The sequence below is a fragment of the Alkalibacterium indicireducens genome (assembly GCF_039522005.1).
Classification (GTDB): Bacteria; Bacillota; Bacilli; order Lactobacillales; family Carnobacteriaceae_A; genus Alkalibacterium; species Alkalibacterium indicireducens.
The window spans coordinates 1-45,658 of the sequence record NZ_BAAADA010000072.1 but is presented as its reverse complement, the minus strand read 5'-3'; the positions used below and the strand labels follow the sequence as shown (position 1 = coordinate 45,658).

46 protein-coding genes are annotated in these 45,658 nt (G+C 40.8%); 13 read left to right on the top strand and 33 right to left on the bottom strand.

Features of this window, described 5'->3' with window-relative positions:
• Window positions 1-205 precede the first annotated feature (205 nt).
• The 5 genes from ABFX15_RS04725 to ABFX15_RS04705 all read right to left on the bottom strand — a co-directional run bounded on the left by ABFX15_RS04725 (window position 206) and on the right by ABFX15_RS04705 (window position 4,580).
• Window positions 206-802, bottom strand: a complete 597-nt coding sequence (locus tag ABFX15_RS04725; protein WP_346024341.1) for a hypothetical protein — start codon at window positions 800-802, stop codon at window positions 206-208.
• Window positions 786-1,088, bottom strand: coding sequence for a hypothetical protein (locus tag ABFX15_RS04720; RefSeq protein ID WP_346024340.1), 303 nt, complete (start codon window positions 1,086-1,088; stop codon window positions 786-788). Before ABFX15_RS04720 ends, ABFX15_RS04725 begins: the two co-directional genes overlap by 17 nt.
• A 77-nt stretch (window positions 1,089-1,165) precedes the next feature.
• Window positions 1,166-2,980, bottom strand: coding sequence for an oligoendopeptidase F (gene pepF / locus ABFX15_RS04715; protein ID WP_346024339.1), 1,815 nt, complete (start codon window positions 2,978-2,980; stop codon window positions 1,166-1,168).
• Between the two features lie 91 nt (window positions 2,981-3,071).
• On the bottom strand, window positions 3,072-4,076 hold the full coding sequence (gene add, locus ABFX15_RS04710) for an adenosine deaminase (RefSeq protein ID WP_346024338.1): 1,005 nt from the start codon (window positions 4,074-4,076) through the stop codon (window positions 3,072-3,074).
• Window positions 4,077-4,448: 372 nt separating this feature from the next.
• A complete protein-coding gene (locus ABFX15_RS04705; protein ID WP_346024337.1) occupies window positions 4,449-4,580 on the bottom strand; it encodes a hypothetical protein in 132 nt (43 codons plus the stop codon).
• A 642-nt stretch (window positions 4,581-5,222) separates the two neighbouring features.
• Here ABFX15_RS04705 and selD point away from each other — a divergent pair.
• From selD to ABFX15_RS04685, 4 genes are all read left to right on the top strand, one after another.
• The gene (selD, locus tag ABFX15_RS04700) at window positions 5,223-6,263 is read left to right on the top strand and encodes a selenide, water dikinase SelD (protein WP_346024336.1); all 1,041 of its coding nucleotides are present in this window, start codon (window positions 5,223-5,225) and stop codon (window positions 6,261-6,263) included.
• A 14-nt stretch (window positions 6,264-6,277) separates the two neighbouring features.
• Window positions 6,278-7,321, top strand: a complete 1,044-nt coding sequence (mnmH, locus tag ABFX15_RS04695) for a tRNA 2-selenouridine(34) synthase MnmH (RefSeq protein ID WP_346024335.1) — start codon at window positions 6,278-6,280, stop codon at window positions 7,319-7,321.
• A gap of 106 nt (window positions 7,322-7,427) precedes the next feature.
• Window positions 7,428-7,727, top strand: a complete 300-nt coding sequence (locus ABFX15_RS04690; RefSeq protein WP_346024334.1) for a hypothetical protein — start codon at window positions 7,428-7,430, stop codon at window positions 7,725-7,727.
• A gap of 20 nt (window positions 7,728-7,747) precedes the next feature.
• Window positions 7,748-8,050: a hypothetical protein gene (locus ABFX15_RS04685; RefSeq protein ID WP_346024333.1), complete on the top strand. Its 303-nt coding sequence runs from the start codon at window positions 7,748-7,750 to the stop codon at window positions 8,048-8,050.
• An 83-nt stretch (window positions 8,051-8,133) separates the two neighbouring features.
• On the opposite strand, the gene ABFX15_RS04680 is transcribed toward ABFX15_RS04685, so the two are convergent.
• On the bottom strand, window positions 8,134-8,427 hold the full coding sequence (locus ABFX15_RS04680; protein WP_346024332.1) for a type II toxin-antitoxin system RelE family toxin: 294 nt from the start codon (window positions 8,425-8,427) through the stop codon (window positions 8,134-8,136).
• Window positions 8,427-8,762, bottom strand: a complete 336-nt coding sequence (locus tag ABFX15_RS04675) for a type II toxin-antitoxin system Phd/YefM family antitoxin (RefSeq protein ID WP_346024331.1) — start codon at window positions 8,760-8,762, stop codon at window positions 8,427-8,429. Before ABFX15_RS04675 ends, ABFX15_RS04680 begins: the two co-directional genes overlap by 1 nt.
• Before the next feature lie 183 nt (window positions 8,763-8,945).
• Between ABFX15_RS04675 and ABFX15_RS04670 the strand changes: the two genes are divergently transcribed.
• Window positions 8,946-9,692 (top strand): DUF4336 domain-containing protein, encoded by a 747-nt coding sequence (locus ABFX15_RS04670; protein ID WP_346024330.1) that lies wholly within the window; start codon window positions 8,946-8,948, stop codon window positions 9,690-9,692.
• A 116-nt stretch (window positions 9,693-9,808) separates the two neighbouring features.
• On the opposite strand, the gene ABFX15_RS04665 is transcribed toward ABFX15_RS04670, so the two are convergent.
• The 4 genes from ABFX15_RS04665 to ABFX15_RS04650 form a co-directional block, all read right to left on the bottom strand.
• Complete coding sequence (locus ABFX15_RS04665; RefSeq protein WP_346024329.1) at window positions 9,809-10,027, bottom strand: glycine zipper domain-containing protein; 219 nt, start codon at window positions 10,025-10,027, stop codon at window positions 9,809-9,811.
• Between the two features lie 98 nt (window positions 10,028-10,125).
• Window positions 10,126-10,644 carry a hypothetical protein gene (locus ABFX15_RS04660; protein WP_346024328.1) on the bottom strand — a complete coding sequence of 173 codons (519 nt, stop codon included), beginning with the start codon at window positions 10,642-10,644 and terminating at the stop codon, window positions 10,126-10,128.
• Window position 10,645: 1 nt separating this feature from the next.
• Window positions 10,646-11,410 (bottom strand): SDR family NAD(P)-dependent oxidoreductase, encoded by a 765-nt coding sequence (locus ABFX15_RS04655; protein ID WP_346024327.1) that lies wholly within the window; start codon window positions 11,408-11,410, stop codon window positions 10,646-10,648.
• 49 nt (window positions 11,411-11,459) lie between these two features.
• Window positions 11,460-11,615, bottom strand: a complete 156-nt coding sequence (locus tag ABFX15_RS04650; protein WP_346024326.1) for a hypothetical protein — start codon at window positions 11,613-11,615, stop codon at window positions 11,460-11,462.
• A 301-nt stretch (window positions 11,616-11,916) separates the two neighbouring features.
• On the opposite strand from ABFX15_RS04650, the gene ABFX15_RS04645 reads away from it, so the two are divergent.
• From ABFX15_RS04645 to ABFX15_RS04630, 4 genes are all read left to right on the top strand, one after another.
• On the top strand, window positions 11,917-13,326 hold the full coding sequence (locus ABFX15_RS04645; RefSeq protein WP_346024325.1) for an ISLre2 family transposase: 1,410 nt from the start codon (window positions 11,917-11,919) through the stop codon (window positions 13,324-13,326).
• Window positions 13,327-13,938: 612 nt separating this feature from the next.
• Window positions 13,939-14,319: a hypothetical protein gene (locus tag ABFX15_RS04640; RefSeq protein WP_346024324.1), complete on the top strand. Its 381-nt coding sequence runs from the start codon at window positions 13,939-13,941 to the stop codon at window positions 14,317-14,319.
• A gap of 460 nt (window positions 14,320-14,779) precedes the next feature.
• Window positions 14,780-15,754 carry a bile acid:sodium symporter family protein gene (locus ABFX15_RS04635; protein ID WP_346024323.1) on the top strand — a complete coding sequence of 325 codons (975 nt, stop codon included), beginning with the start codon at window positions 14,780-14,782 and terminating at the stop codon, window positions 15,752-15,754.
• A 59-nt stretch (window positions 15,755-15,813) separates the two neighbouring features.
• On the top strand, window positions 15,814-16,902 hold the full coding sequence (locus tag ABFX15_RS04630; protein ID WP_346024322.1) for an iron-containing alcohol dehydrogenase family protein: 1,089 nt from the start codon (window positions 15,814-15,816) through the stop codon (window positions 16,900-16,902).
• A gap of 224 nt (window positions 16,903-17,126) precedes the next feature.
• On the opposite strand, the gene ABFX15_RS04625 is transcribed toward ABFX15_RS04630, so the two are convergent.
• From ABFX15_RS04625 to ABFX15_RS04590, 8 genes are all read right to left on the bottom strand, one after another.
• Window positions 17,127-18,548: an SLC13 family permease gene (locus tag ABFX15_RS04625; RefSeq protein WP_346024321.1), complete on the bottom strand. Its 1,422-nt coding sequence runs from the start codon at window positions 18,546-18,548 to the stop codon at window positions 17,127-17,129.
• Between the two features lie 338 nt (window positions 18,549-18,886).
• The gene (locus ABFX15_RS04620) at window positions 18,887-19,456 is read right to left on the bottom strand and encodes an NADPH-dependent FMN reductase (RefSeq protein ID WP_346024320.1); all 570 of its coding nucleotides are present in this window, start codon (window positions 19,454-19,456) and stop codon (window positions 18,887-18,889) included.
• Window positions 19,457-19,496: 40 nt separating this feature from the next.
• On the bottom strand, window positions 19,497-20,435 hold the full coding sequence (locus ABFX15_RS04615) for a ring-cleaving dioxygenase (RefSeq protein WP_346024319.1): 939 nt from the start codon (window positions 20,433-20,435) through the stop codon (window positions 19,497-19,499).
• 64 nt (window positions 20,436-20,499) lie between these two features.
• Window positions 20,500-20,934 carry a MarR family winged helix-turn-helix transcriptional regulator gene (locus tag ABFX15_RS04610; protein WP_346024318.1) on the bottom strand — a complete coding sequence of 145 codons (435 nt, stop codon included), beginning with the start codon at window positions 20,932-20,934 and terminating at the stop codon, window positions 20,500-20,502.
• A gap of 255 nt (window positions 20,935-21,189) precedes the next feature.
• Window positions 21,190-21,960, bottom strand: a complete 771-nt coding sequence (locus ABFX15_RS04605; RefSeq protein WP_346024317.1) for an ABC transporter permease — start codon at window positions 21,958-21,960, stop codon at window positions 21,190-21,192.
• Entirely contained in the window at window positions 21,953-22,888 is a 936-nt protein-coding gene (locus ABFX15_RS04600) for an ABC transporter ATP-binding protein (RefSeq protein ID WP_346024316.1), read from the bottom strand. Before ABFX15_RS04600 ends, ABFX15_RS04605 begins: the two co-directional genes overlap by 8 nt.
• Window positions 22,889-23,131: 243 nt before the next feature.
• Entirely contained in the window at window positions 23,132-23,299 is a 168-nt protein-coding gene (locus ABFX15_RS04595; RefSeq protein ID WP_346024315.1) for a hypothetical protein, read from the bottom strand.
• Window positions 23,300-23,674: 375 nt separating this feature from the next.
• Window positions 23,675-24,100 (bottom strand): hypothetical protein, encoded by a 426-nt coding sequence (locus ABFX15_RS04590; protein ID WP_346024314.1) that lies wholly within the window; start codon window positions 24,098-24,100, stop codon window positions 23,675-23,677.
• A gap of 471 nt (window positions 24,101-24,571) precedes the next feature.
• Here ABFX15_RS04590 and ABFX15_RS04585 point away from each other — a divergent pair, with 471 nt between their 5' ends.
• Window positions 24,572-25,147, top strand: a complete 576-nt coding sequence (locus tag ABFX15_RS04585; protein ID WP_346024313.1) for a helix-turn-helix domain-containing protein — start codon at window positions 24,572-24,574, stop codon at window positions 25,145-25,147.
• A 397-nt stretch (window positions 25,148-25,544) separates the two neighbouring features.
• Entirely contained in the window at window positions 25,545-27,440 is a 1,896-nt protein-coding gene (locus tag ABFX15_RS04580; protein ID WP_346024312.1) for a putative bifunctional diguanylate cyclase/phosphodiesterase, read from the top strand.
• Between the two features lie 98 nt (window positions 27,441-27,538).
• On the opposite strand, the gene ABFX15_RS04575 is transcribed toward ABFX15_RS04580, so the two are convergent.
• The gene (locus ABFX15_RS04575; RefSeq protein WP_346024311.1) at window positions 27,539-28,696 is read right to left on the bottom strand and encodes an NAD(P)-dependent malic enzyme; all 1,158 of its coding nucleotides are present in this window, start codon (window positions 28,694-28,696) and stop codon (window positions 27,539-27,541) included.
• Between the two features lie 524 nt (window positions 28,697-29,220).
• Between ABFX15_RS04575 and ABFX15_RS04570 the strand changes: the two genes are divergently transcribed.
• Window positions 29,221-31,284: a heavy metal translocating P-type ATPase gene (locus ABFX15_RS04570; protein ID WP_346024310.1), complete on the top strand. Its 2,064-nt coding sequence runs from the start codon at window positions 29,221-29,223 to the stop codon at window positions 31,282-31,284.
• Window positions 31,285-31,409: 125 nt separating this feature from the next.
• Here ABFX15_RS04570 and ABFX15_RS04565 read toward each other — a convergent pair whose 3' ends face one another.
• Window positions 31,410-31,541 carry an IS3 family transposase gene (locus tag ABFX15_RS04565; protein ID WP_428830601.1) on the bottom strand — a complete coding sequence of 44 codons (132 nt, stop codon included), beginning with the start codon at window positions 31,539-31,541 and terminating at the stop codon, window positions 31,410-31,412.
• Window positions 31,542-32,122: 581 nt separating this feature from the next.
• Here ABFX15_RS04565 and ABFX15_RS04560 point away from each other — a divergent pair.
• Window positions 32,123-32,881 (top strand): MurR/RpiR family transcriptional regulator, encoded by a 759-nt coding sequence (locus ABFX15_RS04560; protein WP_346024309.1) that lies wholly within the window; start codon window positions 32,123-32,125, stop codon window positions 32,879-32,881.
• Window positions 32,882-32,924: 43 nt separating this feature from the next.
• Here ABFX15_RS04560 and ABFX15_RS04555 read toward each other — a convergent pair whose 3' ends face one another.
• The 12 genes from ABFX15_RS04555 to ABFX15_RS04500 all read right to left on the bottom strand — a co-directional run bounded on the left by ABFX15_RS04555 (window position 32,925) and on the right by ABFX15_RS04500 (window position 43,745).
• Window positions 32,925-34,253, bottom strand: a complete 1,329-nt coding sequence (locus tag ABFX15_RS04555; protein ID WP_346024308.1) for a 6-phospho-alpha-glucosidase — start codon at window positions 34,251-34,253, stop codon at window positions 32,925-32,927.
• Window positions 34,243-35,841 carry a PTS transporter subunit EIIC gene (locus ABFX15_RS04550; protein WP_346024307.1) on the bottom strand — a complete coding sequence of 533 codons (1,599 nt, stop codon included), beginning with the start codon at window positions 35,839-35,841 and terminating at the stop codon, window positions 34,243-34,245. Before ABFX15_RS04550 ends, ABFX15_RS04555 begins: the two co-directional genes overlap by 11 nt.
• A gap of 820 nt (window positions 35,842-36,661) precedes the next feature.
• Window positions 36,662-37,099, bottom strand: a complete 438-nt coding sequence (locus ABFX15_RS04545; protein ID WP_091482916.1) for a LytTR family DNA-binding domain-containing protein — start codon at window positions 37,097-37,099, stop codon at window positions 36,662-36,664.
• 277 nt (window positions 37,100-37,376) lie between these two features.
• Entirely contained in the window at window positions 37,377-37,946 is a 570-nt protein-coding gene (locus ABFX15_RS04540; RefSeq protein WP_346024306.1) for a YdeI/OmpD-associated family protein, read from the bottom strand.
• 149 nt (window positions 37,947-38,095) lie between these two features.
• The gene (locus ABFX15_RS04535) at window positions 38,096-38,272 is read right to left on the bottom strand and encodes an LPXTG cell wall anchor domain-containing protein (protein WP_346024305.1); all 177 of its coding nucleotides are present in this window, start codon (window positions 38,270-38,272) and stop codon (window positions 38,096-38,098) included.
• A 354-nt stretch (window positions 38,273-38,626) separates the two neighbouring features.
• On the bottom strand, window positions 38,627-39,109 hold the full coding sequence (locus tag ABFX15_RS04530; RefSeq protein ID WP_346024304.1) for an SRPBCC domain-containing protein: 483 nt from the start codon (window positions 39,107-39,109) through the stop codon (window positions 38,627-38,629).
• A gap of 32 nt (window positions 39,110-39,141) precedes the next feature.
• On the bottom strand, window positions 39,142-39,918 hold the full coding sequence (locus ABFX15_RS04525) for a TMEM164 family acyltransferase (protein WP_346024303.1): 777 nt from the start codon (window positions 39,916-39,918) through the stop codon (window positions 39,142-39,144).
• Window positions 39,919-40,059: 141 nt separating this feature from the next.
• A complete protein-coding gene (locus tag ABFX15_RS04520) occupies window positions 40,060-40,767 on the bottom strand; it encodes a Crp/Fnr family transcriptional regulator (protein WP_346024302.1) in 708 nt (235 codons plus the stop codon).
• 64 nt (window positions 40,768-40,831) lie between these two features.
• The gene (locus ABFX15_RS04515) at window positions 40,832-41,065 is read right to left on the bottom strand and encodes a heavy-metal-associated domain-containing protein (protein WP_066189344.1); all 234 of its coding nucleotides are present in this window, start codon (window positions 41,063-41,065) and stop codon (window positions 40,832-40,834) included.
• A 66-nt stretch (window positions 41,066-41,131) separates the two neighbouring features.
• Window positions 41,132-41,431 carry a hypothetical protein gene (locus tag ABFX15_RS04510; RefSeq protein ID WP_026907429.1) on the bottom strand — a complete coding sequence of 100 codons (300 nt, stop codon included), beginning with the start codon at window positions 41,429-41,431 and terminating at the stop codon, window positions 41,132-41,134.
• 33 nt (window positions 41,432-41,464) lie between these two features.
• Window positions 41,465-41,698 (bottom strand): heavy-metal-associated domain-containing protein, encoded by a 234-nt coding sequence (locus ABFX15_RS04505; RefSeq protein ID WP_029333960.1) that lies wholly within the window; start codon window positions 41,696-41,698, stop codon window positions 41,465-41,467.
• A 193-nt stretch (window positions 41,699-41,891) separates the two neighbouring features.
• Window positions 41,892-43,745 (bottom strand): heavy metal translocating P-type ATPase, encoded by a 1,854-nt coding sequence (locus tag ABFX15_RS04500; protein ID WP_346024301.1) that lies wholly within the window; start codon window positions 43,743-43,745, stop codon window positions 41,892-41,894.
• Window positions 43,746-45,658: the final 1,913 nt, after the last annotated feature.

The following is a 45,658-nucleotide window of genomic DNA, read 5'->3' as shown; positions in this document are numbered from 1 at the left end:
ATCAAGTGATAGTGATTAACGTTTGAGGTGATAGGCTTTCTAGCGGGTAAAACTTTATACTTTCCTATTCTACCAGAAAAAAGCACAGACAGCCGTCCGTGCTTTTTTTCATATTCAAGTTTTTCTACAATTGATTCTCTCTAAATGCTATTAAGCATCTTTCATACTTAAAAGTCTGCAGCCGGTTTATTATTTATAATGTTTATCAGTTGGTATTCACCGTTTCTGTATTTGAAGACACTTGCATCGCACTTGTCCCTTCATTTTTTAGTGAAGCAATGACTGTCAGCATATATATTTTGGACACTAATGCCGATAAAGACCCAACCACAATCAGCCCAGTCAGTTGACTTGTCGCAGCTGCTGTCAACAGCAGGACGGCTACACCAGAAATCAAAAGATACCGTGTATCTTTTGTAGTATAGGTGTTCACCCTATCTACCTGCTGCATTTCAGTAAACCTGATGATTACAGACTCGAATAATTTATGAAAGACGGTCAGTTCAACCACCATATGTACTGGAGGGTAAAAGAGCAGGAGCATACTCAACATCTGAAAATCCAGACTGATCAAAGGAGAAATACCTTCCAGAAAGGAAAAAGTGAAAAGAATACACAGCCCGCTGTTAATGAGCGTGCGATTTTGAGCTGGAAGATTTTCCTCGATTTCTCCAAAGCCTTTGATCAAGATGTACCACCCGATTATACTGGGAAAAAGAATGAGAAAGCCTACCGAGACATTAATAATCGATAGGATATAGCCCCAGAAAATTTTCTTGTATCCACTAGCTGGTTTCGTCACGTCTATCTTCCTCCCCTGTATTCAACAGTCTATATAAATCAATCATTTCGTACTCGGGATAGTGGGTGTATCTATTAAGAAGAGAGACATGATATGACGTTCCTTCACTTGTCGATACTGTCAGTGTGGGTTCAGTATTCAAATAAGCAGATCCTTCAAGAGGCGTTTCACTAGTCGACTTTTCAACTCTAACTGTAAGTGTATCCCCCGATTCGATTAGAAGACCTTCTGCCTGTTGAGCAGTTACCCCGTTGGTTGGAAATGAATTTCTATGTATATATTCCACCTTATCAGAAAACACAGTCTCATTCTACCTGTAATCAAATCAAAACGCGCAGAGTAGAATCTGCACGTTTTGTCCACTTATTGATTTTGTTCCATAATCTGTGTCAGTTCGATCATTCGGTCGACTGATTCGTCCAGATACTTGATCGTATCCATCAGAGGTTTTTCTGTTGAAATGTCTACACCCGCTACCTTGGCAGCTTCTTCTGGTGTCTTCTGCCCCCCTAAGGCAAGAAACTCCAGCCACTGTTCCGGCTTCATTTCACCTTGAGACATTTTCAGGTATGCCTGAGTTGCAATGGTCAGTCCAGCAGAATAGGTATACGGGTACAGCCCCATATAATAGTGGATCTGCCTCATCCAAGTCAGCTCGGCTCCTGCTTCTATCTCGACAGCATCTCCCCAGAATTCTTCAAGGACACTTCGTTTCAGTTCACTCAACTTGTCCGCATCAAAACTTTTTCCTTCATCAATCAGACGGTAGACTTCCCGCTGATAAGCCGCTTCAAGCAAGTGCGTAACGAAATTATGGAAGTAGGTCTTTGATATCATTAGAGAAATGACGTTACGTTCCATTCTCGGATCGTTCGTCTGCTTGGTTAAGTAGTCAGTCAGAAGCAGCTCGTTGAAAGTTGACGGGGCTTCGATCAGATAAAGTGACGGGTCCGAACCGGTAAAGGAGTTGTTTGCATTGGTCAACTCACTTTGTCCGGCATGACCGAGTTCATGGAACAAGGTATAGGCATCTGTCAGATCTCCTGTCCAAGTCATAAGGATATACGGGTGCTTGCCGTATGCAGCGGAACAGAAAGCACCTGACTCCTTTCCTTTGTTCTGAGCGAAATCAATCCACCGTTCAGGGTAAGCACGCTGGAGCAAGTTGACGTAGTCCTCGCCCAATGGTGCCATCGCCTGTTTCAGTAAGTCCTGAGATTCTTCTATACTGACTTTAGCCGTATAATCAGGATCCAGATCGACTTTCAGGTCAGCATAAGTGAACCTATTTAAGTCATGGACCTCTTTCAAATGCGTCACATATTTGCGCATGACTGGGGCAAACTCCTTCATGATCACATCGATTTGGCGGTGATACAAAGCCTGATCTACTTCCTGATCTGCAAGCAAATAGTCAAATATTGAGTCGTACCCTCTCATATTTGCAATGGTCTTTTCATGCTGCACATGATTATAGTAGGCAGTCGCTACGACATTTTTATATTGACTGAGCGTATGGTTGAATGCGTCATACGCTGCACGACGGATCTCTTTGTCGGTATCATACATGTACACTTCTTCGTACAAAACAAAGCTAAGTGGATACTCTATTCCGTTCACTTCAAACGTTTTAAAATCAGCATCTGCGAGTCTCGCCTGTTCAAAGACTTCGGCAAACGAATCCAGAACCGGATTCAGAAGAGCCAGCGCTTCTTCCACTTTAGGATGTAGCTTGCATTTCTTTGTCAGCTTAATGAGTCTCATGAATGGTGCGAAACGAGGCTGGGATTCACTTACTTCGTCTAATACTGACTCACTCAGTTCTTCCAGCTGAGATTTGAAAAAGCTGAGTTTCGCATTCGTGTCTGCCAGAAAGTTGGCGGCACGTCTGTTTTTTATTTGGGCATCACTGTCGGAAATGTCGACAGTCACCGGCAACATGGCATAAGTCTGGATATGGGACATGACCGTCCGTATGTCTTCATAGGCCTCGACCGCTTCTATGACAGATTTCGCATCATTCAGTTTTCCATCGACTTGTTTAATAAAATGAGCGGTATCCTGTTTTACTTTCTCTACTGCCTCTTCGTAGGCTTTGTCATCTTTAAATACAGCAGACAGGTCCCACTTCAAGTCGTCGGCTACTTCAGATCGTTCTCTTAATTCATTAGTTGTCATTGGCAGGTTCTCCTTCAGTTAAAAGATAAGGTACATGATTTCTTGTACAACATTAGTATATGTCTTAAATCATTTCAGATCCATAACTAGCCTAAAAAACGTACTGTTCTTCAATCTGGCGGATCACCTGCTGCTTGGTTCCTTCATCAGTAAAGGCATAGGTGATTGCATTGAGCATCACTTGTTTCAGATCAGTTGAAGTCATTCCGCAGTGGGCGATACAGATCATCAGCTCATCCGTTACAGTGGTATTCGAAACGGTCCGGTTGTCCGTATTGATGCAGACCTTGATGCCTTCATCCAGGAAGTATCTCAGCGGATAGTCCTTAAATGACGGAATGGCACGCGTCTGAATGTTACTTGTCGGGCACAGTTCGAGAAGAACGTCTTTCGCTCGCACATTTTGCAGTGCATCTTGGTCCTGTCTGATCGCTACACCATGACCAAGTCGTCTGGTTCCCATGTCCATCGCAGACAGGACATTGTCGACAGAGCCCGTTTCTCCAGAGTGAATGGTCATGTCCATGCCCAGGCTTCTCGCTGTGCTGACCGGTCTTCTGACCTGCTCGTTCGGGAAGTTTCCTTCGTCTCCTGCCACATCGACTGCCGCTACCATTCCTTCAGGAAGCTGACTGACTTCTTCGAAAAGCTGTGTATTTCTCTCCTGAGTATGGTGCCTCAGTGCGCAGGCGATCAGGCTGACCTTGACGGGAAAATCATCTGCGGCTTTCCGTATCCCTTCATCGACTGCTTCTATGACTTCTTTCACGGATAATCCCTGTCTCTGGTGCAGTAGCGGCCCGAATCGGAGCTCCAGATAGACGATGTGTTCACGGTTGGCATCCTCGATCACAGCATAGGTTGCTTTTGTGAGATTCTCCTTTGTCTGAAGCAGCGGCAAGATCGTTTCAAAGCTGGACAAGTATTCCTTAAGCGTACCGGAATCGGCTGGCGCAATGGCACCTCTCATCTCTTCTTTAGGATTAGTGTAGCCTTCTTTTTCAGCCAGCTCTATTAAAGTCTTCATAGGGACAGAGCCATCCAGGTGGCAATGCAGTTCCACTTTCGGCAAGTTGACTAGTTTTTTTCTGTTCATCTGTTCACTCCTCGGCTTCATTCAGTGCGTAATATTTTTAATGACTAGTCTAACACATTCCAGATGTCTTTGACAGATGGTATATGTACAGATATCGAGGTAAACTTAGAAAAAGCACAGATGGTCTATGCTCTTCTTTTTTCCTAATTTTACGATCGTAAGAATCCGCCTTCTGAATTGATGACCTGATCGGCGATCCAGCCGTCTTCTTCAGTAGCGTGGAAAGTAATCAGCCGGGCAGCTGGTCATCCCCATTCTTCCGGACAGAAACTTCGGCTCCAAGTGCTTTTTAATCTCGTCTGTCATCCACCCCGTGTCGGTGGGGCCAGAATTGACGGCATTGACCGTAATACCTGCAGACGCCAGTTCAGCCTAAAGAGAAAGTGTAAAGGCTGAGACAGCTCCCATAGTCGCGCCGTAAGCCAGTTCGTGACAGACGGCTGCTCCGATACCTGCATCATGGCTGACCCCAGTGATCAGGGCAATCGATCCTTGTAATGTCATAGCTTCCTCCTTGTTTCGTGTGATGTGATGATTATTCATTTTATAAGAATCCGTTTACTAATTATATCTTAATCGACTGGTTATTTCCTTTGATTCTATATTTATTGGGAATTAAGCTGGTGCCAACAGCCTGTCCTATCAGTCTGATTACACTTCAAGGCAACCGTTCTGTCCTAAACAGTCGCTAAGTTCTTTAGTAGTGGAAGTTTAGACGGCCTGGCGTACGCTAAACTGTTCTTAGGGACCGTCTACTTATAGTTTAGGGTATTTATCTGATTTCATCTTGCCGTTAGAAGGCTTCTCGTTACATCTTAGATTTCGTACGTGTTATAAGCTGCAGCTAGAGCGCCTGTAGTGGAGGTTCAGACGGTCTGACGCCCGCTGAACCATCACTAAGAAACTTCTCGTTGCATCTTACCTACATCTTCAGCCACTGAACTATAAGTAGAACACCCTTTACTTCCAGTTTACTGTCTCTACTGAAGCCTAAGCTGAAACTAACCTCGTCAAGTCCTGTCATTGTTACTTATAAGACTGGGATTCTTTTTCAAAAAAAGAATCGACTTATCCTGTAACAGAATGAGTCGAGTAATGGTAAACTGTAGGTACATTGACCACCAATCAGGAAAGAAGGCATATATCATGACTCAAGTTAAACTGACGACGCTTACTAAAAAAGGCGGCTGCGGATGTAAGATCGGACCGAGTGAACTGCGCGAGGTTTTGCATACCCTGCCGGAAACAAAAAAAGATCCGAATCTTCTGGTCGGACTGGATACAGGAGATGACGCGGGGGTATACAAACTGACGGATGACCTGGCCATCGTTCAGACGCTGGATTTCTTCACACCAATCGTGGATGACCCGTATGATTTTGGTCAGGTCGCAGCGGCCAATGCACTGAGTGACGTCTATGCAATGGGCGGTACACCGATCACTGCTTTGAATATCGTTGCCTTCCCTATCTTCAATCTGGACAAGTCGATTCTGACAGAGATTCTTAGAGGGGCCAGCGATAAGGTTCAGGAAGCCGGCTGTAATCTCGTGGGCGGCCATTCAATCGATGACCAGGAACCGAAATTCGGGCTGTCGGTAACTGGGACGATCCATCCCGATGACATCCGGACCAATGCCGGAGCAAAACTCGGAGACAAGCTGATCCTGACGAAACCCATCGGTGTCGGCATTTCCACTACGGCACTTAAGCGGGGACTCTTAACTGATGACGAGATTCGTCGAGTGACGGCTGTGATGGCTACTTTGAATAAAGACGCGGCTGAGGTGATGAAGGCTTATGATGTACACGCCTGTACGGATGTGACCGGCTTCGGACTGCTTGGCCATCTATCAGAAATGGCTGCAGAGAGTCATCAGGCGCTGATGATTATGAAAGTCGATGTGCCCGTGCTTTCCCGTGTGCGTGAGCTCGCTGAAGAAGGTGTCATTCCAGGAGGATCGAAAAACAACTTCAATCATGTGAAAGAGGTCGTTCACTTTGACGAACGTCTAGATTCGATCGACCAGATTATTCTCGCTGATGCTGTCACGTCAGGTGGCCTGCTGATGTCCGTCAATCCAGATGAGGCATCAGCCATGATCGATTCCTTACAGAATAAAGGCATCGACGCACGAATAATCGGTGAAGTCACAGATGGACAAGAAGGACATATTTATGTCAGATAAGAAAGGACTCTTCTATGTTTAAAGATATTTCACCCTCGGACCTGTTTGAACTCAAAGAAGCCGGACACGTAGTCGTAGATGTCCGTGCGCCTAAGGAATTCAAAGAGGCAACGATCCCAGGAGCGATCAATATTCCTCTGTTTTCAGACGAGGAACGTGCTCAAGTCGGAACGACATACAAGCATCAGGGGCAGGAGGCAGCGAAGGAGCTCGGACTGGAGATCTTTTCGAAGAAGCTGCCGGACTTTATCAGACAGTTCAAGGAGCTGAAGTCTCCGGTCACTGTCTTCTGCTGGCGCGGGGGGATGCGCAGCACAACTGCCGCCACTGTAACTGATTTGATGAATATTAAAGTCAATCGACTGACCGGCGGAATCCGAGCGTATAGAAACTGGATGAAAGAGCAGATCGACACGCTTCCCCTTCCTCCTTTTTATGTGCTGAACGGCCATACTGGAAATGGCAAGACTCATATCCTACGTCAGCTCAAACAGGAAAACTATCCTGTGATCGATTTCGAAGCCATGGCGCGTCACCGCGGATCCATTTTCGGACAGATCGGTCTTGAACCCAGTAATCAGCGCATGTTCAATCTTCTTCTGGGTGAGGACCTGCTGCGTTACCAGCAATCGCCCTATATCCTGGTAGAAGGCGAAAGTGCCCGTATCGGCAAAGTCATTATTCCAGAACGCATTTTCCAGCATAAAGAAGTCAGTTCTCAGCTGGTCGTTGATCTGCCGCTTGAAGAACGGGTCGCCATCATTCTTGACGACTATTCTCCTGATGCTTACCACGATGACTGTCTGGTGGCCTTTGAACGGATCAGACGCCGCATCCATACTCCTGTTTCAAAAGCGATCGGCGAAGCTCTTGAAACAGGAGACTATCCAGAAGCGGTCAAGCTTCTTCTGACCTATTATTATGATCCGCATTACAACAGATCGATCACGCGGCCTGATGCACCGGAAACACCCATCGAGGCTTCTACTCTCGAAGAGGCTGTTGATCAGGTCAGGACGCAGCTCGACAGTCTGAATAAGATCAGACAGCAAAACTGATACGTAATGAATGCCCAGCCTGCTTTTATCCGGGTGTCGTCCACTATGTCAGCCTGTTTGACATCTGACTACTGGACTAGTTCATTGTGCTCAAAGGAGTGATTTCATGTTTACATTAGGCAGAAAGATCGACCCTCGCAACAAGACTAATCTGGCCATTATCATCTGTACTTTTGCTGCCTTCATTGCCGGCTGGCTGTTAATTACCGAGCTGATTTCCGGCTTTTACTTAAGCGGCACAGTGTTTGTGACTTGGGCCCTTTCCAGAGATGTGGATCCCGCCCACAGCTATTCAGCTTTCGTCGCTGTCGCTTTGACTCTGACGAATCTGCTTTATATCGAAACGATCGAAAACACTCAGATTCTTGCGCTGTTCTGGCAGCCGGTCTTCTCGCTTTCGTACTAGCTATCGTCCAATTGCTGTTTATGCAACGGCTCACACTCGCGGCATTCGATGAGCAGGATCCGGTGACTCTAATTCTGATCGCGGTGGCTGTTCTCTCGGCAGTTCTTTTCTGGTTTATTTCAAGACGTGAGTGTAAGGATGACCAGGGTAAACAGGCAGACCTCAGGCGAATTTTCACAGGTCAGCTCGTCTACTGTGCAGCTGTTCTGCTTCTGGTCTTTTTCGAAGACTTATCTATAAACGATCATCTAATCCACCTATCAGTCCTCTTGGGAAGCGTGATCCACTTCATGTGGTTAAGAATTAAAGAAGCCGGGGCTTGAGGGCAAACCTCAATTGATTGCACTGCATGCAATAATAAAGAGCTGTACAAGAACCACCAACCTTGGTCTTCTAGTACAGCTCTTTATTTTATCCGATCTACTGCTACGTGATAAACGTCTTGATTCTCCCGTTTACCTATTGCAATAACTTGTATTATTTCCAGTCCTTTTTCGGATTCTCTAAATACAATTCTTAATCCAGCTTTCTTATGTTTCAGCTTTCTGCATCCCGACAGTTCCCCTTTCAAGGGTTGCCCAACCTCCATGCCATAGGCCTGAAGCTTAGCTATGGACTTTCTCACCAGTATCTTTTGAGACCCGTCCAAAGCTTGGTAGTCCTTCTTTGCTTCTTCGATAAACACAACATCGTAACTCATTACTCCCAACCATTGTCGTCAGGGGCGTATTCGGCTTCAGCCAGTTCTTTGCCCATAACATCTTCCAGAGAAAAAGTTTTTGCATCCTTTTGAACATTCTGTGCCTTCAATCTTCGGGAAACTTCGTAGTCCAGCAGTTCTTCTTCCAGTTCATCAATTTTTTGTATAAGCGCCTCATAGTGCTGCTGGGTAAGCATAACACCGGCAACGTTATCACGATTTAAAATATAGACCCCCTCATTTAATTCTTCAGCTTTCTTGAAGATATCCATCGGACTCTTCTTCACATCAGATATCGATCCTTTTGGAATATTTCCAATCAGTTCAACTGCCATACTTTTTGCCTCCTTCTTTTACTAGGATTATATCATTTAGACTTTTAAAAGTCTTTAAAAAAACTCTTGAACATACTGTTAAATGCTCATAATTCTATCAGAGATATTCCTTTGTAAAATGTAATGAGACACTGTAATATTGAGCGCTTAATGATACACTGTAACCAAAAGGAGGACTCCATCATGTCGATCCCTCTATACGAACCATTGAACACACTGAAGAAAGTTGACGATAACATCTGGGTCGTGGACGCCGGACTTATCAAGATGAGCGTATCCGTACTTAAGGTCCCTTTCTCCACACGCATGACCATAGTAAAATTGGATGACGGCACGCTATGGATTCATTCGCCAGTTGCGCCTGATGAAAGTATGTTTAAAGAAATCGATGCACTAGGAAAAGTCGGACATCTCGTTTCGCCGAACAAGATCCATTATGCCTACATTGCGGACTGGAAGGCCCGCTATCCTGAAGCTAAGACGTGGGCAAGTCCCGGGGTCGATGATCGGGCAGCATCGCAGAATATTCCTGTAGCTTTTGAGTACGCTCTGGAAGACTCTGCTCCATCTGACTGGTCTGCAGACATTGACCAGCTGATTTTCAAAGGCAGCCGGGCACTTGAGGAAGTCGTCTTTTTTCATAAAGAAAGCCGAACGCTAATTTTAACTGATCTCATCGAGAATTTTGAACCTGAACGCACTGAGAGCCTAATGTGGCGATCAGTCTATAAAGCAGCTGGCATCGCTCATCCAGACGGAAAAACGCCGATCGATATGCGGATGACTTTTGCCGGACAGAAGGATCAGGCCAGAGCGTGCTACAGGCGCATGCTTGAATGGCAGCCTGAGAAAGTCATTCTTGCTCACGGGAAATGGTACGAAGAAAACGGGACAGAGGAACTGAGACGCGCCTTCAGATGGCTGGACTAAAGTAATACCAAAAAAACGGATTAATGGTCGTAAATAACCTGACCTTAATCCGTTTTTTTTGATAGCCTATTTAACTTTAATGAATCCTTAGTATTCTGTCACTGTATAAGAGGTCATCATTTCTTTTTAGATTTCTTAGACGCAGGCACCGCTGTTCCTATTGCTGCACCGATGGCTATTCCTAGACCCATTCCCAGAGCCAAATTATCAAACATAAGACCAAATGCGGCACCTAAAGCAATTCCTACACCAATACCCGCACTAATATTATCATCTGTCTCATTTTCACTATTTTCTTCGATATGTTCATCTGTATTTTTATTATTATGATCCATCCATTTAGACCTCCTTTTTCTATCGTTTGTAAGACTCGACGAATTAAGCCGGATAAAAACCTAATCTTCCAGTAAATTATTCGCAAAAATCGTCTTCCTTACTCAATGTTTAACGTGAAGGCATAGCTCGCAGTACCTTCCTGCCAATTAGCCAGGACTTCATAAATGACCGTTCCTTCATTCGTCAGGAGGACCTCTTCCGATTCACTGATTACTGTGTTGTCTTCTTCCCATACTTTGACTGTATAGCTGTCCGGTTCAATTTCAAAATCCAATTCGATCGAGGTGTCTCCAGTAACTTCAAGTGCTGTCATATTACCGACCAGTTCCGGCGGAGCAGCAGATTCGGCTTCTATAGCCGTCATAGTACCTTCTTCATTGTCGATGCTCCAGCTATACGTTCCAACTACTGCGTCGACCGACTCGTCACCTGCCACAACCGTGAGTGCCGGCGGCTCGAGAATCTCGTCATTTGTGCTGCCACTGTCCTGAGTATCTATATTTCCGGTCGTTTCTGTCTCCTCACTATCTGTGAGATCGTCATTCTCAGTATCGGTGCATCCCGCGAGTATCAACAGTGCTGACATCAGGATTGATACGAGCCATTTATTAGTCATGTCAGTCCTCCTCATATCGCCAGCCATGTTCCTCATGGTAAATCATCTGCCTGGACATTCCCCCGTCAATGATGAATTCCTGTCCGGTAATGAATCCGGACTGCTTATCATTCAATAGAAAGCGAACCATCTGCACGATATCTTCCGGCTGTCCAACTCTGCCGACTAAATGCTGGCTAGCATCCTGATCAGTCAGTTCAACTTCTTCCTCTGAATGTTGAAAAGCACTCGTATCAATCCATCCGGGACTGATTGTATTGACTCGAGCCTTTTTTCCTAGACTGTTGGCCATCGCATGAGTCAGAGAGAGCAGCGCCCCTTTTGAACTGCTGTAACTTTCATTGTCTGCCATGCTTTGTCTATTGCGCGTAGACGACATGAGAATGATACTTGCTTTATCGGAAAATAATTCGGCTAAATGCTGAGTCAGGAAATAGGCCGACCCGACATTGACTTTCAAAACATCCATGAAGTCCTCATAGCTTGCTTTAGAAACAAGTCCTCCTTTGTTTATTGCCGCATTATGAATGAGCCCGTCAATGGTATCGGTTCGGTCCCTAATGAACTGGATGAACCCCTTTAGCTGTGACTTGTCAGCCAAACTTCCATAATACATGTGCAGGTTCTTTGAGGACGATTTACTTTCAAGTGCTTTTCCTGCTTTTTCGTCCTGATCGATGACGAAAAGCTCAGCCTCATTAATCAAACGCTCGACAATTGCCCTTCCAATTCCATTTGCTCCACCGGTTAATACGATTTTTTTCATATATTTACGCTCCTGACTCTGGACAGTTATTCATCCATGTTTGCTGACACTAATTTTCTTCATCATCTACTTGAATCACGTAATCTTCATAGCTGCGAATATCTATCAGCTCAATACTCCACAGCCCTTCAACATCATCGTATATGATCGAACGTAAGGACAATGATTCCGTTTCAAAACTTTCTTCTGATAATGCGCTATGCAAAGCTTCTGATTCAAAAAGTGGGCTCCTTCAGGAACTGAACTTTCAAACACATCTAATTGCCCCATTTCTGTTTGAGCAGGATAAGACTCTGCGACCCATCCTTCCAAGTATTAGCTGCTTTATTATAGTCATAGTATCATAGTTGTCTTCCGTAATATCTATTATATAGATGAAAAAGGTCGTTCCAAGCCTTTATCTATGTGTAAAATAAATGTCGGAAGAGGGAAAATCCGACCTAGACAAAAAGAAAGAAGACCCTTAATCTAGAGATAACGACAACGCTAGAGAAAGAGGTCTTCTTATGAATGAAATTATAACAGAAATCATCGAAACGATAAAGGATTCTTCCACATTATTAGAAGGAGAATTAGCCCTAGAAAAACTTTTACAACAGGTGAATCAACAATTGCTTAACGCAGCCTTTAAACAGATTGATTTAGAACTGCTTCCGAAATATAAAGAGCAGGGATATGAAATTGATAGTGTACCTAAGCGTACACTTCACATGACCGTTGGTCCTGTAGAGATTGCAAGACATCGTATGCGAAAAGAAGGCGAAAAAAGTGTCATTCCTTTTGATCAAGCTATCGGCCTAGAGCCACGTAAACGTCACTCTCCTCTTGTCGAAATGAAAGCAGCTCAAATAGCTTCTGATGGAACTTATCGCAAAGCCGAAGAAGCGATTAATCTGCTTACGCCGTTTTCATTGAGCCATACGACTATACATAAGATGACTCAAAAAATAGGTACAACTATTCAAGATTGGACGGATACGGCCCCTCTTCAAGACGAAACGGCTCAAAAGGACAAGACAAAGACGCCAGTACTGTTTATCGAAGGTGATGGTTTAATGCTCACTAAAGGTAAAGAAAAGAAACGTCCTGAAATTCATCGTGTTCAGTTCCATGAAGGTGTTGAGTATAAAGGAAAACAGAAAAGGCCTGTTTTAATTAATTCGAGAATGTTCGAGAGCACTATATCGAGTTCTGAAGCATTTAAACGCGCAAGTCTATGGCTGGAATCAATCTATGACTTACGGGAAACGATTGTCATCTCTAACAGTGATGGAGGTAGTGGTTACGATAAAGATAAATTCTATCGAATTATCGGAAAATGCCAGCGTCATGAGCATTTTAGAGATGCCTATCATGTCAATGAAAAAATCAAACAACGGATGTATTTTGATAAAAAAATGGAAGAAAAGATGAGGAAAGCTGTGCGTACATACAATCTGGATCTGGTTGAAGCGATTATAGCGACGACTGAGAGTCGAGTCAAAGGCAACGATGAAAAAGCAACGGAATATAAAGAAGAACTTTCAAGATTAAAAGCCTACCTATATAGAAATTGGGACAGTCTTAAACCCTTAAAAATGAGAAACTTACCTGTAAACAGAGGACTAGGTGTATGTGAGAGTAATCATCGCCCTTATAGTTATCGCATGAAACGGCAAGGCCGAGGGTTTTCAGCTAAAGGTGCTGGAAATGTCGCAGCGATCATTTCTGCACGAAAGAATGGAACGTTTCTCCGAGCGCTAACCGAAAAGCTTCCCGAACTATTAACGGAACTCCGACCGGAGTTCAAAGGCGCTGTACGAGCAGCTTTGAAGAAGAGCAAGACAAAACCATCAATCGGTGTAAAAATTGGGAGTATAGCTAATTACAGCTCTTCATCAAGTCCTATAGGACAATTGCAAAAAATGTTTAGTTAGAACCCTCTTTCTCAATCGTTTTGGGAGCTCAAAGAGCGATAAAGCGATTGAGAAAGAGAAAAAATAAAAACAGCGTTTCAGATTTCTAGAATAAATTTCCGAGATTAACTTTACACATACCTTTATACTTTCATCTATTAAGGTACTTAGTATGATATACTCCACTTATTCAATTGATAATTTTCACTAATATTACAACATTATTGAAAGAGAGCGTGACTGAATTGAAAAAAATATTATTAACTTCCTTCCTCACCTTAGTTTTAGCTTCCTGCGGGACACCTGAATCAGGCAGTGAACTACCCACCACTTAAATCCTCCGGATTTTGAAGTGGGGGCTTCCTACGAACTCCATTCTTGTCTGCACAGGTTTCATGCAGACAGAGGAATCGGATATGGGTAGGCTCAAAAGGCAGTCCCTGCCTCATAGGTTTTCTTTTACTTGGCTAACGCCAAGGAATACTCAGTAGGCTTGGTTGTCGCCTATATAGACTTGGTTATCGTCTATATATAAAGTATACCAAATGAGAATGACATTAACCACTTCAAGCTATCGCTTGACCGAAATTCATCTCCCACTTTCACTGGTGCTTCGCACCCATACGCTTAGAAGTGGGAGACTTCTTTCGGAATTACGTTAAAGAAGTAGACTCTGTCCCTGAGGAAATCCATGGACTGCTGAACGACTTTCCCAACGCTGTTTTCCAATTAAGTCCTGCAGATTTAAGACTTGTTTCCTTTAATGATGGTGACAATGGATCATATATCGTCTTCCACTCCAGTGGAGAAGTAGAAGCACATACTGAATCAGAAGATAGTACTTTGGTCATTCATTTGACTGAAACTGAAACAGATGGGGTGATAATTAATCAGTTTACCTACTACTTAACGACGGGTGAAGAACACGATACTATTCAAGTAAGAGTCAACGATGAACCGATTCCTTTTGACCTCAGGGTAGCAATGCAACAGGTTAGGAGACCTCTGTTCTAATAATGCTATAGACCGGAATGTTTTAAAGCATTACTAAGTCTGACATTAAAATATTACACTCTAAACCCCTATAAAACGCTTTCAGTAACTATTTGACTAAATTTAACAAAAGATTAGATTTTGTGCTTGTTTTCTCATTTGTTTCTCTTTATTATTTAACCTAATCACTTATCAAACAGTAATTTCGCTTTAAGGAAGGACAAACTCATGACTAGACAATCTTACTCAAGTTTAATTATCATTATTAGATTCAGGGCTTAACACTGTATTTTTCTTACAGCTGTTCAAGTCCTATTCATGGTTGTTTATGAATGGGACTTAGGCCTCCCATTCTTTGTTTATAGAATGGGAGGCCTTTTTCTATTCCAGTTGGCTGTTTGACAATTTTTTCAGGAAGGAGAATCTACCCGTGTCGACCGTTCGTTAATTTATTATCTACTTAGAAAAGGGGAATGATTTCATGCAAGTCTTTAAAAAGGTTAATCAGACGTTTACTCAGTACTTATCTTTCATTGTTGTAGGTGTAGCTATTATCTCTCTCGCTCTGCCCTCTAGTTTCTTATGGGCAGCAGGGTTCTCAACAAATATTCTGCAGTTTATCATGTTTACTATGGGACTGACAATGAAGCCAGCTGACTTCAGTGAAGTAATGAAGAAACCATGGCAAGTTTTCATCGTTGTTTTGGCACAATACTTGTTCATGCCTCTTTCAGCCTTTGCGTTATCACAACTATTCCAGTTACCCTCCGAAGTGGCACTTGGTCTGATCTTGGTTGGTTGTGTCCCTGGCGGAACATCTTCCAATGTCATCGCTTATCTGGCTAACGGAGACCTTCCTTTATCAATAAGTGCAACATCTGTTTCGACACTGATTGCCCCTTTCTTGACACCCGTCATGTTGTCTTTGTATGGTGGCGCATATCTGAATGTAGATTTCTGGACGATGTTCTTATCTATCGTGCAGGTTGTTTTGGTCCCTGTCGTAACGGGCTTGCTGATTAGCCTGTTTTTAGGAAATAAAACTCAGAAAGCAGAAGCTGTCCTACCTACACTGTCATCTCTTGCAGTCCTTCTAGTTTTAGGGGCAACAGTTGCGGTGAACCAATCCAACTTATTAAGTACAGGTCCAGTCATTTTCCTAGTCGTCTGGTTACACAACATGAGCGGATACGGCATTAGTTCCCTGGTTTGCGGCTTATTGAAACGAGGAAAAGCTACTACCCGATCTATTGCTATCGAAGTAGGCATACAGAATACTGGTCTGGCCGCAAGCTTAGGATTGGCGCACTTCAGCCCAGTCACTGCATTAGCCGCAGCTGCAGGAGCTATTGTTCATACTCTATTTGGAACGATTTATGCCAGCCTCTGCAGACGTAAAGACAGTAAAGAACTTAATGTATCTAAAGCTTCAGCCGGCGAACCCGTGCAGGCCTGACGAAGCACATATACAATTCATTTTTGAAGGGACACACTTTATAGAAAGTAGGAGAAAATATGAAACTTAGCCAAACAGTTAGAAGCGGACCAGACCAGTATATTTGCGAGGCACATGCCCTGTCGTATTTAGACCAGAAACTCGAAAGATTCGATTCCCCGGTTGTCATTACCGGTAAAAAGTCTTATGATGCCTTTCTCAAGCACTATAACGGTGAGTCGTCGTTTGAGGTCCTGAGATATGATGGCTCTGCATCCAATGAAGATGTGAAGCGACTAGCCAGTCTTGCCCCTCATGCAGATTGTGTCATAGGTATCGGTGGGGGCCGCGTTCTAGATACAGCTAAAGGCACTGCCGAGCTGCTTGGCAAAGCATCGATCATGATTCCTACTGTTCTGGGTACTTGTGCTGCTTATACCCCTTTATCAGCTGTATATCATCCGGATCATACGTTCAAAACTGTCGATTATTATACACAGTCAGCCTTTCTCTGTCTGATGGATCTCTCTCTTTTGGTCGAATCACCAAAAAAATATTTGCAGGGAGGAATCGGAGATACGCTGGCTAAATGGTACGAGGCTGAAGGCATCACAAGCAATATGACTGGTGACCTGCCTGTAATGGTTTCAGTAGGCCTCCAGACAGCAAAGGTTACGAGAGAAGTTCTCCTTAAAGATAGTCAAGAAGCTCTAGAAAGCATGGACCGAGGTAAGATAACTCCTGCTTTTACCCGCGTTGTCGAAGCTGTTGTTGCTATCGCTGGTACGGTCGGAGGCTTTGCCGGGGAATATGGACGAATGGCAGGAGCTCATGCTGTTCACAACGGTATGTCGCTTGTCCGTGAAACACATGTGTATGAACATGGAGTAAAAGTGGCTTACGGGATACTCGTTCAACTGGCTGCCGCTGGTAATCTAGACGAGGTTAACAACCTCCAATCCTTCTATGAAGAGAACGGGTTCCCTCATACCCTGTCAGCGTTCGGTGTTCATGAAGACTTAGAAGAAAAAATGTGGCAGATTGCCTGTTTTGCTGCATCAGATAAGGAAACTTTTACTCTGGCGGTCCCAGATGCTACACCTCATACCGTCTATGAGTCGATGAAGACACTGGAATCTATGTCTCGCATGCCTCTATTGACTAAGTAAGTGATTTAGATTGCACGCTTTCGTTTACCTAGCTGAACACAACAAAGGTTCTGACACGATAAAAGCAGTAAAAAACCGTCTAATGTAGATGGTTTTTTACTGCTTTTATTTAAATAAGTAATGAATCATAATTCCATTAAAAAAGCCGCTGAATCAAAGCTGATTTCTCCTTGACCCCACGGCATATCTAATTTGACACGTATTACTTAGAATTCAAATCGGAACTAATAACTTAAAAATATCGGCTGAAGAACATAGACGGCAAAGACGATGACAATAATTCCGACCATATTCATCCAGAATCCGGCTTTCATCATGTCTTCGATATCCAGGATATCTGCACCAAACACTGCTGCATTCGGCGGTGTGGAGATTGGCAGCATAAATGCACATGAAGACGCTAAAGCGACGACCACCATGATCCCATAAGGTTCTACACCTATTCCGGCAGCAAGCCCGACACTGATCGGCATCAACATATTCGACACCGCTGTGTTCGACATGATCTCAGTCATGAAGAGAACGGTTGCGGTTAGAATGATCAGAATCAATAGATAGTTGAAGCGGTCCAGGTTCGACAAGATGTCTCCGAACCAGACAGTAAGGCCGGATGACTCAAAAGCTGCGGCAAGTGACAAACCACCACCGAATAATAGAAGCAGTCCCCATGACAAGCCCTTCATATCAAACCAGTCCAGCAGCCTGCCACCCTTTGTATTAGGAATGACGAACAAGGTCGTGGCTCCAAGCATCGAAATGGTCGTGTCTGACAGTTCAAACGGTAGAAAGCCTCCAAAAATCCATAGCAGACCGGTCAGTGAAAAAATCGTCAGGACGAATTTTTCTTCAGTCGACATTGGTCCTAATTCCTTCAGCTGCTCTCTGGCAAATTCGGAAGAAATATTCCCTTCATCCGTCACTTTAAATTTGATTTTAGTAATATAAATGTATAGTGCGACTAGCAAAATCACTGTCACTATAATCCCAAACGTGAACCAGTCGGCGAAGGTGATTTCCTGGCCGAGCATATTAGAGGCAACTGCTACAAAGGTTGCATTCGGTACCGATCCGACAATTGTTGCTAGACCACCGATAGATGCAGAATAAGCGACAGTCAGCAGCAGACCTTTGGCAAACTTCTGAAACGAGTCTTCTTTGAGAAACGCGTTATCTTTGATTTCCTTGATCAATGCCAGAGCGATCGGCAGCATCATCAAGGCCGTTGCGGCATTCGAAATCCACATCGACAGAAATGCTGTAGCTAGCCCGACACCCATGGTGATCCGACTGCTACTTGTACCCAGTAAAGCAATGATAGTCATTGCGATCCGCTTATGCAGATTCCATTTCTCAATCCCTAAAGCAATTGTAAATCCACCCATGTACATAAAGACGATGGGGTTTCCATATGCCATTGTTGCAGTGGCCTGATCTGTTCCTCCGGCTAAAGGCAGAAGGAAAATTGGAAGCAGTGACGTGGCCGGAATCGGCAAGGCTTCCGTAATCCACCAGGTTGCTACCCATGTGGTAACTGCCAGCACTGCCCTCGGACTGGCATCCAGTCCTGTCAGGGCGGGTATAAAGTTTATGATTGCAAACAGGAGGGGCCCCAGACCCATCCCAATCTTTCTGAAGTCAATTCTCATGTTCAGCTCTCCTCTTAAATAATGTCTAAGCGGCATCCCCCAATGCCTACTATATAATGCAAAACGTCCAACTTAATGCACGTAGTATTTAATCATAGCAGAATCTGAACTTCAGGGATAGCGAACACAAGTTAAATCTTCATTATGGGTATCATGTTCAAAACATTATAAAGTTTCAAATGTAAAAACTTTAGAATATTTTGCCCCTGCTTCGTGTCACCTCTGTTATTTATTATGGCGGATGATTAAAAGGACACTCTCCTCTCCTTAAAAGATACTATTTTCTAAACAGAAAAAAGCAGATCAGTGAATATAATCTGACCTGCTTCATCATTAATTTATTTTTCTTCCGTGTCTTCTTTCACTCTCAATGGTTTTAAAGCACCGCTCCATGCATTGACCTGATCAAGCATGGCATGCACGTTGCTCAAGTGAAGTTCAGCTGGTTTAAATGTTGTAAAGTTCTCGAAGTCCGTAAACAGAGATAGGGTCGGGTGAACCCGAACATCAGCAATTTTCAATTCAGCCATGACGCCACGCAAGTGTTCTGATGCTCGTGCGCCACCAGTCGATCCATAACTGACTATCCCTGCCGCTTTATCGTGCCATTCCTCTCTCAAGTGGTCTATCGCATTTTTCAGTACGCCAGAGAAGCTGTGATTGTATTCCTGAACGATAAAGACATAGCCATCCAGTTCACTAATTTTCTTCTGCCAAGCAGCGATTCCCGGCTCAGTTCCGTCGGTAGTTCCCAGAAACGGGAGCTGATAATCAAGAATATCTACGATCTCATAATTTGCATCGCCACGTTCATCTGCGATTTCTTTAACCCAGTTACCCACCTGTGGGCTGACTCGTCCATTTCTTGTACTGCCTAAAATAATACCGATGTTTAGTTTTTCAGTCATTTTAAATATCTCCTTTTCTATTCCAAAAGTAGTTTTTTATTTAATCCAAAGGGGTCAAGTTGCTTTCAATTTCCTCGCGTCTGTCTTCCAAAAATGGCGGGAGAACGAGGCGCTCACCTAATTCATCACTGCTCTGATCCACTGTGAATCCCGGTTTATCTGTCGCAATTTCAAACAGGATGCCGTTTGACTCCCTGAAGTAAAGACTCTGGAAGTAATAGCGGTCAACCAGACCGGATGAGGCAAAATGGTTAGTTTTCGCCAAATCATCCCAATAGCTCAGCTCGGATTCTTCACTGACTCGAATGGCCAGATGATGAATGCTTCCTCTTCCAGGGCGTTCATCAGGCCCTTCTAAGTGTTTGACCAGAATTTCTCCATAACTGTCTCCCTTTTGGGTCTGATAAAGCGTGTCTGTGTGTTCCTGATAAATGGGAGAATAACCCATCAGTTCAGTCAGTGTGTGGGCAAATTTTTCACTGTCTCGTACCGTTATTTCGATCGGTCCCATGCCTCGGATCTGATGCGCTTCAGGCACCTCTGACTGAGGGTAGCTTTCCCAGTGAGACATTTCTTCACCGTTCGCTACGAGTAAAACAAGCTGCAGGCCATCCGGATCTTCAAATTTAATGCCCTGACGTCTGGCGTAAGTTGTGATACTGCCGTGGTATACGTCCAGCTCCTCAAAGCGCGCTTTCCAGTAATTCAGACTTTCTTCTGTCGGCACCATCAAACCTAAGCGGGTAATGGCATTCGTTCCCCTGTGCGTACGCCCAATATTCGGCATTTCAAAGAAAGTAAGGCCTGTTCCCGGACTCCCAGTCTTGTCTCCGTAAAATAAGTGATACATGGTCGGGTCGTCTTGATTGACGGTAACTTTTACCCGGCGCAGTCCCAGGATATTTTTGTAAAAATGATCGGTTTCTTTCGCATTCTTCACCAGCATGGAGATATGATGATGTCCTAAAATTGTTGACATGTGTTTTCCTCCTGTTAATCGTCACTTGATTAGTCGATTGATTGAGTAAAAAAATTGGGCACGGCTAGCCCAGTTCTTTTTCCGTATGTCGTTGGACTTTCGTCATTAATTTATACAATGTCTTCTGTTCTTCTCTGGACAAACAGTCCTCTATCAGCGACGTCTGAAACGCCAGCTGGTGTTCGAACACACTTTCCAGTTTCGCTTCACCTTTTTCAGTCAGGCTGATCCACTTTGTCTTCCATTCACTCGTCCGCTGGATGTATCCATCCCGTTCCAGTCTACTCAGCATCCTCGAAATACCACCGGCTGAAATCGTAATCTTGTCGGCCAGTTCACTTTGGGATAAAGGCTGATAAGTACCGATCTGATTCAATACATCGAACTGAGCTGCCGTGATGTCGAAGCGTTTCAGAAAGTCGTTGAACAGCAGTTCACTCTGATGCGTGAACCGCGTAATGCGAACCCAAATCAGTGACGCTAACGTATTTCGTCTCACCGGTATCATTCCTTTCTACAAAATCAGTTTACATGTCAACTGATAAAAAAAGCAAGCCTTTTGTCTTATTTTTTGTAAGTGACCTCATTAAAGACTCAGGCTGTACTATGTCGTACTTGCTAAATAAAAATCCGGTCGAGCCATAGCTTTTTTACTCCTATAAAAAAGCTGCCGGAATCAGTTAAATCAACTAATTCCGACAGGCTAGAGTTAAAAATTATTAAGATAATGTCTTCCTTGACGATAAAAATATAATCAGTTTCGCAGTCCTCGGCCTTTTTCAATCAGATACCAGTCGATCGAGTATAGAACGATGATGAACAGAATCAGAATGAGGATAGAGAAAACGATCGGTACATCGATGACACCCAGAAAACCGAAGCGGAAACCTGAAATCATGTAGACGATCGGGTTCACTCGGGAAACAGCCTGCCAAAATGGCGGAAGCATCGAAATCGCATAGAATACCCCTCCCAGATAAGTCAGCGGCTGCAATACGAATGTCGGAACAATCGACACGTCATCAAAGGACTGTGCGAAGATCCCGTTCAAGAGTCCAGCCAGTGAAAAGAGAATAGATGTCATCAGAAGTGTCAGAATGACTACACTCCAGGAGTAGACTTGCAGTGGCACGAAGAACAGAGAAATGATCGTGACAAGTGCTCCTACAAGAATACTTCTTCCCAGCCCCCCTATAACAAATCCCCACATAATGATATGCGTCGGAACAGGTGCAATTAAAAGTTCTTCAATATTCTTCTGAAATTTTTGAGAAAAGAAGGACGACGAGACATTTGAATAGGAACTCGTAATGACCGACATCATGATCAGTCCGGGAACGATGAACTCCATATAGGAGAAACCTTCCATTTCACCAATTCGTCCACCGATCAGATTTCCGAAAATAACGAAATACAAAGAAGTCGTGATGACTGGTGGAACCAAGGTCTGGACCCAAATTCTAAGGTAGCGGTTCGTCTCCTTGACCGCCAGGCTTTTTAAGGCTGTAAAATAAAGACTAAACATGTGCATCCTCCACTACGTGTTTTTCTTCCGTAATTTTCAGGAAGAGTTCTTCTAGACGATTCGATTTATTTCTCATGGACAGAACTTTGATTCCCTGTTCAGTCAGCTGACTGAACACCTCGTTGATGCCCTGGTCCCGGGCAACTTCTACTGCCAATGTCGAATCTTCGATCATTTCAAAGTCGAAACCAGTAATGACTGGCTGTCTGTCTGATGAATCGAGATCCAGGATAAAGGTTTCAAACTGAAGCTTGGCCAAGAGAGATTTCATGCTCGTGTTTTCGATGAGCTCCCCCTTTTGAATGATTCCGATATTGCGGCAGAGCATTTCCGCTTCTTCCAGATAATGGGTGGTCAGGATAATGGTCGTGCCACTGGCATTCAACTCTTTCAGGAAGATCCACATCTCGCGGCGCAGCTCTATATCCACACCGGCAGTCGGCTCATCCAGAATCAGCAGCTTCGGCTCATGCATCAAAGCACGGGCGATCATCAGACGACGCTTCATCCCCCCCGACAGCATACGAGCACGGACGTCTCTCTTTTCCCAGAGATCAGACTGCTTAAGATACTTCTCACTGCGCTCAAGGGCCTCTTTACGGGAAACCCCGTAGTAACCGGCCTGATTCACGACAATCTGCTGGACGGTTTCAAACGGATTGAAGTTGAATTCCTGAGGGACCAGCCCAATCTGTCTTTTGACCTGCATCAGCTGCGTATCCAGATCATAACCGAAGACTTTTACTTTTCCTGAAGTCTTATTCACTAAAGACGTGACGATACCGATCGTCGTAGATTTCCCGGCTCCATTCGGTCCAAGAAGGGCATAAAAATCTCCTTCTTCAACAGTCAGATCAATACCTCGCAGAGCTTCCACGCCTCCTGCATAGACCTTCTTCAAGCCTTTTATTTCAAGTGCATATGTCATTGCTTAACGATCTCCTTATCTATTGATTCTATAGTGTAACCCGGCAGAACTTTAAAAGATCATACGTCACTGTATGATAAAAAAGCCCAACTGGAACAGTTTAATGTAAACTGACGCAAAAAACCAGACCTTCGTCTTTACCGAAGGTCCAGTTCCGATTCTCACATCATATATTATACGCTTTATCCTCTTTCTGTTCTACTCCAAGATCAGAGAAAATGCATAACTTGCTTCTCCCTGTTCTCACTCTGCCTGCACTTCGTAAACGACTTCCCCCTGACCGGACAAATCAATGTCCGACGACGATTCAGTGGTCGCTTCATCTTCCCAGATTCGGATCGAATAGTCGTCAGGATCCTCTTCAAAGTCAAAGGTGACAGACGTATCGGCTGTCGCTATCACTGGATCCATAGTTCTAACCAGTTCCGGTGGGGCATCTATATATTTTTACTTGAAAAAGATGTGTTGAAGTAAGTTTAGTTTACCGCTTCATTCTCTTTTATGCATTATCTAATCTCATTTAATCTTCTAAAAACGTAGCCGACGAATAATAGTTCCCTTACTTCTAGTATATTTTCCCATATGCAAAAAAAGAAGCCTCATAAAGAGAACTTCCTTTTATGTAGATCCTATTGGGTCTTTCCTTCATATATTGTCTAAAAATAAAACTTATATTATTAGGAAATCAAAACAAATTTGGAACAAACCACTGTATCAAACCTACAAGCATCAAAAAAATAATAATGATAGCTATCCCGTATATAATTTTATGCGTTCTCTTCATAGCTAATCCCTTCTCCAAGCATTTCTCATTAATGATCCATTTTCGTTATATGCAATGTGTCCTCTTAGCGTTCCAATTTGTTGTGATAAACCTTTAATTGGTCCTATACTATAATGAAAACTAGCTTCCGCATTTGCTCTATTATTTGACACATACGCATTTAAACTCGTTTGTCCAGTTTGAACCATTGGGTTTAATCTTCTCTCTACTGTTGCAGAGCGAGACAGTATTCTATTTACTCTACTTCCAACTACTTCGTATCTCAGGGATATCCTGTATCCTGTGACTGTAATACCCAGTATAGTCATATTATAATCTCTGTACCTACTGTATGTCCTAGTATTGCTCAAAAGAGAATAAGTATTAGTACTGAGCTCATTACTATATTGCTCAACCCCTTCAACAATCTCCCAATTTTCATCATTCATATAAGTTTCTGGATCACTTATAATTTTTACAAATTCTTTTTGTTCTTCTTCACTTAACTCATTAAACTCTTTATAGACTTCAAGGTCATTTTCTAATAAGAAATCCTTGTAGTCCTATACAGTTAAATTGTGTGCAATATTTTCTTCTGCGTGTACATTACTTGTTCCAACCAATGAGCTTATTAGTATAAGAGCAACTATCAGTAATAACCCAAGTATTTTTTTCTTCATTTCTCTAACCTCCACTATTTTTTTATCTCTACGGTTAAATTCACAGAGAAGTTATTAGTATTCTATGCCTCCTTTAAATCAACTATACTATTTTATGTTTTTTTTAAAAGTAACGAGATGTTTCCCCCTAGAAACACCCTGTTACTTTTGTTGAAACAAGGTCCAGTAAGTATAGATTAATATAGATACTAATACTGTTATATGCTACATTTAATTAAACTATATTTGTGAGGTGCCGGGATGCTTCTGTCCGAGAAAATCAAATACCTTAGAAAAACTAAAGGCTATTCTCAAAATGATATGGCAAAAGAACTGCTGATTGAGCGGCAGACCATATCAAGATGGGAAAATAATGTAACCAGACCCGATCCATACAATTTAGAATTAATTAGTGAATTGTTTGAAGTATCCTATGACTGGCTTCTGAAAGAAGACTTTGGCATCGAAGATTTGGATAAGCAAACATTTGATGCCTCAAACCTTGATAAAGAAGTCACACAAAATAATAAGCACTCAACAGAACCTCACGATTCACCCGGTTTAAAGCCTTTCGTTGATTCGTTTTGGATTCTCTTTGTGACTAGCGCTTCAACGCAAAGGCGATTAGCCTATACTCTCTTCTTCATGACTTTTGCAACTGGTGTTTTCCAGCTGGCTACACTGTTATTTAGCATTCCTTTTTCTGTGATTTATATTTTAGCTCCTCCTGGTACTTTACTTAGAAAAATTTGTCTGCTTATATTTATGCTTTGGGTGGGCTACTATCTATTCATTATTCTCCTGTTACTTTTGGGAATTGGTATGTGGTATTCATAAGTGTAAAATAATTGCGTACTCTTGTACTTTTTAAGCATGTAATCTTGAAAAAATAAGCTACTTTTTCTTCATGATATTCGTGCACTCTCTTTTTTAAGCCACTCCAACTTATTTACATACAGAAACAGATCAAGACTAGCCATAACGGTTGAACTTGATCTGTTTCTATGTATTATTTAACAATTTAGTTTATTTAGTATTGTTACTTACTTATTCTGAAGTCGCTTAGTCAATTATATCCTTATAAGTATGAATTAAGCTAAATAGTTCAAACTAGGGATAATACTGGCTTAGCTTCTCCATGTCTGATATATTTATTCTAGCATTTAATTTTCCTGACTTACACTAAAAGGAGATTACTGTATTAACATGAACTGGAAAAGGAGATAACTCGCTTATGTCGTCGAAACATTTAAAAAGAGGACTGATTTATGCCACTTATTGCCTTATCGGTTTCTTTGCGATCCCGTACGTCTTGAATCATTATGGTGTTTCGTACACTCTAACCACTGCAGTCCTACATATTCTCATTCTAATCCTGCTTGTCTATACACTCTATCAGTACCGGCAATTAGATGGTGTACATGAGATAAACCAGAAATACAAAGAAAGCCGACAGAAACTTCTTCTTAGGGAAAATGAGCTTAATTCCTTATTTGATAATAACAACGCTTATTTATGGACCATCGACTTTGCGGAAAAAACATTCCTTCCCTCTCAAGGTTTTGAACAGGTATACGGTTTCTCAAGAGATGAATTCATGAAGAATTATGAGTTATGGAAAGACCGTGTAATCCCTGAAGACATGCATATTGCTGAAGAACATTATGCACGACTAAAATCTGGATTGCCCTCAAACAGAGCATTCCGTTTCAGAAATGGAAATGAAGAAATTCGCTGGCTTGATGCATGGGGTAAACCGATCTTTAATGAAAAAAATAAAGTTACGCACCTGACTGGAGTAGCTTATGACATTACCGATCGGAAAGAATTGGAAGAAAAGCTGTATCACAATGCCACCCATGACTATCTGACCGGACTGCCAAACAGAAAGAAACTGCTGCAGCACATGGAAGATGAAATGACTAAGTGCTCTGAAAAAAAAGAGTCTCTGGCTGTGCTGTTTCTTGACTTGGACCATTTCAAGTTTGTTAATGACAGCTACGGGCATAATGTCGGTGATAGACTGCTTGTACAGATCGGTGAACGTCTTAACAGCTTTGTCGGAAAAAAAGGTATGGTCTTTCGACATGGTGGTGACGAATTCATAGTAATCATGAGATACCAGTCTTATAAACAGTTTATCAATGTCGTCCACGGTCTTATCGAAACATTCAAGACCCCTTACGATTTGAATGTTGAGCACAGTACTATTTCAGCAAGCATAGGTGTGAGTATGTTTCCTAAAGACGATACTACAATCGAAGGCCTGATAGGCAAGGCTGACAGAGCTATGTACCGTGCCAAAGAACAAGGCAAAAACACCTATCGTTTTGCCAATCCTGATCTTGAAGAAGCTGAAGCCCGTAGAAACAATGTAGAGAAGCATTTGAAGAAAGCCATGGACCTGAATGAGCTGGAAGTGCATTATCAGCCAATAGTTGATATGAAAACTGGTCAAATCTTTGGAGTTGAAGCCTTCATCTATTGGGACAACCCTGACCTTGGCAAAGTTAAGCCTTCAGAATTCATCCCTCTGGCTGAGCGGCTGGGTATCATGAGTGAAATAGGACTGTGGGTAATCGATACAGCCACTAAACAAATGAAAGCATGGCATAAAAAGGGACTTGATTTCAGATTATCAGTTAATGTTTCAACTGCTCAATTTGAGGATCCTCTCTTTTCGAGAAAACTAAACACTACCTTGGGCAACAATCATTTCAAACCTGATATGTTGACCCTTGATATACCTGAGAGTGTACTGCAGAATACTGAAAAGGCGTCTAAGACTATTCGTCACTTAAGACATATGGGAATCGAAGTAGCCATAGACGACTTCGGAACGGGCTATTCGTCACTGAGTGTTCTGAATGCAGTTCCTATTGATACTATAAAAATTGACGAAACATTTTTGAAAGATGTTCCGGAGAATGAGCATAACGGTCAGATCATCAACACGATAATTAGTTTAGGGCATACTTTAAATAGTAAAGTGATCGCAGAAGGTGTTGAAACCACTAAACAAGTTACCTTCCTGAATAAGGCTGGCTGTGAATATGGTCAAGGATGCAAGTACAGTCATCCCGAAAGTGCTGTTGAGATCGAAAAACTACTCCTGCAACAGAGTGCCTAACACACGATTGACAATACAAACAAAAAGGACCGGACTCAGCCTCTGAAGCTGAATCTGGTCCTTTTCTTCGCATTATTCTATGCTGGAAAGTGATAAGCTTATTCTGATTTTGCGTGTTTAACACTATCCGCAACAATTGAAGCGACCCCAGGCGTAAACACGTTTGGAATAATGTTATCTACTGATAGCTCCTCATCACTAATTACACTGGCAATCCCTTTAGCTGCCGCAATCTGCATATCGTCTGTGATGTTACTGGCACGAGCATCCAAAGCGCCTCTGAAAATCCCTGGAAAAGCCAGAACATTATTGATCTGATTAGGAAAATCGCTTCTTCCCGTTCCCACAATGAATGCTCCCCCGTCTTTGGCATCTTGAGGGTTGATTTCTGGTTCCGGATTCGCCATCGCAAAGATAATCGGCTTATCGTTCATTGAACTAATCCATTCTTTTTTAAGAACATTAGGAGCGGATACACCAACAAAAACATCTGCATCTTTTAGAGCTTCCTGTAGATCTCCTTTAATGTTGTCCTGGTTAGTCATTGACGCTATTTCCTCATGTCGTTCTTCAAGATTCGGATTATCTGAAGATACAATACCTTCTTTGTCTACCAACAGGATACGTTTTACTCCTGCAGTCAGTAGACGCTTGGAAATCGCGACACCTGCTGCTCCTCCACCGTTAACGACGACTTTAACTTCGTCAATTTTTTTGTCAGCTAATTTCAAAGCATTATATATCCCCGCCAGAACAACGATAGCTGTCCCGTGCTGATCATCATGGAATACCGGGATATCTAATGATTCTTTCAATCTGCGTTCTATTTCAAAACATCTCGGTGCACTAATATCTTCTAAGTTGATGCCCCCAAAAGATGGAGCAATCGCTTTGACGTGAGAGATAATTTCTTCTACATCATTTGTGTCCAGAGAGATCGGCACAGCATCCACATCAGCAAAACGTTTGAATAAGGCTGCTTTCCCTTCCATTACAGGGATAGCTGCTTCAGGACCAATATTACCCAGACCAAGTACGGCAGATCCGTCAGTCACCACTGCCACTAAATTACGTTTCGATGTGTAAGTATAAACGTCTTCTTTATTTTCAGCTATAGCTGAACTCACAGCTGCAACGCCTGGTGTGTATGCTATAGCCAAATCTTCCATGGACTCGATCTTAACTTTGGAATTAATCTCGATCTTTCCACCTTTTTCTTTACTCACTTGAAGTGCTTTTTCTTTTACGTCAGACATGTTAGTTCTCCTTTAGCTCTTTAGTTTTATCACTTAACTTGTAAAATCAAGCTACTCGATTAAAAAGACCATTTGCGGTACACTCATTCCATAATTAACAATCAGGAATATTAGGAGAGTGACCACACATGTCCTATACCCATCTTACCATGGAAGAATTCGGTTGGATAGAAACTTATCTTACTCTTGATTTATACGCACCACAAATTGCTGATAAGCTTGGACGAACAAAAACAAGGAACAAAAACAGCCTATTTACACTGTTAAACATTTCTTGACACTGTCCAAACTATCCTAGGCTATAAAGAGAATAAGACGATATGTGGTGGGAATAGAATAGCTTTACCAGACGATTAATTGAATATATCAATGTTGAGCCATAAATTATTCAGTTATCAGTAAAATAAACTAATTTTTTTAAAGTAATTTGATAAAAGAAGACGATATTCTTGACGTTTATAGTTTACGATTGTAAACTATAAACTATGAACGATTACAAATGTAAACGAAAGGGGAGTGTTAATATGAAACATCAACATAATCATCATGAGCACAATCATCATGACCACACTCATCATGACCATTCTTCTCACGCTGATCACCATGATCATGGAGGAATGGATCATTCCATGCACATGGGGAATTTAAAAATTAAATTTTTTGTTTCCCTTATTTTAGCTATCCCGATTATATTATTTGCTCCTATGATGGGAATGGAATTACCATTTCAAGTTACATTCACTGGGTCAGAATGGGTTGTAGCTATTTTAGCAACTATCTTATTCTTTTATGGAGGACTTCCATTTTTAAAAGGAGCAAAAATGGAGTTAGGTAGTAAAAACCCTGCTATGATGACCTTGATTTCACTTGGAATCACAGTAGCCTATATCTATAGTATGTATGCGTTTGTTGTTAATGAATTTTTTCAAACAGATACCCATGTGATGGACTTCTTTTGGGAGTTAGCAACGTTAATAGTCATTATGCTTTTAGGACACTGGATTGAAATGAATGCAATCAGTAATGCTGGAAATGCCTTACAAAAAATGGCAGAACTATTACCTAGTTCTGCAATAGTTATTGATAATGACGGACAAACAAAAGAAGTTCCTTTACAAGAGGTAAAAGAAGGTCAATTTGTTCGAGTAAAAGCTGGTGAAAAGATTCCGACAGATGGGATCGTTGTTTCAGGAAGTACAACAGTCAATGAATCAATGGTCACGGGAGAATCCAAGCAGGTAGAAAAAAATACAAATGATACCGTAATTGGTGGATCTGTCAACGGCTCAGGAACGATAACAGTTGAGGTTACTGCCACAGGAGAATCAAGCTATCTATCTCAAGTTATGGAATTAGTAAGTAATGCACAGAAAGAAAAATCTAGAGCTGAGACAATGTCAGATAAAGTAGCTAAATGGCTATTCTATGTTGCATTGGTTGCAGGAATTGGAGCTTTCATCGTTTGGCTATCCCTAACTGGAGATATGAATATTGCGTTAGAAAGAATGGTTACAGTATTAATCATTGCTTGTCCTCATGCACTAGGTTTAGCTATTCCGCTTGTTACAGCTCGCACAACATCTTTAGGAGCACAAAATGGTTTACTTATAAAAAATAGACAAGCTTTAGAAGTGGCGAAGAAATTGGATAAAGTTTTAATGGATAAAACTGGAACATTAACAGAAGGTAATTTTGAAGTAAACACATATATTTCTTACTCAGATGAGTATTCGGATGAAGATGTCTTAAGTTTATTTGGAGCATTAGAAGAACACTCAAGTCACCCGTTATCTGTTGGGATATTGAATAAAGTAAAAGAGATTAACCTTAGCTTACCTGAAGCAGAAAATGTGGACACACTCTCAGGTGTGGGGTTAGAAGGGACAATTAATCATAAGCACTTTAAAATAGTCAGTGTGTCATATTTAGAAAAAAACAGATTAAAATATAATAAAGAGCAGTTTGAAAAACTCTCTAGCCAAGGAAATTCAGTAAGTTTTCTAATTTTAAATGAACAAGTTATTGGGTTGGTTGCTCAAGGAGATCAAATTAAAGCAGAAGCTTATGGTCTTATTGAAACACTTATAAACGAGGGAATTCAACCAGTAATGTTAACAGGAGACAATAAACAAGTTGCGAATGCCGTGGCTAGAGAACTGGGAATTAAAGAAGTTCATGCACAATTGATGCCTGAAGATAAAGAAAAGAAAGTAAAAGAATATAGAGATCAAGGACATGTAGTTATGATGGTAGGAGATGGTGTAAATGACGCACCGAGTTTAGTACGAGCAAACGTTGGATTAGCTATTGGAGCAGGAACAGATGTGGCAATTGAATCCGCGGACACCATATTAGTAAAAAGTAATCCTGCAGATATTCTTCATTTTCTTTCTCTAGCGAAAAATAGTTCCAGAAAAATGGTTCAAAATTTATGGTGGGGAGCAGGATATAATATTGTTGCTATTCCTTTAGCAGCAGGAGTATTGGCAGGGTGGAATATCTTACTAACACCAGCAATGGGGGCAGTTTTGATGTCATTAAGTACAATTATTGTTGCGATAAATGCAATGTTATTGAAACTGGATTAGAACGTGTTGAAAGTTTCATTAGTATAAAATACGGCATAAGTAAAGGCTGGAAAAAACAGCTCTTAAACAAAATGAACAATGAAAACAGTCTGTTGGTGCTGACACCCAATAGTTAGAGTTTAATATTATGCAGCCAACTGGCTGGTTTGAGTTCGGCATTCCACTGGACTTAAGCCGGCCAGTTTTTGTTTTGTTCGGATGATATTATAATACTTGATATAGTCTTCAATTTGTTTCTTAAGTTGATTGTAGCTCACTAATGGTTTGTAACTGACATATTATCTATTCGGATTACTTTCGGCAAGCCATAAGGTTAAAATACCTCCTCATTTTTTTCATACATCATGCCTGTTTTTTCTATTTTCTTCTTTGGAAAGTTATTGCCATTAGCGTATTTTTTAGCAGTGCGCCAATTCACTCCAACTTCTTTTCTTATGTGATCAATCGATTTATCGTGATTATTCCTTCAATTTTTTATAGTATTAATATCAGTCATTGCGAGCAAACCTTTCATACCTCCAGTTAAAGTGTAGGCACTCTACCTTTAGAGGATTTTCAGGTGCCTTGCAATGGCTTTTTATATTGCGTTTTTCCTTCCGCAGAGTTATGTACTTTTACCCTGCAATCACTAGTGTTGCATTAAAATATTAACCTATTCCATAGATGCTGGTTGAATACAACAATGTCTTGCTTATATTTTATTCCATTGGTTTTACTTTATCTTCAATAAACTGAATTTCATTCTGGTTCAAATTATATTTTTTTTATAGTTTAACTATTTTCAATTATTCTACTCGTTTCTTTGATAAGATTAGAGAAAAGAATAAGGGGTGTACATATGGGCTTTTACGATAAATTGGAACAGCACCGTAAGAACTTAAATGATAATGAGGAAGAAATACTGACCTACTTATTAAATCAAGGTGAACAACTCGATGATATTACGATACGGGAGGTAGCTGGACACTTCTACACTTCTCCAACTACCATCGTTCGACTAACGCAGAAATTAGAATTTTCTGGGTACCAGCAGTTCAAGGATGATTTCTTAGCAGCCTTAGCTATTCAAACGTCTCTTGGGGAACTCTATTCTTTGGACAATATGATAATCAAAACAAAACAACTTATAAATGAAGAAGCCATTCATAAGATGACTCGGACTATTCATGAAGCAGATAATATACTATTTTTTGCAGTCGGCTTATCACGCTTCCCAGCCGAAGAGTTCAGCGAACGATTGAAAATCATCGGAAAACAAAGCCAGACATTTATTGATCCTCACATAATGAAGCATAATGCTCAAATCATGAGCGAAAAAGATCTCGCCATTGCAATCAGTATAAGCGGACGTCATCAGTCGAATGTTTATGCGGCCACTAGCCGCGCAAAAATAGCTGGTGCAAAAACTTTAAGTATTACTGGCTTTTCTTCAAATGCATTGGCTAACCTGACTGATCTTCAACTATATGGATTCAGTTCCCCTTTAAAAATTAATGGACTTGATGCGACTGACCGTTTTTCTATTCATTATTTGACAAATTACTTGTTCGACAAATACATTGAACAGTATCTCCATCTCGATACTTCCATAACATAAATAAGGACGGGTGCATATACCACCCGTCTTTATTGTCATTTACTTATTTTAATTCAGGCCAATACTCCTTATTAGCCTCTATTAAAGCATCCAGGACTTGTCTAGCTTTCTTCGCATCAACTACCGTGCGGTTGAGTGTGAGTGCTTGAAGAGCTTTGGTATAGGACCCTTCCATATAGGCTTCAACTGTCAGCTTTTCATAACCGTGTTGAGACTCGATCAGGCCTTTGTAGAAAGTATCAATCGGTCCAACTGCATAGGGCTGAGGGCCATTAATAGTTAGACTGGCAGCTACTTCAATCATGCTGTCGTCCGGAAGATTCGAAACAATTCCATTATTTTTGACCATAACGACATAGGTTTTTCGTAAATTATGGAAAATCGATCCAGCCACTTCAACCATCATGTCCCCATGTGCATCGTTATGAACGACTGTAGAATCTTTGGCTGTCCCATTTTCAATAATGCGTCTGCATTCTTCAAAGACCTTTTTCTCTCGCCCTTCTCTTACTTCATCGGTACGTGTACGATTCGGATCTAATTTCGAGAACTTATACTCAGGATACAAGTAATACTGGAGATACGTGTTTGGTAAATAATCTGGAAAGTCGATCAGCATATCCTCGACCATCGCATAAGTGTCCAGCCAGGACTGATCACGCTGCTCAGCATCTACTGGTCTGAACCCTCCGTTCAAGATGATATCCTTGATTTCAGGCATTCTATCTTTTCCATCCTCATCATATAGGTGAGTAAACCATCCGTAATGATTAAGTCCGAAATAGACCGGCTCCAGTTTATCTGCATCGTAATCGATCAAGCTTGCAAACGAACGGAGCAAATTGACCGGCTGATCACATATATTAAGAATACGCTCTTCTTCCGGGAAAATCTTGTCTAAAGCCAGCGCTACTATAGCTGCCGGATTAGTATAGTTCAAAATCCAAGCATCCGGTGAATACTGTCTTACACTATTGACCATCTGAACCATATCTCGAATGGAACGTAAGCCATAAGCAAATCCACCTGGCCCACATGTTTCTTGACCGATCACCCCATACTTCATAGGGATTTTTTCATCTTTTTCCCGCATATCAAAGCCGCCGGTTCTCATCTGACAGAAGACAAAGTCCACATCACGATATGCTTCTTCTTCATCAGTCGTATAACTGACCTTCACTTCAGGTGCTTCTTCCTTAAAGAGAATCTTGGCAAACTCTCCAATAACTTCCTGACGTTCTGCATCGATGTCATACAGCTTTATTTCTTTAATAGGAAATTCGTTTAAGTGTGTGGTCATGGCCTTAAGGATACCCGGAGACCATGTCGATCCTCCACCTACTAATACGATTCTGCTTTTTTTATTCTTCATGATAATTTGCTGCTCCTTTCACTTTGGGTGCTATGGACTCTACTTTCGGTCCATAGATCACTTGATAATTCGTTTCATCAATTTTGACCATACCTGCTGCTCCAGTTTTCTTTAACCCTGCTTCGTCAACTTTACCGGTATCTTCCAATACAAGTCTTAGTCGAGTGAAGCAGTTATCGATGCTTTGAATATTACCGGCACCTCCAAGGGCATTGACAATAGCGTCTCCTAATTTATCTTCTGAAACTTTAGAATCTGTCTCGATATCCATTTCATCATCATTAACATCTCTACCTGGAGTTAGTACTCTTCTTTTTTCAATGACTATTTTAAATACAAAGTAATAGATTGGTGCGTAAATGAGTCCTACTAATACTGCCCAGAACCAGTTTGTGGCAGTCCCCTGGAGGATACCGAACACAAACAGATCAATGACGCCCCCTTGTACGTTACCGATGACTACTCCAAGAGCATCCATCAACATGAAGGATAACCCTGCCATGAAAGCATTGAAGATGAACAAAATTGGGGAAACAAAGATAAATGAGAATTCAATAGGTTCAGTAATTCCTGTAGTGAAGCTGGCTAAACCAGAAGCTGACATTAACCCTTTGACGTCCTTCTTCTTTTCCTGATAAGCTACCTTCACCATCGCAAAAGCTGCGGCCGGTAAGCCGAATATCATGAAAGGAATCTTACCCTGCGCAAGAAAACGAGTAGCTTCTGCCATCACTCCAAGATCTGGTGAGTCTTGAGCAAGAGAGGTATTGAAGATATTCAATGCTCCAACCACTTGATTGCCGTCTATTTCTGCAACTCCACCAATTGGTGTAAAGCGAACCAGCTGATTCAGGATATGATGAAGACCCGTTGGAATAAGTAATCGTTCCAGGAATCCAAATAAGAAGGTTCCCAGTAAACCCGCCTGAGCGATTATGTTTCCGACTCCTTCAATTGCGGCTCCAAAGAAAGGCCACACAAAGTACATCACTATAGCCAGGAAAGGAATGCTGACAGTCGTAACGATTGGAACAAATCGTTTACCTCCAAAGAAACTGATTGATGTCGGTAAGTCGATGGTATGAAAGGTGTTATGAAGATAAGATACAAGCATACCAACAATGATTCCTCCAAAAACATTCATCCTCAATGTAAAGATGCCTAGAACTAATTCGTATTGAGAAGCCGTTTGTATAGCTTGCAACTCAGTCAATCCCGTTTCCATTAAAGCATCGACTGAATAGGTTGCTGCAGTGATATCATTGGCCTGCAGAAGATACTGAATGGTGATATGGAATAACAGGAAGCCAATCACACCTGCAAATGCCGCTGTCGTCTTTTCCTTTCGAGCCAGCCCAATCGATATGGAAACTGCAAATAGTATTGGCAAGTTTCCGAATATTCCTCCTGCAAGTGCCCGAATAATACCAATGACGCTTTGAACTGCAGTCATATTAATAAATGTCTCTCCAACGATACTTGGATTTTGCAGCACTGCAGCTATTCCTAGAAATATACCCGCAGCGGCTATTAATGATATGGGGGTCATTAATGATTTACCCAACCGTTGCCAAAAATCTTTTGCCATGTATAACTCCTCCTTAAAAAGTAATGCCGTCTTTTGATAATCTTATTGTAGACTTAATGTTTAAGCGTTTACAATAGGGAAGAGCGTGGTTTACATTGATTGTCATTGTACACAATATTGTGTACAACACTAGTTTATTCTTACTGAATGTGTTGGAGCAACTGAGTTTAGCGGTTGTAATAGCCTTGCTTTTAAACTTGGCTTGAACTACTTTTAACTAGTCTTACTTGATAATGTGTAGCTTATTCACCCGGCACATAAGAATGAGTGCATTATCAGGGATCCACCTTTATAGCAAAACTAAAAACGGATGTACCAGTGTGCGCCTAGATACTGGTACATCCGTTTTATTGGGGTATTATTTTTAGCAACTATAGTAACAGTAGATGTTGCCCTTCAATTTATTTAGCTAACTGGTGATTGATTTCCTGAGCCAGTTGTCTAAGTTCTCTTTTTCTTCTCTGGACGCTCAAGTAGTAGATTCCAATAAATAGCACAGTGTTCATCATTAAACCCGCTACTGAAGTATCAAAAGTACCAAATAAACTAATTACTAAATTAAAAATAATCAATTGGAACCCACAATTGATCACGTGATACACTCTTGCTGATTTAACGCTTAGGTAACTTGTGCCGTAAGAGACCAAACATAGAAGTATGATTATGACTGCAAGTAACAGCACTGACAAACTGACATTACCTATATTTATAATCTGGAAGTAATCCAAAGCAGCGTTCAACAGCACGACTACTGAAAATACAAAAGTCATGGTGTTCATATAACTCGAAATGAAATTTTTAATCATAAATAATCCCTCCACTAAATATTTAAATACCTTTTTACTTCCCTCATGTAATGACGGCTGATGATCAGCTTCTCTTCATTTTTCAGGCTTGCTTCCAGTCTATAGTTTTCCATCGGTGCCACACTGGCCAGATAGTCCATATTTAATAGCGTCTGTTTATTGATTTTGACAAAGGATGTCCCTTTAAGCTTTTCTTCCAGTTCATATAACTTTTCTTTAGACTCGTACACGTCACTTTCAGTATATATGAAGGATCGCCCATCTACGCTTTCAAAATAGCAGACGTCGTGACTTACGAGGTAATATTGCTTATCTTTCAATACCCCTTCCAGTTTCACATTTCCCATGTTGATCGTATCTACTATTTTCTGTATGCGTCGATCAAACATGTTGTATGTAATGTCAATGACCGCCTCTTTTAATGATCTGTCCTCCGTTAGGTTTAGCTTCATCCTCTCACCCTCTCTTGTAGTAATTTCAGTGTATATAGTCTCTATGAAGGATTCAACCAGTTTTGGACAACATGCACATATGGAAGAGTGAAATGCAATACTAACGTAAAAAGTTCAAGACAATCTCATTAGAGAATGTCTTGAACTTTTTACTGACCACTGAGACGATTAACTATAGGAACGATTTTATTTTGACGCTTTTTTCTCAGCATGTCGCTTGTGCACAGATTCATTTTTTCAGGTTAAAAAATCAAATAATTGAGACAATAACTAGCAATTAGTAGTTGATCAATCGACCATTATCATTCCATTGTCCGTACATTTTATTTTCTTTCGTCTGTTCAAGAAACTTATTCAACCGTTTGATATACAATTCAGGCTGATTTTTATAAGTTTGTATCGTATCCAGTCTGATACGCCTGTATAATTCTGGAAAATTGATGAAGTTCTGGTATGTCTGATCGTCTGCTTTCAAAAGCGCTTTGATCTCTTTGTCTATAGTGAACGACTTTGGTCGCATGTCAGGAAGACTGTTCAGCCCTTCTTCTTTCATCAGACCCAGCTTAATCAGCCTTCTTGCTCGTTCTTTATTTAACTCTGTCCAAGTACTCCTCTTCTTTCTTGGGGACAACCTTTGAGCTAACTGATTATCAGCAGTTTTCTTCATCGTGCTATCAATCCAGCCAAAACAGATGGCTTCCTCTACTGCATCAAGGTATTGGATAACACCCTCCTGATCCTTCATGCTTACTATCACCCAGCAGAAGTCTGCAGTCTTCGCGTTGTTTTCAAGCCATTGCCTTAATTCTTGCCTTGTTTTAGCTTCAATGAGGTTGTTAATTTCCATTGGGCATTCTTCCTTTTTCCTTAAAATAATGCATGCACATCTATTACTTTTCATGTCATTATACACTATAGATGTAAAAAAGAACCCCTTCGAAAAGGAGTTCTTCCAAATTATTCATCTGAGATTCTCACAACAGATACGTTTCTTTTCTATTTTTTCTTTTTAATAAAGTGAGCTGCGGTGCCTGTTGCAATTGATCCCAGTCCAACTAAACCAACGGTCCAGGTAACAGTAGCTGTTTCTGGAAGTCTTTCCCGTTCAGTCATCGAAACTTTCTGATGAAACAGTGACGACTTCAGATCCTTCTTCTGTGTTGTTGTCTTCATCAGCCGAAACTACCAGCGGAGCCGAAAATAGTATGCTGGAAGATAATAAACTAAGTACAAAAGTTTTGCTTTTGAAAATCATGACATCTCTCCTAAAATATAGTTGGGTTACAGCCAAGTCATTAAGAATAAGTAATGACACATGCAACACCTTATACAGCATAACTAATCCGCGGAGAGATTTCCATAATAATACGTAAATTAATTGTATAAAATTTGTAAATGTACGTCTTTAAGCTCTATATCTCGAAAATATTACATTAATCCATTTAACAATCGGTTATAATCTTAACGAACATAGTTTTGTACGGGTCTATTGGGAGAATACCTATAAAGTATATTAACAAAGCACAGCTACCTTGTTTCTACAAAGTATTCCAGATTGTCCAGTGAAGAACCCAGTCCGTCAATATGATCCTGTTTGTTGATTCCGAGCGGGACATTTTCTGCAATGACCGTAATCTTGGTTCCTTCCAGATTCTCTTCAAAGTACCAGGTCATCGTCATCACCCCTTCAAAGTCAGGGTCTTCCGAATCGAAAGCGCCTGCCATGACGATTTTCATATCCGGCACGACGTCAACGAAAGTCCCTTCCGAAACATCAGAATCTATAGTCGTTTTTCCTGTAATCTGTTCTTTCTTTTCATAATAGAGAATCAGTCGATACTTTCCGCCAGCATGTGGTTCGAATAGGGAGACTTCCCCTCTCATCCCTTCAGGCGGAAGCCACTTGATTAGTGAATCCGGGTCGATGAAGGCCTGATAAAGCGTGTGCGGTGAAGACGCAATATTCTTTGAAACCGTGTCGATTCGTCCAGTTGATGATCGCTCCTGCATTTCAATCGCTCCTTTACGACATTCTTCTGTTTTCAGTTAGCCCGTTTCCTCTGAAGGTTGGAATCTTGACTGACATACCAAAGCTTCGCCAGCAGATACATCAGGAACATGACCACCGCTCCTATAATGGTAAGTGACAGAATGTAGACTGGATTGACTGTTATTCCAGCTACTGTGATATCAGAGCCGATGCTGTGCAAGTAGACTAAAGGCGCTGCCGATCCCGGTGTATACGTAAATAAATAATTGGCTTGTTCATTAAAAATATCAGTGAACCAGTTATTTACGATAACTGACAATACATACAGCGGCACCACAATCCCATAAGCTTTCAAAAGGGCTCTTCGATCGATCCGGATCATCTCTGTTAACAGCAGGTATAGCCCCGTCGCTACAATCAGCATATGCCCAAAAATATAGGAAAATCCTCGAATGCTAAGTACATTACTGTATGTTTCCAGTGCGTCGGCAAATATGATGGCTGCCAGACCTGCAGGCACAGACAAGCACCAGGCAATCGTGCTAATCACACGACGAGCAGGATTAATCGCAACCATAAGCAGCAGGATGTTGGCAAAGTGAGAGATATGGAATGGGAAAACCTCAGGACCCAAGCCGTCGGTACTGAAAACATAAATTTGTCTGGTAGCTAATATGCCTACCAGGATTATCCCCATCGCTATGGCAACATGTCTCTTTACTGCAAATGCTTTGTATCGAGTGAATATATATAATGTAATGGCGAGCGCGAAAGGAAAAACGATCATAAAGTAATGAAACGTGCTCCGCATTTCAAACTGCATCTGCATAGTGTATACATCCTCTCATCATCTCCAGTAAAAAAATAAAAATCTTCCACCCGCATTACAAGCCCCTTCTGTAATACTGCAAGCAGAAATCCCTACGAGTGAACTTAACCCGTTAGATGATAGCACGCTACTCTCTTATATTTATTCAGTATGAAGTAACAATTGATCTAAATCCATTATTTTAATTTTCTTTTTCGGTAACTGTTTAATCAATCCAAGTTCTTCTAGAGTAGTAAATTTACGGCTGATTGTTTCTGGTGTGGTACCAAGATACGAGGCTAAATCCTTTTTGGACATTGGTAAGATAATCGTTGGACTATTGCCACTTCCCTTTTCAACATTCTCAGCTAAAAAGGATATAATGCGGGTTTCTACATTTTCAATCGCTACTTGTGTGGTTTGTTTTTCAGAATCCTTCAAACGCATCGTTACTTCTGACAGTATTTTTAATGAGATTTGCGGATATTCCACCAAATACTTTTGTAAATCCTCTCGTTTAATTAAACAAATGGATGTATTTTGTAGTGCTTCCGCATAGTTCTCATGAATACTTCCAGGTTGGAAAATGGCGACTTCACCTGTAAAATCACCGGGATTTAAAATGCGAACAAGTTGTTCTTTTCCAGAATCCGATAAGCGGTAAATCCGAGCCTTACCTGAATTGATAATATATAAGGTATCATCTTTCTCACCTGCACGGAATAACATTTCCCCTTTTTGTAGATGAAGTGTCTTGGCAGATTCCGCAATCAAATCCATTTGTGAGTCTTCCAGATGGTTGAAAATGGGAACAATACGAATACATTCTGCATGTCCATGTTGGTGATGACAACATTGGTTTTTTTCCAAAATAACCTCTCCTTTTTATAATAAGCCTAAGAGGGCATCTTAGGCTTCCTTTCTATTCACTCGATTAAGCAGGTTTTACCTTTGATTTGACAACAGGATATCCTAAGTCTTCAATTGCCTCTTCGATATCGTTAATAACGACTGCTTCTGAATCAAAATCTACTTTTACTTTACTTGCATTGAACATTACTTTCAAGCTATCTTGATTCACACCGTTTATTCCTTTCACCGCATTTTCAATCTTTTGGAGACAAGATGGGCAAGATAAGGTTTCTAATTGAATCGTTGCTTTTTGCATAAATCATTTCCCCCTTCATTTTTTAACGACCGTAAACCAATTTATTCTTTTGTTTTTGGGTTACTTTTAAGCCTGATATGCTTTGTCTACTTCTGATAACATCTCGAATGTGCCTGCATACGTTTCACATACATCTCCAGGAATGGTGTAGTTGTCTGTGATTTTTCGTAATTGAGCAAATTCAGCATCTAAGTCAGGTTTGTTCGTACCTGCGTCTTTTACTTTTCCACTAATTGTTTCAAACAATTCACGTACTTCAAAGGCTTCTGGATGGTTCTTACCATGGGCCCGTGTAATCGCAGTAGTGTATAAATCCAGTTTTTCAAAATGGTTTGTTATTACTTCGTTAAATGTTTGTTCAGACATTATTATTTCCCTCTTTCTTGTGGTTTTTTGGTCTTAGGCCGATTTTACTTTTGATTTGACGACTGGATATCCTAAGTCTTCAATGGCTTTTTCGATATCGTTAATGGTGATCGTTTCTGAATCAAAATCTACTTTTACTTTACTGGCATTAAATAATACTTTTAAGCTATCATGATTAACCCCGTTTAATCCTTTCACCGCATTTTCAATCTTTTGCATACAAGATGGACAAGATAATGTTTCTAATTGAATAACTGCTTTTTGCATGAATTATTTCTCCTTTCATCTTATCTTTGATTTTTTTGTTTTCCCTCTTCTTCTTTACAATTTAAGTATAGCTGAGGTTCAACGAAATGAAATTGACGCAAATCAAGTTTTAAGAAAAAAGTAGGGGAGTATTTTGTTCTTCCTACCTGAATACTTCCCCTTTATCATTCGTCAAGACCGCTTTCTATTAAATTTATCCTCTCAAACGGTATCGAAGCAATCTCATACCATTCAAGATGACTACTAAGATACTTGCTTCGTGAACCAACATCCCGATTGACATATTCATCCATTCACTAAATAGTAGGCTGGCAAGTAAGACTAATACCACACCAACTGCTATGGTGATGTTCTGTTTCATGTTTCTTGAAGTTGTTTTTGTTAAGCCTAATGCGTGTGGTAAACGACTAAAGTCAGAATTCATTAAAACGACATCCGATGTTTCAATTGCAACATCTGTTCCACTTCCCATTGCGATTCCGATATCTGCTAAGGCTAATGAAGGACTATCATTCACTCCGTCACCGACAAAGGCAATGAGTTGGCCTTTTGCTTGCATTTTTTCAATATATGCGGATTTTCCTGCTGGAAGCATATGACCATGTGCTTCTGTTAACCCAAGTTCTCGAGCAACTAAATCTACGGTTCCTTGGTTGTCCCCAGAAAGAACGACAAGGTTTTTGACCCCTAGTTTTTTCAGTTTTTGAAGATCTTTTTTAACACCTGGACGGATTTGATCCCGAATACCCATCAGAACGTTTAATTCTCCGTCGACCGCAGTTAACACAAGAGAATTCCCATATTTCTCAAAGCGTTCGACATCTTTTTTAGCTTTTTCGCTTAATTTCACATTTTCCTTTTCCATTAAAGCTACGTTACCAACGGCTATACGATGAACACCTATTTTTGCTACAATTCCGCCACCTTTAACGACTTCGGTTTCTTCAACAGTATAGAAAGTTGTCTCGCCAATATCCTGTAAGACAGCTTTTGCTAGTGGGTGGTCCGATTCGCGCTCCACACTTGCTAAGTATCCTAGAATTTCTTCAGTGTTGTTGCCGTAAAATTCTTTTTCGGCAACTTCGGGGTTTCCTACTGTCAATGTTCCCGTTTTATCAAAAACGATAGTATCTACTCTGCTAAAATCATTGATAACTTCACTACCTTTTAAGAGGACACCATTACGTGCACCGTTTCCGATACCGGCAACGTTGGATACAGGAACCCCGATAACTAATGCACCTGGACATCCTAAAACAAGAATCGTGATAGCTAGTTCAATATCTTTTGAGAATAGCCAAACAATAAAACCAAGGACTAAAACAGCTGGTGTATAGTATTTTGAGAATCGATCAATAAACCGCTCTGCTTCTGATTTGGAATCCTGTGCTTCTTCCACTAATTCGATAATTCTACCAAATGTTGTATCTTCCCCTACACGGTCAGATCGAATTTGCATCGTTCCATTTTCTAAGATTGTTCCCGCAAATACTTCAGAATCGACCCTTTTGCTTACTGGAACAGACTCTCCGGTAATACTTGCTTCATTGATGTGACCTTCACCTGTTAACACGGTTCCATCTACGGGGACTTTTGCACCCGTTTTGACTAATAAAATGTCACCTTCATCTACATCATCGACATCAACTTCTTCAAATTCTCCATTTTCCATTTGCTTTAAAGCACTTTCTGGTGCCAGCTCTGTTAATTCTTTAATGGCAGAACGTGTTTTGTTCAAGGTACGTTGCTCCAAGTAAGAACCAAATAAGAATAAGAAAGTAACGATGGCTGATTCCTCATAATTTTGAATCAATACTGCCCCAATTACTGCAATGGTAACTAACACATCAATACTGACAACTTTTACTTTTAATGCCTGAAAGGCTTGAATCGCAATTGGTGCTACACCAAGAATAGATGCAATGATGAGCGACCAATTGAAAATGGCCATGTTGTCTAAGGAAAATCGTCCGAAGAATGCAAGTGCAATCAAAATTGCACTGATCAATGTAATGGAATTCTTTTTACTTAATATATATCTTTGCATGTTGATTCCCTCCAATTTCATTTTCATTTGTATTCCTTGTTGATGACTCTAGTATAGGATGTTTCTATGAAATAAAAATTGATTAGGATCAAGTTCTATTGTAAAAGTGTAAAATTATAAAAGAACAGCAAAACAAATCCAACTGTTTTACTGAATAACTGAATAACTCTTATATATTATCGAACATACAATCAAAAAAATCATTATATTGTACATCACTAGTGTTGCATAAAACTTAGAATAAATGATTTTTATACATTGTCACTTTAATCACAAGTAGTTTTCGTTAAAATTTCCAAAAAGTCAATTGCTGGCGCAAGGGATGACTTTTTCCAGAAATTTTTAGGGGTTATTTAGTTGTCGATTAGTCTATTTGCACTCTCTTTCACTTAACCAGACAATTGTCCTCCATCGTTTGAAACAACCATATTTGAGTTGAATTTCAGCGATTTTTCTTGTAAAGTTTCCATATAAGAGCACAACTCTTTTTGGTATTTGGGTTTTGGTTGACTTTACAATATCACAGCGTGTGCTCTTTTCGTATCTTTTTTACTTCACCCAACGGGTGAACAATGATTAGAGTGGTAAACGGTATTAATACGGGATAAATGCTAGTTCTGACAAATAAGTATGAATAATTCAGGTGTATCAAACTTAATTCCAAAATCACAGCTTCTTTTTCTCTAAATTATTTGTCTGCTACTTGTATGTTACGTGTGAATTTTCCCCTGTTTTTAAAGCACCGCATATACAGTAAAATCCCCCATCCACATGTGGTTGGGGGATTTGCAAGTGTTGATTTATTAACGTTTTGAGAATTCTATATTCAGAAACGAAGGATACTCAAATCCTACTAATCCTTTTATATCAGTGATTACAAAAATACTAATTCGAGGATAAAAACTCATTGGTTTGGATAAAGTTAACACCAATTAACACCATAAAATAGACTAGTCATTTATTTGAATTCTTTTTAACTATACCTAACCCAGTTGCCAAAGAAAATTGCTTTCCACGATTTATACAACTCTTGCAAATACTAATTTTTGTCGGTGATGTAATCGTCTTGCCACAAGTCAAACAGTACCTTTCCTTCTCATTATTACTATTCTTCATAATCTAGTTCTCCTTCACTTAATGAACTAAGCGATTATTACGCACCTTCAGGTCCACCTATTCGTCCTATTGAGTCTTGCAATATCCAATTGGAGTCCACTTGTACGCGGTTTGAGTCCAGTAAAATAGCCATGCCAATGTCAGCATGACTATTTTTGAAAGTTTTTAATTAATCGCTTGGTGTTCGCGCATGTTTAGTTGACGCCTCTACGATAAATTTAATTACTTGTTATGCTACATAATCAGCTGAAAACTCACACCTCCTAAATAATAGACGCACATATGCATTTAAATTAAACCGTACACCCATTCTTTAATTTTAAAATCCTATCAATATCTAATCAGCATAGTTACTCTACATACTATCTTATTTAAGTCCTATTTCGCTTCCTACACGATTAAATAGAATAATTAATGAGTTACCCGTAAATTTCAACAAGTCGACTAGGTGCTCTAAATAGCCGTCAGAAAGCCCCCATTATTTTCCTATGCTATCTAAAAATTATGTACCCTTAAACCAAAAAGCTTTTTCTTCGAAACTAAAAATCCTATGCGCTCTAATAATTAAGTACAATGTAAAATGTCATCTCAATTTGTGAAATATTTTTTTGAAAAAGTAAGCGATGAATAGCTGATACCTAGAATTTTTTAAAATCAAATAATCACTCAACAACATACAACTATTCTATATTTTATTTTTCTCTGCTATACTTCATCATGGGTAACTCCCAATAATCTATGAAAAATTATGTTTCCCAAATTTCTCGTTGCTCGTATGATGATTTCTGTCGATGAAG

Coding starts and splice junctions, on each gene's coding strand:
- ABFX15_RS04515 (WP_066189344.1), bottom strand. CDS start 41,065: ATGCAAAAAGCAACGATTCAATTAGAAACCTTATCTTGCCCATCTTGT.
- ABFX15_RS04560 (WP_346024309.1), top strand. CDS start 32,123: ATGGGCTTTTACGATAAATTGGAACAGCACCGTAAGAACTTAAATGAT.
- ABFX15_RS04525 (WP_346024303.1), bottom strand. CDS start 39,918: ATGCAGATGCAGTTTGAAATGCGGAGCACGTTTCATTACTTTATGATC.
- ABFX15_RS04645 (WP_346024325.1), top strand. CDS start 11,917: ATGAATGAAATTATAACAGAAATCATCGAAACGATAAAGGATTCTTCC.
- ABFX15_RS04660 (WP_346024328.1), bottom strand. CDS start 10,644: ATGACTAATAAATGGCTCGTATCAATCCTGATGTCAGCACTGTTGATA.
- ABFX15_RS04545 (WP_091482916.1), bottom strand. CDS start 37,099: ATGAAGCTAAACCTAACGGAGGACAGATCATTAAAAGAGGCGGTCATT.
- ABFX15_RS04620 (WP_346024320.1), bottom strand. CDS start 19,456: ATGACTGAAAAACTAAACATCGGTATTATTTTAGGCAGTACAAGAAAT.
- pepF (WP_346024339.1), bottom strand. CDS start 2,980: ATGACAACTAATGAATTAAGAGAACGATCTGAAGTAGCCGACGACTTG.
- mnmH (WP_346024335.1), top strand. CDS start 6,278: ATGTTTAAAGATATTTCACCCTCGGACCTGTTTGAACTCAAAGAAGCC.
- add (WP_346024338.1), bottom strand. CDS start 4,076: ATGAACAGAAAAAAACTAGTCAACTTGCCGAAAGTGGAACTGCATTGC.
- ABFX15_RS04535 (WP_346024305.1), bottom strand. CDS start 38,272: ATGAAGACAACAACACAGAAGAAGGATCTGAAGTCGTCACTGTTTCAT.
- ABFX15_RS04705 (WP_346024337.1), bottom strand. CDS start 4,580: ATGACATTACAAGGATCGATTGCCCTGATCACTGGGGTCAGCCATGAT.
- ABFX15_RS04500 (WP_346024301.1), bottom strand. CDS start 43,745: ATGCAAAGATATATATTAAGTAAAAAGAATTCCATTACATTGATCAGT.
- ABFX15_RS04580 (WP_346024312.1), top strand. CDS start 25,545: ATGTCGTCGAAACATTTAAAAAGAGGACTGATTTATGCCACTTATTGC.
- ABFX15_RS04680 (WP_346024332.1), bottom strand. CDS start 8,427: ATGAGTTACGATGTTGTGTTTATCGAAGAAGCAAAGAAGGACTACCAA.
- ABFX15_RS04630 (WP_346024322.1), top strand. CDS start 15,814: ATGAAACTTAGCCAAACAGTTAGAAGCGGACCAGACCAGTATATTTGC.
- ABFX15_RS04605 (WP_346024317.1), bottom strand. CDS start 21,960: ATGTTTAGTCTTTATTTTACAGCCTTAAAAAGCCTGGCGGTCAAGGAG.
- ABFX15_RS04540 (WP_346024306.1), bottom strand. CDS start 37,946: ATGGAAATTAACAACCTCATTGAAGCTAAAACAAGGCAAGAATTAAGG.
- ABFX15_RS04690 (WP_346024334.1), top strand. CDS start 7,428: ATGTTTACATTAGGCAGAAAGATCGACCCTCGCAACAAGACTAATCTG.
- ABFX15_RS04595 (WP_346024315.1), bottom strand. CDS start 23,299: ATGGATCCAGTGATAGCGACAGCCGATACGTCTGTCACCTTTGACTTT.
- ABFX15_RS04685 (WP_346024333.1), top strand. CDS start 7,748: ATGCAACGGCTCACACTCGCGGCATTCGATGAGCAGGATCCGGTGACT.
- ABFX15_RS04510 (WP_026907429.1), bottom strand. CDS start 41,431: ATGTCTGAACAAACATTTAACGAAGTAATAACAAACCATTTTGAAAAA.
- ABFX15_RS04670 (WP_346024330.1), top strand. CDS start 8,946: ATGTCGATCCCTCTATACGAACCATTGAACACACTGAAGAAAGTTGAC.
- ABFX15_RS04675 (WP_346024331.1), bottom strand. CDS start 8,762: ATGGCAGTTGAACTGATTGGAAATATTCCAAAAGGATCGATATCTGAT.
- ABFX15_RS04615 (WP_346024319.1), bottom strand. CDS start 20,435: ATGTCAACAATTTTAGGACATCATCATATCTCCATGCTGGTGAAGAAT.
- ABFX15_RS04665 (WP_346024329.1), bottom strand. CDS start 10,027: ATGGATCATAATAATAAAAATACAGATGAACATATCGAAGAAAATAGT.
- ABFX15_RS04555 (WP_346024308.1), bottom strand. CDS start 34,253: ATGAAGAATAAAAAAAGCAGAATCGTATTAGTAGGTGGAGGATCGACA.
- ABFX15_RS04625 (WP_346024321.1), bottom strand. CDS start 18,548: ATGAGAATTGACTTCAGAAAGATTGGGATGGGTCTGGGGCCCCTCCTG.
- ABFX15_RS04655 (WP_346024327.1), bottom strand. CDS start 11,410: ATGAAAAAAATCGTATTAACCGGTGGAGCAAATGGAATTGGAAGGGCA.
- ABFX15_RS04570 (WP_346024310.1), top strand. CDS start 29,221: ATGAAACATCAACATAATCATCATGAGCACAATCATCATGACCACACT.
- ABFX15_RS04600 (WP_346024316.1), bottom strand. CDS start 22,888: ATGACATATGCACTTGAAATAAAAGGCTTGAAGAAGGTCTATGCAGGA.
- ABFX15_RS04505 (WP_029333960.1), bottom strand. CDS start 41,698: ATGCAAAAAGCAGTTATTCAATTAGAAACATTATCTTGTCCATCTTGT.
- ABFX15_RS04590 (WP_346024314.1), bottom strand. CDS start 24,100: ATGAATGATGAAAATTGGGAGATTGTTGAAGGGGTTGAGCAATATAGT.
- ABFX15_RS04550 (WP_346024307.1), bottom strand. CDS start 35,841: ATGGCAAAAGATTTTTGGCAACGGTTGGGTAAATCATTAATGACCCCC.
- selD (WP_346024336.1), top strand. CDS start 5,223: ATGACTCAAGTTAAACTGACGACGCTTACTAAAAAAGGCGGCTGCGGA.
- ABFX15_RS04635 (WP_346024323.1), top strand. CDS start 14,780: ATGCAAGTCTTTAAAAAGGTTAATCAGACGTTTACTCAGTACTTATCT.
- ABFX15_RS04575 (WP_346024311.1), bottom strand. CDS start 28,696: ATGTCTGACGTAAAAGAAAAAGCACTTCAAGTGAGTAAAGAAAAAGGT.
- ABFX15_RS04585 (WP_346024313.1), top strand. CDS start 24,572: ATGCTTCTGTCCGAGAAAATCAAATACCTTAGAAAAACTAAAGGCTAT.
- ABFX15_RS04530 (WP_346024304.1), bottom strand. CDS start 39,109: ATGCAGGAGCGATCATCAACTGGACGAATCGACACGGTTTCAAAGAAT.